The following is a 41,627-nucleotide window of genomic DNA, read 5'->3' on the forward strand; positions in this document are numbered from 1 at the left end:
GGTCCGCTACCAATAAGTATGATACCACCTTCAACTTTGAAGGATATCAGATTTATCAGGTTAAGAATGCGACGGTGACAGCTGCCGATATTTTCAACCCGGATCTGGCACGACTGGCTTTCCAGTGTGACGTGAAGAATGGTGTGAAACAGTTGGTCAATTATGAGTTTGATCAGGCCATCGGAGGGAACGTGCCAACAGAAATGGTAAATGGAAGTGATGAAGGTATTGTTCACTCTTTCGTTGTGACCAAAGACCTTTTTGCCAGTGGCGATGACCGCCTGGTAAACCATAAACCCTACTATTTCCTGGCTATTTCCTACGGATATAACATGTTTAAGAAGTATGACCAGCAGGATCCATATCAGTTGGACGGTCAAAAGAAACCTTATAAGGCCGGAAGAAGAAATATAAGGACTTATACGGGTATTCCGCACATCGCTTCGCCTGAAGCGGGAGGAACGTCTAATCCGGCGGACTACGGCGATGGCGTTCAGATCACACGGATGATCGGTCAGGGAAATGGTGGCCGCGTATTGGCAATTTCACAGGAAACAGAAGATTCTATCTTCGCCAGTCCTAAAAGCAGGGCTTATCGTGTCAAGTATCAGAACGGTGCCGGCCCGGTTGATATTAAGATCATAGATCCGCTAAATGTACCTGCAGGTGACTTCACCATGTACTTCACCGGAGGAAGCAATTCGGTAACCGGCATCATGGATAAAACCACCAAATGGTATATCATCAATGATGCCAGTCCTTCAGATACCGTATGGTCTGATAAGAACATTTCGATAGCCAACGAACAGATACTTTCCGGTAAGTTCGGAAAGAATAAAGACGGTGGTTCCTATAACTGGGGGATGTCTGTCAGCCTTAAACAGGTTGAAGACCCCGGAAAGAACAAGGATGCAGGTCTTCTGGAAAGTTCCATCCTTACCAGCGGTGAATCATGGTTGCGGTTTGTCGCCGATGCCGACGGAGGTAGCATTTACAACTGGATCAGGTCCGGTACCATCAACAATAGTGATACCCTTACCGACGATTTCCTCGGAGTGGATGACGGGGAAGATTTTGAGACTGTGCTGGAAGGTACATGGGCACCCTATCGTCTTGCATCCCATTTGTGGGAATACGGTCCGGCCTGGAAGAATTTCCATGCACAGGTGAAGATGAGCCAACTCGCCAGTGTGGATGTGGTGTTTACCAGCGATAAATCCAAATGGACCCGATGTCCGGTGATCGAACTCGGACCTAACTCATCCCTTAATGAAGGGGGCACAAGTAAATTCTCGCTCCGCTCAGGTGCGTCGGTTGATAAGAACGGAAATCCTGATGGTACCGGAACCGGAATGGGATGGTTTCCCGGATATGCGATCAACATTGAAACCGGAGAACGTCTGAATGTTATGTTCGGGGAGAACTCCTGGCTGTCCGGACACAATGGTCGGGATATGATATTCAATCCCACGAGCATTGCTAGTGTACCACCCTTGCAGACGCCTGTTCTTGGAGGAATGCATTACCTGTATATCTTCGGTCATAATGGCAATACAGCAACCGATATGCCCGCATACGATAATGGTGCCTTTGCTTATAACAAGCTGTCGACCAACAACAGCATCGACAGACGAAATGTATTTAAGGATTGCATGTGGACGGCTATTCCTATGATGGCTCCAGGCTCTGCTTGGTTGAATGGCGATATCAGAATTCAGCTCAGGATTCGGAAACCTTATGTGAGGGATTTTGCCATCGTCGGAGAAACTACGGACACTCTGTACAACACCATGAGTCCTCAGGCGCCGGTGTATAAATTCAGTACCTATGATGTACAAACGGTAACGGGTGACCTGGAAACAGCCAAGGATGCCATGGAATTGGTAAACGTGGTACCCAACCCATACTATGCGTATTCCGCCTACGAAGCCAATCAGATCGATACACGCATTAAGATCACAAACCTTCCTGAGAAATGCACCGTGTCGATCTACACGATCAGCGGTACGATGATCCGCAAGTTCAAAAAAGATGAACCTGCGACTTCTCTGGAATGGGATCTTAAGAACTCAGCTGGTATTCCTGTGGCAAGTGGTATTTATCTGATTCACGTGGATGCGGGAGATGCCGGTGAAAAAGTATTGAAATGGTTTGGTGTCATGAGACCTATCGACCTTGACACTTTTTAATGGATTGTGTTTGAAAACGATGAAACCCTATGCATCATTTCCGGTTTCTCGTGGCTGTTAGTTAGTTAAAATGAATTTCAAGTGAAAGCAAATAACATGAGAAAGAAGGTTCTAATCATCACTGCTGTTGCTCTGACAACAAGCCTGGTAAGCCAACAGGTACAGGCAGGTAATGAGGATCGCGCCGGCCAGGCCGGTGCCACAGAATTGCTGATCAACCCTTTTGCCAGAAGCTCTGGCTGGGCAGGGGCGAATTCGGCTTCCGTGCGTGGCCTTGAGGCTTCATTCCTTAACATAGCAGGATCTGCTTTTACCAAACGTACGGAGGTATTGTTTGCAAGGTCTGCGTGGTTTGCAGATGCGGACATTTACATCAATACATTTGGATTTACCCAGAAGGTAGGCGCTTCAGGTGTTCTCGGACTTACCATCATGTCCATGGACTTCGGTGACATCATGATCACCACCACAGACTTGCCTGAAGGTGGATTGGGAACTTTCTCTCCCCAATACCTCAATATCGGTTTGTCTTATGCCAGGGCGTTTTCAAATAGTATCTTCGGTGGCGTAAGTATCCGCACCGTTTCCGAGGCCATCTCCGATGTGAAAGCACAAGGTGTTGCCATTGATGCCGGAATCCAATACGTTACGGGAAATGCAGAACACCCGGAGCGTACCAAGTTCGGCATATCCATCCGCAACGTAGGCCCGCCTATGCAGTTCTCTGGTGATGGAATCTCTTTCCGTACGGATGCGCCTTCCGGAAGTGGTTATGATATGCGTGTTGAGCAGCGTACATCCACTTTTGAATTGCCATCACTGCTGAATATCGGTCTGTCATATGACATCGTAAGTACGGGCATCGACAGCACCAAGTCACATCGTTTGACATTCGCAGGTACCTATACTTCCAATTCCTTCTCGAAAGATGAAGTGAAAGGCGGATTGGAATATGGCTATAAAAAATACCTCATGCTACGCGCCGGTTATCATTATGAAAAAGGAATGTTGACTGAGGATGACAAAACAACCTGGTGGGCCGGTCCTACCGCTGGTGTTACCGTGGAAATACCTATGGGTTCCAAAGGCACCACCTTCGGCGTTGATTACTCTTACCGCGCCCGCGACCCGTTTGCCGGGGTACACACATTCGGTGCAAGAATAAACATGTGATTTTTTTTCGCCAGCCGAAAAAAATTCCCAACTTTACAGTTGAGAGAAGAGTCCCGCCCATGCGGGATTCTTCTTTTTTGTAACCACACCAAACAATTATGTCAAAGACCCAATATTTTACCCAGGAAGGCTTGAAAAAGCTCCGGGATGAACTGGAACACCTCATGACCCATGAAAGGGCTGAGATATCTAAACAAATTGCAGAAGCCCGTGACAAAGGAGATTTGTCAGAGAATGCAGAATACGATGCGGCAAAGGATGCACAGGGGCTACTTGAAATGAAGATAGCCAAGCTGGAAGAGATTGTAATGAATGCCCGGGTCATCGATGGTTCCAAGCTGGATCATTCCAAGGTGGTGATCTTATCTACCGTTACCATAAAAAACAATGGCAACGGTTCCACTATGAAATACACCCTGGTTTCAGAAGAAGAAGCAGATCTGAAACAAGGTAAGATATCCGTGGATTCTCCCATAGGTAAGGGACTCCTGGGAAAGAAGGTAGGGGAGAAAACATCCATCAAAGTACCTTCCGGTACCATGGAACTTGAAGTGGTGGATATATCCATGTAATCTTTATGCCAAGCATTTTTTCAAAGATCATCGCTAGGGAAATCCCCAGTTTCAGAGTCGCAGAGAACGAAGAATTCATTGCCTTTCTCGATATTCAGCCTTTGGCACCCGGACATACATTGGTGGTGCCAAAGATGGAGGTGGATTACATTTTCGACCTGCCTCATGAGGTCTATGAACGCTACTGGATATTTGCCCGGAAGGTGGCTTCAGCCATTGAATCGGTGGAAACATGCAAGCGCATCGGTATAGCCGTCATCGGCCTTGAGGTACCGCATGCGCATATCCACCTGGTACCCATCAACTACGTGGGAGATATCAACTTCTCCAAACCTAAAATGGAAATACCCTCTGAAGAGCAACAGCAGCGGGCGGAGCGGATCAGAGCTGTCTTTGAGAAGTTACCCGTTTCTTAGCCGATCCGGATTTTTTTTGAGAAAACCAGCCCATCCGGAACTGCTTTTGGCCGCGGCTCCCGAGGGGTTATCGCCCTGAAAGTGGTGACATAGCGCCGCCGCCAGACCATCCGTAGCATCCAGGTTATCTGGAAGGGACTTTAAGCTGAAGATAGACTTCAGCATGGCAGCAACCTGTTCCTTCGAGGCGTTGCCGTTACCTGTAATGGATTGCTTGATCTTCTTCGGACTGTATTCGAAAATCGGAACGGATTGATACAGGCATGCCGCCATGGCCACCCCCTGCGCACGTCCCAGCTTTAACATTGATTGCACGTTCTTCCCAAAGAACGGCGCTTCAATCGCCAGCTCATCGGGATGATGCGTGCGTATCAATTCAAGGGTGAATTCAAAGATGGTCTTTAGCCGGTCGGGATGACTTTTTTTTGGAGAAAGATGCAATGCATCCATGATCAGAAGGTGTGGCTGAACCCCCTTGATATGGATGATGCCATAGCCCATCACATTGGTTCCGGGGTCTATGCCCAGGATGATCCGGTCCTTAGCTGCCTTTTTTATCGCATGGTTTGACATCCCGTCGTCCTAATTTTCCTTAATTTCCAGCCATAAAACTTGCCCATGCGAAGAAAGCAACTTCGAAAGGCGGCTGCCTGGTTGATAAAGATAGCAATTGTTTGTCTGGCCTTCTATTACATTTACCGGCAGGTTTTCCTGAAACATGACCTGGATGAGCTTACCCAGGCTGCGGAACATTCCGTGGGCAAACATGAATGGCCTTATCTGATCACGGTACTGTTAATGATGTTACTGAACTGGGGTATTGAGGCTGTTAAGTGGAGGTATCTGGTAAAGAAGGTAGAGACGATCTCCTTCAAAAGGGCAGTGTCAGCAATCTTTTCGGGCGTGACGGTCAGTGTTTTTACACCCAACAAAATAGGTGAATATGGGGGAAGGGTGTTTCATCTGAAATCCGAACACCGCCTGGATGCCGTAGTCATCACCCTCATCGGGAGTATGATGCAACTGATGGTCACCCTCCTTGCAGGAGTGATCTCATCCGTGTTTTTTTACACCTGTTATTTTGATTCCGACGATTACCTCCAGGATTATTTTTTCTATGCGGCGTTGTTCGTGACGGTCGCCCTGATTGGCCTGATGGCGGTTGCATTTTTCAGACGAATGCTTCTAAAACGTGCAGCCCACCGTATTGGGCTGATGAACTGGGCCCGAAAGTATCTCCGAGCCTTAACGTACTATGAAGGCAGGGAGTTGCTCCGGGTACTGCTGTATTCGGTATCCCGGTACTTTGTGTTCTCGGGTCAGCTATACCTGCTCCTGATCACCTTTGATGTACATATTTCTGTGACACAGGCTTTGATCTTGTTGCCCATGATGTTTTTCATGATAACGGTCATTCCCAAGCCGATCGCTTTTGCGGAACTGGGCGTTCGTGCTTCCACGGCCATCTACTTTATATCCTATGTTTCCCCCAATCAATTGGGGGTACTGCTCGCCATGTTCTTTCTCTGGATCATCAACCTGGCCATACCCGCATTGCTGGGCAGCATTTTTATACTGCGCATGAAAATCATATCCAGATGACGGAATTTCTTCTATCGTGCGTTGTGTTGCTCGTTAATCTTTACGGAGTGTATTTAGCCTGGATATGGTTCGGATGGCGAAAAGTGAAGGAACCGGATGTACATCGCAATACCAAATTTGAAGTAATGGTCACGGTGGTGGTAGCCGCACGTAATGAAGCCGGAAATCTGCCCCGATGTATAAACTCCCTGCTGAAACAGGAGTATCCTTCCGCATTGTTGGAGTGTATTATTGTTGATGATCATTCCGATGATGAAACGTTACGGGTTGCAAATGAGAAGATCGCGGGACATGATGGTTTCAAAGTGATGATGCTGGACAATGATGGTCAGGGGAAGAAGGCAGCACTACAAATGGGCATATCACACGCTTCCGGTCAGCTCATCGTTACGACCGATGCAGATTGCACGCATCCGGCCAGATGGATTCAGATGATGGTGACTACCTATCTTTCTGAAAAGGCAAAGATGGTATTGGGGCCGGTGGCATTAACAGGCAAAGGTTTTTTCCGTCAGTGGCAGGCACTGGAGATGAGGGCGTTGATGGGTCTGACCGGCGGGGCCGTTGGTTGGGGAAAACCTACCATGGCAAACGGAGCGAACCTGGCTTTTGAAAAGGAAGCTTTTTTTGAAGTGGGAGGTTATGAAGGTAACACACAGAAAGCTTCCGGAGATGATGTTTTCCTGCTGCATAAAATGATGACGAACTATCCCGACAGCATTGCGTTTGCCAAGCATACGGAGGCCGTCGTGTCAACACCCGCCTTGGGTAATCCCGGCTTGTTTATGGATCAGCGGGTGCGATGGGCATCCAAAATGCTCGGAGGGTATAAAAGCCTTCACATCCAGTTCGCAGGTGCCCTGGTCTATTTTCTGCATCTTTTCATGCTCATTTGCGTAATACTCTCGATAACCGCTTCGGATTATATGTTCTGGTTCCGACGGGTTTTCGTATTGAAGTTTCTGATTGATATGATGTTTTTATATTTGGTAGACGTCCAGCAAAACCAGGCAATGGAGTTCAGAAGAGGATTTCCGTTAAAAGTATTATTGGGCGAACTGTTGAATCTGCTGTATATTCCTGTATCCGGGCTTCTGGTGTTGAAAGGAAGCTACCGGTGGAAAGGAAGGAAGGTCCGGTAATCAGGCTTACGCTTTGGCAAAGAATAAAAATAAATCAAAAGAATCCCTTACCCTTCAGGTTTGGCGCAGGATGCGGAAGAACCGGATCGGTATGTTCGGACTGGGTATCATATGTCTGGCTGTTTCTGTTGCCATCCTTGGTTATCTGATCATGCCTGACTCCACACCTATGGCGAATGATCAAAAGCCGGAGCTAACGATCAAGAAGCCTGGTTTTTCCGTGGAAATGCTGCTTGTTACCAAGAATGAACAGATCGAATATTCCAATTTTATCCTAAAACTCATGTTCGGTCAGAAAAGCCGGTATCGGGCCATTCCCATCAGTTCTTACCATTTTGAAGGTGCCAATATTTTTGTAAAAGAATATACAGGTATAGATGATGATGAGGACGTGCCTGAGAAGAAGTATAACCTTGCCGATGTTGTTTACCCGTTGTCTTACGAAAGACCGGATGTAGAGAAGCGGGGAGACCGGCTTTTCTTCATGGGGATAAACGGAAAGATTGAATCCGCTTCGATCGAAGAGCTTCAGGAAGAAGTGAAAGACAATCATCTGATCACGCGCACCTATTGGTTGGGTACGGACCGCTCCGGACGTGACCTTTTAAGTCGTTTGATGGCCGGAACGCGCATTTCTCTTTCCGTTGGATTTATTTCAGTGCTCATCTCCCTCGTCATCGGTCTGGCGATGGGTGCCATTGGTGGTTTCTTCCGTGGCCGGGTGGACAATGTGGTTCAATGGATCATCAATGTGGTGTGGTCGATCCCTACACTTTTGCTGGTGATCGCCATTACCCTTGCATTGGGAAAAGGATTCTGGCAGGTGTTTGTGGCCGTAGGACTTACTATGTGGGTGGAAGTAGCGCGGGTTGTGCGGGGGCAGGTACTCAGCATCCGCGAAAAAGAATTCATTGAGGCCGGAAGGGCGTTGGGTTTTAAAAATGCGCGGTTGATCGCACTACACGTGCTTCCCAATGTGATGGGCCCGGTGATTGTTATATCTGCGGCCAACTTTGCGGCAGCCATCCTCATTGAGGCCGGGCTGAGTTTTCTGGGGGTAGGTGCACCGCCACCGATGCCTTCCTGGGGTAGCATGATCCGTGACCACTATGGATACATTATCGTTGATGCCGCTTACCTTGCCATCCTTCCCGGATTAGCTATCATGACAATGGTCCTGGCCTTTAACCTGGTTGGCAATGCATTGAGGGATGCCCTGGATAGCAAGACCAGCCAGAGCAGTCACCCTATGTAGTCAAAACATCTGATCAGAAAGGAAGATCGTCGGTTTCCGGCGGTGGTGTTTCATCTGCAAAGAAAGTAGACTCTTGCGGTCCGTTCTGACCACCCGCATTTTCCTTTTCAATCTTCCATACATCAAGTGAGTTGAAGTATTTTTTCTCACCCTCCTTGCTGATCCATTCCCGGCCGCGGATATTAAATGACAGCGTGATCTCATCGCCCGGCTGGATAGAATCCAGTAACTCACATTTATCCTGGGTTAGCTGAAAGCTGATATGCTGCGGGTATTGTGTGGATTGTTCTGTAACAACGAAATCTCTTTTTCTGAATGAGTCGCTGATCTGTTTGGCTTCGCTTTTTACCCTGAGGGTTCCTTTGAGTGTATACATGATTTAGTTGTTTTGTGTGAGTAAAATGCACCAGGCCTCCGCTACCTGATTATGGGCCAGCTTGTGGGCGGCAAGGGTGTGCAGGGCTGTGGTAAGGGAAGCCTCATCGCCACCGTGTTGATCAAACAGGCTGGCGACCTCTTCTTGCTGACGACATTGTTGAATAAGTTCGGTAGCTGGCAACTGCTCTACATTACCAAGCTGGCCCAGGTGATTCCCTGTGAGAATGTGGCTGTGACGAATGGTTTCCGGGATGGCGTCAATACCTATGCCCAGTGTGGTAAGCGGTTTCTCCACCTCAAAAAGGGCGGATCCGGAAGCACGGCAATACCAATTACCACCAAGGCGCCCGACCAGATCTATCTTATGTTGATCGATTTTGCCGTTCTCATTCAGAATATCGTTGGCCACATGGATCAGCACCACCTCACAGATGACCAGGTTTCCGGCACCTCCTTCGCTGCCCAGTTCCACGACCTCTTTCACCTTGCATTCCAGCTGTACGGGTGATTCCTTCACGCGGAAAGGTTTCACCTTTTCCGATGGAATGGCCGTGAGTCCTGCTTTATCAAATTCGTTCACCCCTTCCGGATATTCTGTGCTGTACAGCGATGTTTGCTGTACCAGGGCATAATTTACCACGTTGATGACGGTTTCCGGCACCTGCTTTACATTCTCGTAGGTGTGCTTGGTGGTGTTATCACGCCCCCGTCGTGCCGGAGAGAATATGGCGATGGGTGGATTTGCACTGAATACATTAAAAAAACTGAACGGACTCAGGTTAGGTCTTCCGTCCGGGTCGATGGTAGAGGCCAGTGCGATGGGACGTGGACCGATGGCGCCGAGCAGGGTGCCGTGTAACTCCGGTACGGTCACCTGAGTGGGGTCTATGGTTGAAAAATGGGACACTTTTGCTAGTAGATAGTAGTTAGTACATAGTCGTAAGTTCCCGGATATTCGGATGGACTCCGATTCGGGAATCATCCAGCAAAATTAACATTCTTCATGGAAATAGTCGGGTGTAATTGGTTTAGGTTGGTATCGGTGCAATCTCCTTAATCCACCAATATACCAAGATGGTCTGGCGGTATGGAGGGACTTACCGCATTCACTTCGTTACGCGGGATCCCTTTCGATAAGGTATAAAAAGAAAACAGAGACTCTCTTACTAGAGAATCTCTGTTCCTTCAGTGCGCATGGAGGGACTCGAACCCCCACGTCTTTCGACACCAGATCCTAAGTCTGGCGCGGCTACCAATTACGCCACATGCGCAGTAGCACATTTACGTGATTGCAAAGATAGCGCTTTTAGGTGAACTGACATCGCAGAAACAGATGCAGTATGCTGTTCGTCGCTGAAAGATAAAATTGATCCGAAACTTGCCTGCGCAAGAACCTGCATTCCTTTATCCTAACCAACAACTTATTCTTGTCACATTCGCGTTGCTCATCGTTAGATGGCATTTTCAAATGTAAACGGTTTGATAAAAAGTAAATATTTATTTACTTTTAAGCGGGCCACTGATCTCGTTAGGTGACTCCATGAAATGTTCTGAACTGTACCGAATACTCATTCGAGATGGATGGGTTCCTTACGCACAAAAAGGCTCACATGTCAAGATGAAACATGATAAGAAAAACGGGATCATCGTTTTTCCCAATCACGGTAGTTCGGAATTGGGAAAAGGACTGGCCTTGAAAATACTGAAGGATGCAGGTTTAAGGAAAGATATATGATGACTAAGAGAGGTAAAATAACTTTGACCGTGGAAAAAACCGATACCGGGTTTTCTGCATATACAAATTCCTATCCGATCTTTACAACCGGCAAAACGGTGCAGGAGCTTATGCGCAATGCTGTGGAAGCCGTAGCACTCTATTTTGAGGATAAAGCGACTCCGGTAAGGCAAAGCGACCTGAAGTTCGAGATTGACATCCGCCAATTCTTCCAATACTACAAAGTGCTGAATGCAAAGTTCCTTGCCGAAAAAATAGGCATGAACGCTACTCTGCTCTCCCAATATGTACAAGGCCATAAAAAACCATCGGAAAGGCAAACAGAAAAGATACTGGCTGGAATCCATCAGATCGGACTGGAATTGTCACGGATCAATTTGTTTTACAAGGATTAGGAGTGGCGTTGTGTAATTCGTTTTCCGTAGCTTACCAAATTCCACGATATGTTGGGCGAAGGTTGCACCTTCGTCTTTCTATCCTGAGCATCAGCTAAGAATGTATAAGCAATGACGACTACAGGTTGCAAATCAGCACTAGTTGAATATACCTGAATTTTATATCAGTATGATGAGATATACAGCAGTATTATTGTTGTTCGTGCTAATGGGTTGTGGACTAAAAGACAGGTTTGCTCAAGCCGAGAGAGCTTGGCTGCTGAAGGCTTCCCCTGATTGATGGTAGTTAATAGGAGAACGTCAGTTTGTGAATGCTTCTCTTTATATTTACCCCGTTTATAGGCTAATACGGATCTTTCCCAATGAATCCTTTCTGGACCCGGCTGATTATACGTACTACACTTCGATCCAAAGACAAGAAGAAGGGAGTCAGAAAAAAGTATTCCGATTATAGACTTGCCAAAGGATACAGGGAGTTCACCATACTGTTCAGGCGTAATGTCAAGGATTTTCTGTTGGTTACTTCCGGAATCTTCCTGGCCGCATTCGGGTTTAAAGGGTTTCTTCTTACGAACAACTTTATCGATGGTGGCGCCACCGGTGTATCATTGTTGCTGGCTGCCCTCACAGACATACCTCTTCATTATCTTATTATAGGTGTTAATGCGCCATTTATCCTGCTTGGTGCAAAAGTGGTGAATAAAGCATTCGCCTTCAAAACAGCGCTTGCTATTTCGGGATTGGCCATTTGCCTTGCTCTTGTTGAATTTCCTAATGTAACCAATGATAACCTCCTGGTGGCTGTGTTTGGAGGCTTCTTCCTTGGCGCCGGTATCGGATTTGCCATACGAGGTGGTGCAGTGATTGATGGTACCGAGGTACTTGCCATCTTTCTGGGCAGAAAATTCGGGGTGACCATCGGCGATGTAATTATCGTCATCAATGCCCTGATCTTTGCCGCTGCAGCTTATCTCCTCGGCGTGGATATCGCCCTGTATTCCATGATCACATACCTGGCTGCATCTAAAACCCTGGATTTCATCGTCGAAGGAATTGAAGAATATATCGGAGTGACCATAGTTTCCTCACACAGCGAGGATATTCGTCAGATGATCATCCATAAGCTCGGTCGGGGTGTTACAATTTATAGCGGGAAAAGGGGATATGGCAAACGCGGCGATACTTCGGAAGTTGAGATTATTTATACGGTCATTACCCGACTGGAGGTGAACAAACTCAATACAGAGATCGAGAAGATCGAACCTTCTGCTTTTGTTGTGATGCACGGTGTGAAGGACACCAGGGGTGGGATGATCAAGAAGAGGCCGCTGAAACACTAAAGCACGTCCATTCTTTCCCCGGGTTCATCAAATCTCACTTAGCCATATTCACATCTGGCAACCTCGCTACATATTTATTATCTTTGCACCTCATTTTTCCCGTACAGACTAAGAAAACATGCAAATCACAAAAGAAGAAAAAGGGGACCTCGTAGCGATACTGAAGGTTAAAGTAGAGCCGAACGATTATAGCGAGAAGGTGAACAAAGCCATCAAGGATTACCGGAAAAAGGTATCCATGCCGGGCTTTCGTCCGGGGATGGTGCCTCCCGGCCTCATCCGTAAAATGTATGGCAAAAGCATTCTCGTTGAAGAAGTAAACCAGGTTGTTTCCCAATCCCTGAACGACTATATCACCACAGAAAAACTCCAGATACTTGGAAATCCCATGCTGGAGAATGAACAGGAAGACCTGGAATGGGTGGAAGGTAAAGAATATGAATTCTCCTTCGAACTCGGACTTTCTCCGGATGTGAAAGTGGAAATCGGGGCTGGCGATAAAATCAAACATTATAAAGTCACTGCCGACGACGATTTGGTGGGCAAAGAACTGGCAGAGCTCAGAAAACGCTACGGTCAGGTAAAGCCAGCCGATAACATCGCCGAAGAGGATTTTGTGTACGGTACGTTCACCCAACTTGATGATGCCGGTCAGCCGGTTGAAGGAGGTATATCCAATAGCGCCTCGGTGATGATTCACAAAATACCCGATGATGCCACTAAAAAAGCACTTCTTGGAAAATCCAAAGACGATGTGATCAAGGTAGATCCTAAGAAAATGGTTCCGCAGGAGTCAGAAGTGGCACATATGCTGGGAGTGGATGCACAGTATGTGGATGGGTTGCCAACCACATTCTCATTTACCGTTTCCGGCATCAGCCGTGTGGAAGAAGCTGCTATGGACCAGGCGTTTTTCGATAAGCTGTTCGGCGAAGGTGAAGTGAAAGATGAAGCCGGATGTAAACTGAAAATAAAGGAACACCTGGAACAGTCACTCGTTCACGACAGTGAAAACAAACTGCGCAATGACATCGTGGAACACCTGCTGTCCAAGGTGAAAGTTCCCCTGCCTGATGATTTCCTGAAACGCTGGATGATCCAGGCGAGTAAAGATGAGAATGCGGAAGAGGATATTGCTAAGAATTATGACAAGTATGCCAAAGGTCTGAAATGGCAGCTGATCGAAAATAAGATCATCCGCGATAACAGCCTGAAGGTGGAACATGACGAAGCACTGGCTTTCTCAAAGGCGTCCCTGCAACAACAGCTTGCGCAATACGGGCAGACGGGCATTTCGGATGAGGATCTGGAAAAATATGCCCACCAGCTTATGCATAAAGAGGAGGAAGGAAAGAAGATTTACGACCAACTCTATGAACAAAAAGTGTTTGCTACGTTAAGGGAAAAAGTAACGTTGGTGGAAAAGGAGGTTGACTTCACAGAATTTGTTAATTTGGTCCAAAACAAGAAGGAAGAGAAGAACAGCTTTTTTAACTTTGGATTCAAACGAAATAAAAAATAACCACATGAACGAAAGGGACGAGTTCCGGAAATTTGCCATCAAACATATGGGCATCAGCAGCATGACACTTGATAGTTATGCTTCACAACACAGGGCCAATTATATTTCCCCGACCATCATCGAAGAACGCCAGCTGAACATTGCCACCATGGACGTGTTCTCACGGTTGATGATGGATCGTATCATTTTCCTGGGTGTACCCATCAATGATTATGTGGCCAATATTATCCAGGCTCAGCTGCTTTTCCTGGAATCCGTAGACGCCAAAAGGGATATCCAGATCTACCTGAACTCTCCTGGCGGTTCTGTATATGCCGGACTGGGTATCTACGATACCATGCAATACATTGCACCTGATGTAGCTACCATCTGCACGGGTATGGCCGCTTCCATGGCTGCCGTACTGCTTTGTGCCGGTGTGAAAGGAAAACGTACCAGTCTCAGACATGCACGGGTGATGATCCACCAGCCCATGGGTGGCGCGGAAGGACAGGCCTCCGACATCGAGATCACTGCCAAGGAGATCGTCAAATTGAAGAAGGAGCTGTACGAGATCATCGCGGAACATTCCAACCAGGATTATAAGAAGGTTTATAAAGATGGTGATCGTGACTACTGGATGACGGCCGAAGAAGCCAAAGCATACGGCATGATCGATGAAGTGTTGGTGAAGAACCAGCCTAAGTAAAACTAAAACCAGAGAGATGGCGAAAGATCAGACGAAGTGTTCATTTTGTGGCAGAAGCCGTGAGGAAGTGCTCGTTCTGATCTCCGGCATTGAAGGGCACATCTGCGAGCATTGCGTTGAGCAGGCCCGTTCTATCGTCAGCGAGGAGATCCAGGTTCATGGCAGGGAAGATGTCAAAGGGCAATGGAAACTGCTGAAACCTGCGGAGATCAAGGCGCACCTCGATGAATATGTGATCGGTCAGGAAGCTGCCAAACGGGTGTTGTCCGTGGCAGTGTACAATCACTTCAAACGACTTGGCCAGGTGGCCTCGCAGGAGGATGTGGAGATTGAAAAATCAAACATCATCCTGGTGGGGGAGACCGGTACCGGAAAAACACTGCTTGCACGAACCATCGCCCGAATGCTGAAAGTGCCCTTCTGCATTGCTGATGCCACGGTTCTCACCGAGGCCGGTTATGTGGGTGAAGACGTGGAAAGCATCCTCTCAAGATTATTGCAGGCGGCAGACTTCAATGTGGGCGCAGCTGAGCATGGCATTGTGTTTATCGATGAGATCGATAAGATCGCACGCAAGGGAGACAATCCTTCCATTACCCGTGACGTATCCGGGGAAGGTGTGCAACAGGGTTTGCTGAAACTTCTTGAAGGTACCGTCGTGAACGTTCCACCCCAGGGTGGCCGTAAGCATCCCGAGCAAAAGCTGATCTCTGTCAATACCAAGGATATTCTGTTTATATGCGGCGGTGCCTTTGATGGTGTAGAACGCATCATTGCCAATCGCATCCAGACCCAGCGCATCGGTTACGGCAAGTCTGACCGGGGTGCCGAGCGGGATAAGGCCATGATCCAGTATGTGGCCCCGCAGGACCTGAAGTCTTTCGGACTCATCCCCGAACTCATCGGCAGGTTCCCGGTAACCACCCATCTGTTACCGTTGGATAAAGAATCGTTGCGTAAGATTCTCACGGAGCCTAAGAATGCATTGGTCCGTCAATACACCAAACTATTTGAGATGGATGGGGTGAAGCTGACGATCACGGATGAGGCCCTGGACTTTATCGTCGAGAAAGCGGTAGAGTTCAAACTGGGTGCCCGTGGCCTGCGTTCCATCTGCGAAGCCATCATGACGGACATCATGTATGAACTGCCTTCCATGACCGATGCAAAGGAATGGACCCTCACCAGGGAGTATGCCACCGAACGGCTGGATAAAACTCCGTTGAGTAAGCTGAAGGCAGCGTAATCAAGCTCATCTATTCGTAAATATCTTTCCGGTGCCCAAGGTCAATGACGTCGACAATAAGCGTTTTGTCAAAGATGTCATAAATGATCCGGTAGTCTGCCACCCTGATGCGGTAAGCACTTCTTCCTTTAAGTTTCTTGCAACCGCTTGGTCGGGGATTGTCCGCTAAATCGTAGATGGCCGTTTTAATATTCGAGTAATAAGGTTCCTGGATTTTCTCCAGAGATTTGATGGCCCTCTTTCTTAAAGTGACCTTGTAAGGCATTTACTTCTTTTTTGAGCGTTTGGCCTCAATGGCTTTGAATGCCTCGTCTATGGGAACAGATGGTTCACCGCTGGCTTTGGCATCGTCATACAAGCGGATATCTTCTAATTCTTCCAATTCCTGCATAATATGCTGAAACTCTTTCAATGGTAACACAACGGATATCTTCTTGCCGCTCTTGTCAGTAATGTATTGTGGATGTACGTTGCGCATAACTCTTGCTATAGATACAGTATGATTATAAAGATACGGATTCCGGTGAATAGTGTTAGGGTACTTGGGCAACTGAATAGGGTCTTTACGATATTGGAAGAGTTTAACCGAAGACCTGCGCCCACCGTATGTCAACGCCTTTTATACACCACAAAACTGTAATCATAAGGATTTTTCTCATCCGCGGAGCAATCCTCACGTTCGATTTCCTTCCACGTGTTCTTCGTAATCTCAGGAAAATAGCGATCGCCTTGTATGGTATGATGAATGTGGGTGATGTAAAGCTTATCAGCCCTGTCCATGGCATGACTATATAATTCCGCACCACCGATCAGGAAGACCTCCTGCTCATCCGAGCAAAGATCCAGGGCCTCGGCGATGGAAGCGACCACGGTGCATCCGGATGCCTCATAGCCCGTTTGTCTGGTCACAATCACAGAACGACGGTTGGGTAACGGCTTTCCGATAGACTCATAGGTCTTTCTGCCCATAATGATCGTATGGCCCGTGGTGATTTTCTTGAAGTATTTAAGGTCTGCCGGAAGGTGCCAGGGCAGTTGGTTGTCCTGACCGATCACGTTGTTTTCTGCGACGGCGACGATGAAGGATAATTCCATGATGAATGATTTTCTTAAACCGCTACAGGTGCTTTGATGTGCGGATCCGGTTCGTAGCCCTTGAGTTCGAAGTCTTCGAATTTGAAGTCCATCAGGTTCTTTACCTCCGGATTCAGGGTAAGTGTAGGAAGGGGCCTTGGTGTACGCGTGAGTTGCAATCTGGCCTGCTCAAGGTGGTTGCTGTAAAGATGAGCATCGCCGAAAGTATGGATGAATTCATGTGCTTCCAGGCCGGTCACATGGGCGATCATCATCGTGAGCAGGGCATACGATGCGATGTTGAAAGGTACACCCAGAAAAATATCGGCACTGCGTTGATAGAGTTGGCAGGACAACTTTCCGTCGTGCACATAGAATTGAAACAGCACGTGGCATGGCATGAGGGCCATACGTGGAAGGTCGGCGACATTCCATGCACTGATGATGAGGCGACGGGAATCGGGGTTGTTTCTGATCTGTTGAAGCAGGTCTTCCATCTGGTCGATCACCTGACCGTTGGAGCCTTCCCAGGCACGCCATTGCTTACCGTAAACAGGTCCCAGTTCCCCGTTTTCGTTTGCCCATTCGTCCCAGATGGTGACTTTGTTTTCGTGCAGGTAACGAACATTTGTTTCCCCTTTCAGGAACCAGATCAATTCATGGATAATGGAGCGGAGGTGAAGCTTTTTGGTGGTGAGGAGCGGAAACCCCTGGCGCAGGTCAAAGCGCATCTGGTGTCCGAAAATACTGAGCGTACCCGTCCCGGTCCGGTCGGATTTGGTGTTGCCTTCTTTCAGCACCAGTTCCATCAGGTCCAGGTACTGCTTCATCCGGAAGACTTTTTGCGTTCCTTGATCGCGTCGCGAATCAGGGTAGCTTTTTCATACGCTTCCTCCGAGATGGCATCATCCAGCAGTTTCTTCAGTTCCTCAAGGTTGTATTGATGATAGTTGCCATCTTCAGCCTCCAGTTTTCCCACAGCTTCTTCGTCATCGGCTTTTTCATCGGTGCCTTCTTCGAGGATGATGCCTGCGGTGGAGAGAATGAATTCGTATGTATAAATGGGACAGTTAAAGCGTACGGCAACGGCGATGGCATCTGAAGTCCGGGCATCGATCTCAAATTCTTCCTTTCCCTGGCTACAGATCAGTTTTGAGTAGAAAATGCCTTCCACGAGGTTGTAGATAATCACTTCCGTGACGTCCACATCAAAGGTTTCTGCAAAGCTTTTGAAGAGGTCATGGGTGAGTGGCCGGCTGGGCGTCATTTTTTCAAGCTCAATGGCGATGGCCTGGGCTTCGAAACCGCCTATGATGATAGGAAGCCGTCTTTTCCCTTTGTTTTCACCTAACACGAGGGCATAGGCCCCAGACTGCGTCTGACTGTATGACAGCCCGATAATATTAAGCTCTATTTTCTTCATCCCTTTTTTAGGCATCCCCGCTGGATTCAAGTACGCCGGTTAATTGGCGCTCAGTTTTTTTGCAGCATCAATCAGTTTGGGAATCACTTCAAAAGCGTCACCTACGATCCCATAGTCGGCCGCCTTAAAGAAGGGCGCTTCGGGATCCTTGTTGATCACTACGATGCATTTGCTGCCGTTGACACCTGCCAGGTGCTGGATAGCCCCTGAAATGCCAATGGCAATGTATAGGTTCGGGCGGATGGCGATACCGGTTTGTCCCACGTGTTCGTGGTGCGGGCGCCATCCCATGTCGGAGACGGGTCTTGAGCAGGCTGTGGCGGCACCGAGTGTGCCGGCCAGCTCTTCAACGATATTCCAGTTTTCGGGACCTTTGAGTCCGCGACCACCGGATACCACCAATTCAGCCTCGGGCAGATTGATGGTGCCTTCTGATTTTTTCACTTCCACGACCTTGATACGCGGATTGTCGGTAGGAAGTTCCTCAACGGTTGCCTGACCACCTTTTTCCGTTACCGGATAAGAGTTTGGCATCAGACTGATCACTTTCTTATCGCTTGAAATATTGTAGGAGGCGAAAGCTTTACCGGAGAATGCATTGCACTGAACAACAAATCCGGAGGCGGTATCGGGCAAGGATATGGCACCCGGGGCCAGACCGGCTTTAAGGCGTGCTGCGACCATGGGACCCACGGCTTTTCCGTTGGCATCGTGTGAAAATACAAGGATATTGACACCGTTGGCATTGGCCGCTCCCTCAATGGCTTTGGCCATTGAACCGGGGTCGGAAGGGTTTCCGTTCTTCGCCACCAATACCTTGGCAGCGCCGTACTTTCCGAGCCCGGACAACACATCATCGCCGACGGAACCATAGGTTACGGCGATGACATCTCCTGCACCGGGGATGGCAGCCGCATAAGAAAGGGCTTCAAGGGCGGATTTGGCAATTTTACCTTCAGAGGCATCACAAAAAACAAGTACGGCCATTGCTTAGATTACTTTAGCTTCGTTATGTAATAGGTTGATAAGTTCACCGGCATTTTCGGCATCGATCATTTTGCAGGCCGTTTTTTGCGGAGGGGTTGCATATGATTGAACTGTTGCCAGCGGACTGATATCTGCTACCGGAGGGACCACGTTCAGCGGTTTGCTTCTTGCGGCCATAATCCCTCTCATATTCGGAATGCGCGCTTCAGCCATACCTTTGGCGCAGCTGATGACCATAGGTGTTGCACACTCAAGCACCTCCACACCTCCTTTGACATCCCTGGAAATTGTCGCAGAAGTTCCGTTTACATCCAGCTTGGAAGCCAGCGAAACGAAAGGTAGGTCCAGCATAGCGGCGATCATTCCACCCACCATGGAGCCGTTAAAATCAATGGTTTCCTTTCCAAGAAGGATGAGATCAAAGTTTTTGTCTTTGGCATATGCGGCAATCTGTCCGGCCACATAATAACCGTCCTGGTCGTCACCATCTATCCGAACCGCTTCATGGGCACCGATAGCCAGTGCCTTCCTGATGACGGGATCATTTTCTGCCTTGCCTACGTTGATGATGGTTACCTGTCCGCCACCGGCTTCAGTAAGTTCAAGGGCACGTACCAGTGCAAACCACTCATCATACGGGTTAACAATATACTGCACATTATTTCCGTCGAGCCGGGTGTTGTTGTCCACGAACTGAATCTTCGTCGTGGTGTCCGGCGCTTTACTGATGCAAACGAGTATATTCATTGGATTGCTTTGCTAGTCATTTGAAGGAGCGCAAATTTAATGAAATGATCCTTAAAAAAAAAATGAAACAGAACGCATGCGAAAAGGGCATAAGTACCCTCTTTTTATTGGTAGGGAATTGACAGGGAATTTATATTTTTGCGCGGACAACATTTTAATTCCAGCAAAGAATGAGGGAAATTCAATTCAGAGAAGCACTTCGCGAAGCACTGACCGAAGAAATGAGAAGAGACGAGAGCATCTTCCTGATGGGCGAGGAAGTCGCCGAGTACAACGGAGCATATAAAGTGAGTCAGGGCATGCTGGATGAGTTCGGCGCCAAACGGGTGATCGATACCCCAATCTCCGAACTGGGTTTTGCCGGTATAGGAGTGGGTGCCGCGATGAACGGACTACGCCCGGTGATCGAGTTCATGACCTTCAACTTTTCGCTGGTGGCCATCGATCAGGTGATCAACTCGGCTGCGAAGATGATGTCCATGTCCGGTGGTCAGTATAATGTACCCATTGTCTTTCGTGGTCCTACTGCATCAGCCGGAATGTTGAGTTCACAGCATTCTCAGGCATTTGAGAGCTGGTATGCCAACTGTCCCGGACTGAAGGTGATCGTACCTTCCAATCCTGCGGATGCAAAAGGGTTGCTGAAATCCGCTATCCGTGATGATGATCCGGTGATCTTTATGGAATCCGAGCAGATGTATGGTGATAAAGGAGAGGTTCCCGAAGGGGAATACCTGATCCCCATTGGTGTTGCAGAGGTAAAGAAAGAAGGAAAGGATATCACCCTCGTTGGTTTCGGAAAAATCATGAAAGCCGTACATCAGGCAGCTGCTGAACTGGAAAAAATGAATATCAGCGCCGAGGTCATCGACCTGAGGAGTGTTCGCCCGGTAGATTATCCTACGATCATTGAATCGGTGAAGAAAACCAACCGACTGGTTGTTATTGAAGAATCCTGGCCATTGGGCAACATTGCTACAGAAGTGGCCTTTAAAGTGCAGAAAGATGCATTCGATTACCTGGATGCTCCGGTGCTTCGGGTTACGGGAAGGGATGTTCCGCTGCCGTATGCGCCAACCCTGATCGATGCATACCTGCCCAATGCAGAACGCATCATTGAAGCAGCAAAAAGTGTACTTTACGTTGCATAAGCATTAAGACTGAACGGCTTGCATGACCTGCAAGCCGTTTTCTGTTTTTTTAATCACACGAATGTGATATCTTTGCCCGCCTTAATGAGCCGGTTTTCATAACCGGGTAGTAGTCAGTAGTCGTAAAATCAGAAATTAAATTATGGACAAGTTGTCGCTCATTTTGCCCCTATTCGGTATAGTAGCACTCTTATTTGTTATTTGGAAAAGCGCCTGGGTATCCAAGCAGGAAGTCGGCGGAGAAAGAATGGCTCGAATAGCCGCCAACATTGCCAAAGGTGCAATGGCATTTTTGAAAGCGGAGTACAAGATACTCAGCATTTTTGTGATAGGTGTTGCCATATTGCTGGCCTTTAAAGGCATGAGCGAAGGTGAGTCTTCCAACCCTTTGGTGGCATTGTCGTTTGTGGTGGGTGCACTTTGTTCCGCCCTGGCAGGTTACCTGGGTATGCGTGTGGCAACCAAAGCCAATGTACGTACCACCAATGCAGCACGTACCTCCCTGGGTAAGGCCCTGGAAGTGGCTTTTGCAGGTGGTTCCGTTATGGGCATGGGCGTTGTTGGTCTGGGTGTGCTTGGTTTGAGCGGCCTCTTCTTATTGTATACAGAGCTTTGGGGTGTTTCTTTCGACTCGATTGGTAAAGTATTGAATGTATTGGCAGGATTTTCACTTGGGGCATCTTCCATTGCCCTGTTTGCACGTGTTGGCGGCGGTATTTATACCAAGGCTGCCGATGTTGGTGCGGACCTCGTCGGAAAGGTTGAAGCCGGTATCCCTGAGGACCATCCGTTGAACCCTGCTACCATTGCCGACAACGTTGGTGACAACGTAGGTGATGTGGCCGGTATGGGTGCTGATCTTTTTGAATCCTATGTCGGTTCCATTATCGGTACCATGGTATTGGGTGCCGCCTTTGTGGGTATTCCGGAGTTCGCCGGACAGTTTAATGGTCTCGGAGCTGTGTTGCTGCCAATGGCGCTCGCAGCTGTAGGTATCATCATGTCCATACTCGGAACTTTCTTTGTGAAGGTGAAGGAAGGTGGTAATCCGCATACCGCACTGAACATTGGTGAATTCGGATCTGCTATTGCGATGATCATCGCATCCTATTTTATTATCGACAAATTGTTGCCGGAAACCTGGACTACAGGCGGAACGGTATATACTTCCATGGGTGTGTTTCTGAGTACCATTGCAGGTCTGGTGGCCGGACTGGGTATCGGAAAGATCACTGAATATTATACAGGTACCGGTACACCACCCGTAAAATCCATCGTGCGTCAGTCGGTGACAGGTTCTGCCACCAACATCATCGCCGGATTAGGTGTGGGTATGATGTCTACCGCTATTCCTGTTATTCTTATTGCGGCAGCCATCCTGGTGTCATATCAGTTCGCCGGACTTTATGGTATTGCCATTGCTGCCGTGGGTATGTTGGCCAACACTGGTATTCAGCTTGCCGTTGATGCATACGGACCGATCTCCGATAATGCAGGTGGTATCGCTGAAATGAGTGAACTTCCCAAAGATGTTCGTAAGATCACGGATAAACTGGATGCTGTGGGTAATACCACCGCTGCCATCGGTAAAGGATTTGCCATCGGTTCGGCTGCGCTTACCGCACTGGCCCTGTTTGCTGCCTTCATGCAACAAGCGAACATCACTTCCATTGACATCTCACAACCTACCGTAATGGCAGGTCTTTTCCTCGGAGGAATGTTGCCATTCGTTTTCTCTGCCATGGCGATGAATGCTGTTGGTAGAGCTGCCATGGCCATGATCGAAGAGGTACGTCGCCAGTTCCGTGATATCCCTGCCCTGAAAGCTGCGCTTAATGTAATGAACAGTCCTGCAAATAAGGATAAGGAGGTTTCCGAATGGAGTGAAGTGGATCAAAAAACATTCCACGCAGCGGATGGTGTTGCGGAATATGACAAGTGTGTGGCGATCTCTACCAAAGCATCTATCAAAGAAATGGTGGTGCCCGGATTGCTGGCCATCGCCGCTCCTGTAGCGACCGGTTTCCTGGGTGGTGCTGAAATGCTTGGCGGTCTGTTGGCTGGTGTAACCGTTTCCGGCGTATTGATGGCCATCTTCCAGTCCAACGCAGGTGGTGCCTGGGACAATGCCAAGAAAATGTTTGAAGAAGGTGTGGACATCAATGGTGAGAAACACTACAAAGGTTCCGAAGCGCATAAAGCCGCTGTAGTTGGTGACACCGTTGGAGATCCTTTTAAAGACACTTCCGGCCCGTCATTGAATATCCTTCTGAAGCTGATGTCCGTGGTGGCCCTCGTTATCGCACCGAGTATCGCATTGGATTTGAAGTCTGTTGATACAAATGAGTCCGCAGCACCCATTGAGAATAATATGGAGCAAAGCAGCCAGATGCCGGTCCTTCCGGACGGAAGCTATATGTTCTCCACGGAGCAGGCGTCTGTTCAGTGGACGGGAAACAAACCCACCGGATCACACCACGGAAATGTACCGCTGGCAGAAGGGACACTTATAGTGAAGGACGGCCTGCCGCATGCAGGCACCTTCACACTGGACATGAAGTCCATTACCTGTGAAGACATCACAGACCCCGAAAAAAACAAAGACCTCGTCGATCATCTGAAAGGCGAGGATTTTTTTTATGTGGAAAATTACCCCACGGCAATACTTGAAGTCGTAAGCGCAGCCACCAATGATAATCTGAGATTCGGTGTTAATGCAGCTATGACCATCAAGGGCATTCAGCAAAGTGATGTTGAGCTTCCCATTACAATCCAGCAGAAAGAAGGTGGTACCATCATCGCAGAAACGGAATTCCAATTCGACCGCACCAAGTTCGACATCAAGTATAAGTCGAAATCTTTCTTTCCTGATCTTGCAGATAAATTTATCTATGACGGGGTGAAAGTGAGGATCAGGATGATTGGACAGAAGGTTTAGAGTTTCTGGTTTCTAGTTTGCATTGCCCGCTGAAGCTTTAGCGGAGGTGGGTGGTTTGAGGTTGTTCCGCTGCGTGGTTGGCTTCCGTTTTTCAGAATGACATTTATTGCCAACCGGAACTGGTTAAAGGTTTAAGGTTTAAAGTTGCCCACTATTAGCCTGATGTGAGCGATGTCTGATGTCCACTGTCTGTATTCTATTAGCTATACACCAAACACTTCCGGGGCATTTTCAGGGAGTAGCTGAAAGCTACAGAATAACCCGACGAAGGTTCAACCTTCGCCGAACGCGGGCGGAAAGTTTAAAGTTTCTGGTTTCTAGTTTGTGGTTGTTCCGTTGCGTGGTTGGCTTCCGTTTTTCAGAATGACATTTGTAGCCAACCGGAACTGGTTAAAGGTTTAAGATTTAAAGTTGCCCACCATTAGCCTGATGTGAGCGCTGTCTGATGTCCACTGTCCGTTTTCCATTAGCTATGCACCAAACGCTTCCGAGACATTTTCAGGGAGTAGCTGAAAGTTACAGGATAGCCCGACGAAGGTTCAACCTTCGCCGAACGCGGGCAGGGGATCTCTTGGAGCCTCTGGGGATGTGACTAACTACTATCTACCAGGTACTACCTACTATTTCTCAAACAACCCGTGTACTTCCCCATCGATACGCTGGATGATCTTACCCAGGTCTTCCTTTGATTCGGGGAACTTGTTGTCATCTACATCTACCGTGATCATTTTGCCACGGTCATAGGATGTGATCCAGGCTTCGTACCTTTCGTTGAGGCGTTTCAGGTAGTCCAGGCGGATGGTTTCTTCGTATGGCCGCCCACGCTTCTGGATCTGACTTACCAGGGTGGGTACGGACGCGCGAAGGTAAATCAGCAGGTCGGGTGGACTGATCAGTCCGTCGATGAGCTGGAAAAGTTGTCCGTATGTTTCAAAATCCCGCGTAGTCATCAGACCCATGGCGTGAAGGTTCGGTGCGAAGATGTGTGCATCTTCATAGATCGTGCGGTCCTGGATCACATTCTTCCCTGAGGTATGAATGTCGCGGATGTTACTGAACCTGTTGGTGAGGAAGTAAATCTGCAGATTGAATGACCAGCGCTGCATATCATCGTAGAAATTGTTCAGGTATGGATTTTCATCCGCATCCTCATAATGGGCTTCCCATTTATAGTGTTTGGAGAGGAGAGAGGTGAGTGTGGTTTTTCCGGAACCGATGTTTCCTGCTACGGCAATGTGCATAAGCGTCAATTAATGATGGTCTAAAATACAAATTATCCCTTAGGTCCGTACACCAAATCAGGCCTATTTCAAGGCATCCTGATTATTTTTTAGGTAGCTGAGCACGAAAGGAAAAAATTCCTTTCGGACCAAGTATGTACAACCTGTCACCCGCAATGGTGAAATCGGATATTTCTTCATGGGGAAGCGCATATTTCACTTCCGTGTTTCTGATCATGTCATGGATGTGCCACATGCCATTCACCACATAATGCAGTTCATCCCCTACCACTTTGAACCGATCGGGTGCCAGTATCGGAAGGGTGTGAAGCCACGTTCCATAAATATCAAAAACCAGGATACCGTTGTTGTGATCACCCAGATAAACCTTATTGTTGGCTTGTTGTATCCAATAAGGTTTCGGGGCTTTTTCCATGAGCTGCAGTAAACTTCCGCTTTGTCCCGTGGGTTTCCAATCGTTGTCCAGTCTGACGATGGCTTGTTTCTCCGGATCATAGATCCAATATCCGTTGTTGTGGGAGGTACAGATGAGTTGTGTAAGCGGGTAGCCTGCCTGATCCAGTGCAATGGGTGGTCCCATGGCCGCCAGTTGTCTGTCCAGCAATTGCACCTGCATAAAATCAGGATAGAAAAGCAAAGGTTTGAGTGGGTTGGTCACATCCAGGAATGACGGTGTGCCAGAGTTTTTTTGGCTGAATGTAGCGACCTGATCCGGTGCATTCATCCGAAAACGTTTTACTTCTTCACCGTGCACCACATAAACAGATCCCATGTGATCTGCGAAAATATGTTCGCCCCGGATTTGGGTGACTTGTTGCTCCGCGGTCAGGGAGAGTGTGTCCTGTGACAGGAGTGCCGACAAGGTGAAGACCAGGGTAGAAAAAGACATCATGTAGATCAGATCGCCGGTCGCTGTTGGCCGGGTTCATTTTTACTCAGTATGTCATCTATGAACCGGCGGTCGTTGGAAAGCCGGGGAACCTTGTTTTGACCGCCGAGTTTTCCGCGGCCTTTCATCCAGTTGTAGAATGAGCCGGCCGGCATCGTGTGGACCAATGGTTTTTGCAAGGCAAGATCACCAAACCGTTTGGCTTCGTAATCGGAATTAAGGCTTTTCAGGGCATTGTCCAATACCTCTGTAAAGTAGGCCAGGCTGTCCGGTGCCTGCTTGAATTCGATCAGCCATTCGTGTCCGCCTGCCTGGCCGTTCTCAAAATAAACCGGACCGGCTGTGTATTCCTGAATTTCTGCATTGGTTTTTTCGGATGCGATCGCCAATGCCTGTTCTGCATTGTCAATGATGAGTTCTTCTCCAAACGCGTTGATGAAACTTTTTGTTCTTCCGGTAATGCGGATGCGGTATGGATTGGTTGATGTAAACACCACCGTATCTCCGATCAGGTATCGCCACAGTCCGCCATTGGTGCTGATCACCAGGGCATAGTTTACACCCGTTTCCACTTCATCCAAGCCGATCACCGGAGCGGACGGATCGTTCACCCGGTTTGCGGGTAAAAACTCATAGTAGATGCCATAGTCCAACATGAGCAACAGGTCATCTGAGCCGGTGGTATCCTGAATGCCGAAGTAACCTTCGGAAGCGTTATAGGTTTCCATGTAACACAGCTTACCTGAGATCAGTTTTGAAAATTGATCACGATACGGGGTGAAACTCACACCTCCATGGAAGAAAACTTCCAGATTAGGCCATATGTCACGGATATCTTTTTTTCCGGTCTTCTCCAGGATGTGCTGGATCAGCACAAGTGTCCAGGAAGGCACGCCGGATATGCTTGTTACATTTTCGTGTATGGTGGCAGTGGCCATCTTCTCGATCTTTTGCTCCCATTGATCCATCAGGGCAATGGCCTTATGCGGGATGCGGGAGAACTCCGCCCAGAACGGCAAGTTCTGAATGATGATCGCGGAAAGGTCGCCGTAATATGATTCATTGCTGAACTGGTTGATCTGATGACTACCTCCCAGGGCCAGTGATTTTCCTGTGAACAAACGCGCATCCGGGTGGTTGTTGAAGTAAAGCGACAACATATCCTTGCCACCTTTGAAATGGCACTCTTCCAGCGACTCCGTGGTTACCGGAATAAACTTGGATTTGTCTTGTGTCGTTCCTGATGACTTGGCAAACCATTTGATTTCCGTAGGCCATAGAACTTGTTGCTCGCCATTCATCACTCGCTTGATGTATGGTTTCAGGCTTTCATAATCCTGGACAGGCACGCGCTGGCGGAATTCTTCGGGGGTCTCTATGCTTCGGTAGTTGTACTTTTTACCCCATTCGGTGAAGCTGGCGGTGTATATCAGTTTTTTGAAAAGTTCCTTCTGAACTTCGTTCGGATACTTCATGAAAAGTTCGATCTGGTGGATCCTCTTTTTCATGAGCCAGGATATGAAGGAATTGATCAGCGCCATGTTGTGCGGTGTGGTTCGCTAATATAGAAAAGAAAAAGGGGATAGTCCAGTCTGCCGGAATGAATGCCCTCAATGACGGCCTTTAAAAAAAGCACCTACCTCCTCTGCAGATTGTGTGTTGAAGGTCATGCTTCTGAGTAGTCCACCTTTGCGTCCGGCCAGGCAACCATATCGCACGTCGGTGAGGCCATCCATCTGGTGTGCATCCGGATTCACGGATATTTTAACCCCTGCTTCGATGCACCGTGGAATCCATCGCCAATCGATGTCCAGCCGGTATGGGTGTGCATTCAGTTCAATAACCACACCATGATCGCGGCATGCTTCTATGATCTGTTCGTGGTCCAGCGGGTATCCTTCGCGCGATAGCAACAAGCGACCGGTCATGTGTCCCAGTATGGTGGTGTGTGGATTGCATACGGCATTCAGTACTCGCCGTGTTGCTTTTTCCTTATCCATTTTCAGATTGGAATGCACGCTGGCCACGATAAAGTCAAAGCTTTCCAATACGGCATCTTCATAGTCCAGCGAACCATCGTTCAGGATGTCGGATTCTATGCCTTTGAAAATAACAAACGGTGAGAGTTTTTCATTCAACCGTTCGATCTCTTCGTGTTGCTTTTTAATGCGGTCGGCCTTGAGGCCATTGGCATAAAATGCAGACTGTGAATGGTCGCATATGCCCAGGTATTCATAGCCCAGTTCTTTGCACCTGGTGGCCATTTCCTCCAGGGTATGAAGACCGTCGCTGTAAGTGGAATGTACGTGCAGGATGCCCTTCAGGTCTTTAACTTTAAGCAGGTCATCCGGTGCTGGAGGGAACTGTGGATCCAGGTCTCTCAGTTCCGGCACCACGTATGGACTTCCGGCAATCGTATAAATGTCTTCCTCCGATGGAACGTTTTTGTCGGGGGTGAACTTAGCGGTGTGTTCATCCGGACCGGTGGAGATAAATAATTCATGCACCCAATCTTCGGATGAAGCAAGATGCAGTTGAACGGGAACACCACCCGGTCCGGTAAATGAAAACGGACTTTCCGTAGAAATGTCAGGAAATAATGTGAGAAGGCGACTGCGCAATGTACCTTCATCATCTGTTGAAACCAGAAGGTCAACTGCTGTGACCACTTCACACCTTCGTCTCAGCGGTCCGGTCATATCTATCTTCTGGGTGAGTCCGGTTTGCTCCAGCTGTTCTTTTACCAATTCAAATACGGCCTCGGCGGTGGCATAGTGGAACTTGTTCCTGTTCTGTTGCATGAACTCGATGGAGCGGATCACCTGGTCCTGTGTCTTTGCTCCGAAGCCCTTCAGGCTTGTAAGTCTGTTTTCATAACATGCATACAGTAATTCTCCAACACTTTCTATGTTGAGATCATGCCAGATTGTACGCACTTTTTTTGGTCCCAGACCCTTGATCTGCATGATATCCAGTATTCCTTCCGGAGTTTTTTCGAGCAACTTTGTCAGGGCGGGAATCTCTTCACCTTTCAGCACCACGGCGATCTTTTCCGCAATGGCCGGTCCGATACCATCAATGGATGAAATACGTTCCGGCGTCAGCGCATCGAGTGGTTGTTCCAATCGTTCGATGCGGAAGGCGGCGTTGGCGTATGATTTACCTTTGAATGGATTTTCTCCGTGCAGGTCCGACAGTTTACCCAGCAGGTGAAAATCCGCAGCGATCTCTTTGTTTGAAGGCATAGGTTTACTCGATGTCGATGTTGTAAGGGATCAATGCTTGCACACCTTTGGTGTTTTTCAGAAAATCAATGGTCTTTACATGTTTGCTGAGCGGGCCTAGCTGTTGTTCCAGGGAGTATTGGGTCATACTTCCCGACCAGTCTTCCATCAGTTTTTCCAAAAACTCTTTTTGTTCCGGAAGATCCACGATGCGATATGACTCCAGCTTGGCCATATCCGCAGCGACCTCGACGGCCATGTCCAGGTCTCCGAACATATCCACCAGGCCTATCTTCCTTGCGCTTGAACCACTCCAAACACGACCCTGTCCGATGCTGTCCACCAGTGCTTTTTTAATGCCTCTTCCGTCCGACACTTTTTCAAGGAAATCATCATAAATGAACTCAACCATATCCTGTATGGCTTGTCGTTCACGGTAGTACAACGGTCGGGAAATATTGCCGAAATCCGCATACGGATTGGTGTTCACCGTGTCAAAGTCGATACCGAGTTTCTCCTCCATCAACTGGCGAAGGTTGGGCAGGATGCCGAATACACCGATGGAACCTGTGATGGTAAACGGACTGGCAACGATCGTATCGGCGGCACATGCGATATAGTACCCTCCTGAAGCGGCCACGTCTCCCATGGAAACCACAAGGGGTTTCTCAATGCGTGCCAGCACGAGTTCACGCCATATGACATCTGATGCCAGGGCGCTTCCTCCTGGTGAGTTGATGCGCAGCACAATTGCTTTGACCGATGGGTCTTTGCGCGCGCTTCGAATGGTTGAAGCCATCTTGGCTGATCCCATGGTCTCAGCGTCGTAAGCCTTCCCTCCCTGAATGGTGCCCATGGCATAGATCACCGCGATCTTATCTTTCGGGCGTGGTGTTTGTATATGTCCCGGCGCTTTCAGGAAACGATCGAGGGAAACGAGATATAGTGTGCCGTCTTCATCCAGTCCGCAGTTTTCCTTGAGTACATCCATCACCTGATCTTCATACAGCAGATCATCCACAAGGTGGTGTTTGAGTGCATCGTCAGGGCGACGGATCAATATGGAGTCTGCAATATTATTAAGCGTACCGGCGGGGATGTCGCGGCTCATAGAAATATCACCGGTGAGCTGTTCCCAGATGGAGTGTACGAGCACATAATTCTGCTCCCGGTTGGCGGGGCTCATGCTGTCCAGCATGAACGGTTCAACAGCACTTTTGAACTGTCCATGGCGGATCACCTGAATATCCACGCCCAACTTTTCAAGCGCTCTTTTGTAGAATTGCACCTGCGCACTCAGCCCTTTGAACTCGATGACACCGGCGGGATTCAGAAACAGGTCATTGGCCACTGAAGCCAGGTAATAAGATTTCTGCGTATAGATCTCACTATAACCTACAATGAATTTGCCGGTGGCCTTGAAATTGATCAGGGCATTCCGGAGTTCTTCCACAGATGCCATCCCGGCTTGCAGCAATGAAACATCCAGGTAAATTCCTTTGATCTTCTCATCTTCTCCGGCATACTTGATAGCGCGAATGATATCATGTAAACCATATATCTCTCCCTGGGGAAGTCCGTTTATTCCGATCCTGTCGAAGGGATTATTTGAACCCCGGTCATGGATGGGATATGGAAGGGTGAGGTGCAGGACTGACGGATCTTCCAGGTGTACCGCTTCTTTCTGACCTAAGGTGGCAACAATGCCAATAAACACGAGGAACATCAAGCCTATGACAATAGAGATTCCCACTACGGACGCCAATGTGAATTTCAGAAATTGCTTCATCCTCTTTATTTGGTTTGACTGTTCATGGCACAATATTAGTGATTAAGCGTCGAAAACCCATTCCCTTATGGCTGTTCTGTTCTTCAGAATTGCATTGTAAATAAGGTCAGAAATGCTTGGTTATGAAGAAAGATTTCACGCCTCATCCACATTTGTATCTTTGATCCGTGAAGATCATTGACAGATATATTATCGGTAAGTTTCTGGGGACGTTCATTTTCTCGATCACCCTGATCATTCTTATTGCCGTTGTTTTTGATATCACTGAAAAGGTGGATGACTTTATTGAAAAGCAAGCCCCGATCGATGAGATCATACTGGATTACTACCTCAACTTCATCCCTTATTTTGCCAATCTGTTCAGTCCGCTTTTCACATTCATTGCCGTCATCTATTTCACATCACGCATGGCCAGTAACACGGAGATCGTGGCCATTTTGAGTAGCGGGGTAGGTTTTGGTCGCCTTCTTTATCCGTACATGCTGGCCAGTCTGGTCATCGCATCCACGTCTTTTGTATTGAATAACTGGGTGATCCCACCGTCCAATGCCAAGCGCCTGGCGTTTGAAGACCGGTACATCCTGAACCCTTACCGATTTAATTACCGCAACATTCACCGGCAGATTGAGCCAGGACATTTCGTGTTTTTTGAGAGTTACAATAACCAGGTAGATGTGGGCTATAAGTTCTCCCTGGAGGTGATTGAGGATGGTCGGCTGGAATATAAACTCCTGGCTGATTTTGCCCGGTGGGATTCGATCGGGAAATTCTGGAGCCTTGAGAATTACCGGTTACGGCAGTTCACTGAAAACGGGGAGGTGCTCTCACGTGGACACAAGATGGATACGGTATTGAATTTGTATCCGGTTGATTTCAAGAGGCGCGAGAACAACGTGGAGACCATGGACTATGAGGCGCTTGATCTCTATATCAAGGAAGAAAAGATGCGGGGTTCAACGCTCATAGAGTATTCCCTTGTGGAGAAATACAAGCGTGAGGTATTTCCCTTCGCCACCTTTATTCTCACGGTGATCGCCGTGGCCATTGCAAGCCGGAAAACCCGGGGAGGCCTGGGTCTGCATATCCTGCTCGGATTGGTGATCAGCTTCGCTTATATCTTATTCATGCAGGTCTTCACAACCTTTGCCATTCAGGGCGGTATGCCTCCCTTTATTGCTGTATGGATTCCTAACCTTCTTTTCGGGATTTTCGCCATGTTCCTGTTGAGGATAGCGCCGAAGTAGTTAGTAGTTAGTAGGCAGTAGGCAGTAGGCAGGACTGCTGGAGCCGCTGTTACTTTGGGGAGTGGGGATCGTTATGTTGACGGATGTTTAACCCAGATTATGCATTAGGAAGCGCTTTTCGCGCTGAACTATATGTATTAGCTGGGGTTATCCCGCACTAGAAAATCAAGAACCTATTCCAAAGCAAACAATCGGTATCTTATGATTTTCTTATGCGTCATGCAATAGTTTTTTTTATTGAATGATTTGGATTAAATCGGAATGTATGATGAAATGGATGATGGTGTGGATGCTGCTATGCTCTGTTGGTATGATGTTCGGCCAATCCCCAGATCTTACGCTATACTTTGAATCGGGAGATGCAAATCCTGGAGCGGAAGCCAGGCATCGTGTGGAGGTGGCATGGGGGAAGGCCGATCCAGCGGATATTGTTACTGTGAAGATCGTCGGATATTGTGATAGCATAGGCAGTATGAATTCAAACATGGAGTTGTCCATAAGAAGGGCAACATCTATTAGCCAGGTATTGAAGGACCTTGGTGTCACTGTTCCAATCATGACCGATGGAAAAGGGGAGCTTATGCCTGTTGCCGATAATGGAACGGATCAGGGGAAAGCGCAGAACCGAAGGGCAGAAGTCATCTTTATCCGGCGACCACCGGTTGTGGTGACAACGCCGCCTGATACGGTGAAAGAGGTTCTGGAAGAAGTGCCCGAGCCCGAAACGACCGGACCCCTGGTGTTTTCCGAAGATGCAGAGGTAAAGGCAGGCCAACGCCTGAAACTGAAGAATGTGAATTTTGTCGGTGGACAGGCCATTCCGCTGCCCGAGTCCGAACCTACCCTCAAAGAATTGGTGCGGTTCATGAAGAAACACCCCACCGTGAAGATACTTATCGAAGGACACGTATGCTGCGCCAACGATTATAACTTGTCTGTTGCGCGCGCAAAGATGGTCTTTAAATATCTTTCAAAACACGGTATAAATGAAGATCGGATGTACTGCAAGGGCTATGGGAATACACGGCCTTTGGTCAGGGGATTCACAGAAGCGGCCAACATCATGAACCGCCGTGTGGAAGTGGTGGTGATGGAAGAGTGACTAATTACCTGCAGCGCCTTTCAACAGGTTGCCCAGGGCATTGTCATACTTCTCACGAATGGCATCAACCGAACCGTATGATTCACCGTCGATCAACAGAGCTTTGCCTGTTACTACACCCAGTTTCCTGAAGTTTAGTCCGGCTTCTTTCCAGTGATCCGTTGCTTTTTGCTCCTGACCTGGGTCTATGCTAACCACTGCCCGGCTTTGTGCTTCACCGAAGAGGCAGGCATCCTTACGAATGGCGTCGTTGGTGCTGATCTCCGCTCCAAGGCCGTTTACCATGGCGCATTCTGCCAGCGTAACATACAGTCCACCATCCGAGCAATCGTGGGCAGACCTGATGTGCCCTTTCCGAATACTGCTGATCAGGGTTTGCTGAAGCAGGTATTCTTCATCCAGGTTGAAATAGGGGGTGGGAGATAGCTTTACTTTATGCCAGGAGTACAAATATTCCGATGAGTTGATGTCGTTCTTTTCATGACCAAGCAGGTAAATGACATCCCCCTCATTCTGGAATCCCATAGGGGTTTGATGTGCTTTGCTTTTCACAATGCCCAGCATGCCAATGGTGGGTGTGGGGAACACGGGCTCCACCTTTCCCTGGATGTTGGACTGATTATAGAAGCTGACATTCCCGCCGGTCACCGGTGTCTGGAATTTCAAACAGGCTTTGCCCATGCCCTTGATCGCATGGACAAATTGCCAGTATACTTCCGGAACATATGGATTGCCAAAGTTCAGGCAGTTGGTGATGGCACTGGGTTCTCCTCCGGAGCATACGATGTTTCTGGCGGCCTCTGCCACCGCAATGGCACATCCTTCTTCGGGATCGGCGTGTACATAACGACTGTTGCAGTCCACCGTCAGGGCCAGGGCTTTATCTTTTCCTTTGATGTTTACGATAGCCGCATCTGATGGATGGTTGGTGCTCATGTTCACGGTACCCACCATGCTGTCGTATTGCTTATACACCCACTTCCTGGAAGCGATATTCGGATGGGAGATGAGGGAATCCGCAACAGATTTAAGATCTGAAGGTGTTTCTATCTGTGAGATATTGAATTTCTTTGTTTCGCTGTAGTAAGCCGGCTCTTTGTATTCACGTTCATAGACGGGTGCGCCGCCGCCGAGTACCAGGTCATGAGCAGGCACGTCCGCCACCAGTTCGCCTTCCATATAATATTGCAGACGACCACCCTCGGTGACTTCTCCGATCTGTGTACAGTTCAGATCCCATTTATCGAACACAGCCTGTACATCAGCTTCACGGCCCTTCTTTACAACGATCAGCATACGTTCCTGGGATTCGGAAAGCAGAATCTCAAACGGCTTCATGTGGTCTTGTCGCGTAGGTACTTTGTCGAGATAGATGACCATGCCGTGCTCTCCTTTGGCAGACATTTCTGAAGTAGAGCATGTGATGCCGGCGGCACCCATGTCCTGCATACCTACAACAGCACCGGTTTGGATCACTTCCATACTGGCCTCCAGCAGTAACTTTTCCTGGAAGGGGTCACCTACCTGTACAGCGGGAATTTTCTCAGTGGATGCTTCGGTAATATCCTCGGAAGCGAATGTGGCACCATGGATACCATCCTTTCCTGTGGCGGAACCTACAATGAAAACCGGGTTGCCCACGCCCTCCGATGTTGCCGAAACCGTTTCATTGACATTGACGATTCCTGCAGACATGGCATTAACCAGCGGGTTGGTATTGTAACATTCATCAAAATAAACCTCTCCGCCAACGGTAGGGATACCGAAAGAGTTGCCGTAGTCACCGATGCCTTTCACCACACCTTTCACCAACCATTTTGTGCGGTCCAGTTCGGGGTTACCGAAGCGCAATGAGTTCAGTTGTGCAATGGGGCGTGCACCCATCGTAAAGATATCCCGGTTGATGCCACCCACGCCGGTTGCCGCTCCCTGGTATGGTTCGATGGCGGAAGGGTGGTTATGGGATTCGATCTTGAAGGCACATGCTTGTCCGTCTCCGATATCAACAAGTCCCGCATTTTCCTCACCGGCTTCCGCAAGCATATGCGGTCCTTTTTTCGGCAGGGTCTTCAACCAGGTGATGGAATTCTTATACGAACAGTGTTCTGACCACATCACGGAAAATATGCTCAATTCGGTAAAATTCGGACTGCGGCCCAGGATTTCACAGATGCGATCATATTCTTCGGGCAGGAGGCCAAGTTTTTTGGCAATCTCCAGGTTTGCTTCCGTCTGCTGTTCGGTGGTGTGTTCCATATCTGTTTGAATGAAGCGCAAAGATAGAGAAAGTTTGAGGTTTGGGGTTTAAAGTTTGAGGTTTAAAGTTTGAGGCTGTATGTCGTTAGCTTCGGGGCAACCGATGACTTATCCGGGAGTTGATTAATGTCTATTGTCTTCCGTCCAACATCTACCCTCTGCCTCCCGGTGTACGGACCAGCGTGTGAGCCATGCGAATCAACTTAATCTGTATTACAGGATATTTTCTAATTTGCAAAGACCGAAACGCGGAGACACTAATTCGAATGGACCACAAATGAACCGCATCTCTTGCTTCGCCTGCACCCATTGGCCCTTTGTCGTGGGTCTGTTGGCCGGTTTTTATTTTTTGGGACTTCCGGTTACAGGGAGGGACTTTGCCTATTTTCCGGGAGACTTTGGCGATGCACGTTTCAACATGTACCTGGTTGAACATGCGACACTTTTTTTTCGCGGCTGGGTCAAAGATTATTGGGATGCGCCATTTATGTATCCTGAGCCGCACGTTATCGCCTATGCCGACAATCTTTTGGGTGCCTCTCCTTTTTATGGTCTCTTCAGAATGTTGGGGCTGGATCGGCATACATCTTTTCAGTGTTGGTTTCATTTATTATCGGCACTGAATTTTACCGCATGTTACCTCTTCCTGTTCTATTGGACCCGTAATGCAAAGGCAGCGGTGTTGGGTGCATTGGTGTTTGCCTACTCCATTGCGCTACAATCTCAAATGAGCCACATCCAGACTTTCTCCCGGTTCCCCATTCCATTAGCCTTTTGGATGTCTATGCTCTTTATGAGAAGATATCAGCCCGTCTATTTTGCATTGGCACTTGGGTTTGTAGTTTATGAGTTTTATTGTGGCATGTATCTGGGCTTGCTATTGATCATTCCCATGACGATTTTATACCTGTGGATGATTATCAAATACCGACGTGTTCTGCTGGAAAAAGCGCACAGTAAAAATTGGATGAAGCAGATGGTATTGGCTTTGCTCATCAATGTGTTGATGCTGTATCCGCTTCTAAATATTTATGCCAGACAGATGGATTTAGCCAGTTTGCCTTCACATGAAACAATCCTTAGCACGGTTCCAACGATCACATCGCATTTCTTTGCCCATTCAGGCAGTATATGGAAAGTGCTTACCGAATTCGGTGTTGATCGGGAAGAAGCATGGTGGCACCATCAGATATTTGCCGGCGGTATTGCCACTATGTGCATTTTGGTAATGATAATAGTGGTCCTTGTAAGAAAATGGCGCTGCACCTGGCTAACTGACGATGCCAATGATCCGCTATTGCTAATGGTGTTCGGGTCAGGAATTCTGATGATGGTGTTATTTGTTAAAATAAGGTCGGCTTCCCTTTACATGTACCTGTCACGTCTGGATGGATTTGCCTCTATAAGACAGGTGGCAAGGATCATCAATGTTGAGCTTTTGTTTTTTGCCATCGCAACCTCCTTTGTACTGCGGCCTTTGTTTCGCAGATATTCAAAATGGTCCGGGCTGATTTTTATCGGATGCTTGGGACTGCTGGTCTTAGACAACAGTTACCGGTCTGAACAGTCGTACCGCCAATCCAAGATAAAATCTCAGGAAGCCATAGCTTATGTAGAACAAAAACTAAAAGATTTACCGCCCGGAGCGCTGTTCTCATATGAGCCGACTGATACAGGTACAGTTAAGGTTTTTTACCATATTGATGCCATGCTGGCTGCCCAAACATATGGTTTGAAAACAGTTAACGGCTACTCCGGTTATTTCCCATACGGTTATGGCGATTATTGGAAAAATATGAATGAGGAATCCCGCAAATATTGGTTTTACGTTAAGGAATTCGCACCAAATAAGATCTACATTCTGAAGTAGAACCCGCCTTCCTCGTCATCTATTCTTTCTATACCTTTAGCACATGGGCATTGTCCTCACCATAACATGGCTTTTTGCACTGACATGGCTGTTACCACGAATACCATTGTTTCGCGACAGCGGCTTGACACCGCGCATATGGCAGGGGTTGTTTTTGCTGAAGGTATGTGCCGGTATAGCGTTGTGGGCCCTATACACCTGGTACTACACCGACCGATGTACCAGTGACATATTTCGGTATTTCGATGATGCCCTGGTGGTCTTTCAAGCCATACCCGATCATCCCCTTCATTATTTGAAGATCATCACGGGAATCGGAAATGACGGGCCGGTGTTTGACATCTACTACAACACCATGAATAACTGGTACAAGGATTTCAACCACAATTTATATAACGACAACCGCACCATGATCCGGTTGAATGCCCTGATGATGCTGGTGTCACAAGGACATTATCACGTGCACAATGTGCTGATGAATTTTATGACCCTTTCCGGGCTTGCCGCCTTGTTCGCTTCATTTAAATCCTTTTTTGCGGGGAGGGAGAAACTTCTCGCAGGTGTGCTGGTATTGATACCTTCCGTGCTGTTCTGGTCGTCGGGTGTGTTAAAGGAAGGCCTGGTCATGTTTGCCATGGGCTTTCTTTTTTATGGTCTGCATTCTTATCGCGCAGGTAAGCGTCCTGTAGCAAGTGTTCTCACCATACTGGTCATGTTGGGCTTGATGGTGATCACCAAGGTCTATGTGTTGATCGCATTGTTGCCAGGTTTGATTTCTTATGCCATTTGCCTGTGGTTGCCGCGTGTCCGGACCGGATGGGTTTACCTGATGGTGCATGTGGTCATGATCAGTGTGATGGCCAACATGGGGAGATGGTCTGACAACTATAATCTTATTGCCACCATCCATGGCAAGCAAAAGGATTTTATTCAGATGCTGGAATACTGGGATGCGGGAAGTGCCATCTCTGCAGAAGAATTGGAGCCCTCATTTACCGGCCTCCTGAAGGCGGCTCCCGCTGCTTTGTTCACGACCCTTTTTCGTCCTTTTCCATGGAGTGCGGATGGGGCATTGACCCTCCTGGCTGCAATGGAAAATATTCTGTTGTTACTGATCATCCTATATGCCTGCCGGTATGCCACATGGCCTGGTCGCGAGGGTTGGAATATGCTGTTGCTATGCTTGTCTTTCTCTCTGATATTCTTCACGGTTATAGGTTTGACCACGCCGGTGATCGGGGCGTTGGTGCGATATAAAATTCCTGCCCTCCCCTTTTGGGTGATGATATTTTTACTTATCATTGATCAGCGGAAAATAGTGGCAAAGTTCCGCAAATCTGTTTCTTAAATCGATTTTAATTATGACCAGGATCGCTCTGATAACCGGTGCGACGTCAGGCATCGGTATGGGTGCTGCGCATTGCTTTGCAAAAAACGGATACAACCTCATCATCACCGGGCGCAGGGAGGATCGGCTGCGCACGCTCTGCGATGACCTTGAGAAGGCATATGATTTGAAAGTACTCCCCCTCACTTTTGATGTTCGCGATCAAAAGGAGGTGGAAAACGCCATCAGCAGTTTACCGGATATATGGCGCAACATAGATGTGCTTGTGAACAACGCCGGACTTGCAGTAGGACTGAATACCATTCAGGAAGGGGTGGTGGATGACTGGGAGCGGATGATTGATACCAACATCAAAGGATTGCTTTACGTTTCCCGGAACGTACTGCCATTGATGATAGAAAATGGCAAAGGACACGTGATCAATATTGGTTCCATCGCTGGCAAGGAAGTCTACCCCAATGGCAACGTATACTGCGGCACAAAACATGCCGTCGATGCTATCAGTCAGGGCATGCGCATCGATACGGTGAAGCATGGCATTCGCGTGACTGCCATTCATCCCGGAGCTGTGGAGACGGAGTTCTCCGTGGTCCGGTTCAAAGGGGATCAGGCCAAAGCAGATCAGGTTTATAATGGTTTCAAGCCCTTGACAGCAGAAGATGTTGCCGAAAGCATTTATTACGTAACCACGCTGCCTCCGCACGCAAATATCAACGACCTGATCCTCATGCCTACCGCTCAGGCCAACGCTGTAACCATCCATCGTACATAGATCGCCTGTGAACATTCATCCTCATAAAACCCGCGCCGACCCGCTGGTATACCATGCCGTAATCTATACGGTGGATCAGCGCTTTTCTAAGGCCGGGGCCATGGTTGTGAAGGATGGACATGTGGTGTTTACTGGAGTTGAAGACGAGGCACGCCGATTGTTCGAATGCCAGGATGAACTGGATGTCGGAGGCCGGCCGGTCTATCCGGGCTTTATAGATCCACATTGTCATTTTCTTCCCTATGGACTTCAACTTGATCAGGTAGACCTCACCGGCGCCGATGCGATGGAGACCTGTGTTCAACGGTTGCGGGAACAAGCCAATGGCCAGCCGTGGATATTAGGCCACGGCTGGGATCACCAGAAGTGGAGCCATCCGGTGTTGCCGCATAAGCGCATGCTTGATGCGCATTTTCCTAATCGTCCCGTACTGATGATGCGCATCGACAGGCATTGTGCTGTGGTGAATTCCGCCGCACTTCAGCTTGCCGGAATTTCCAGAGACACCGTTATTGAAGGCGGTGTGGTGGATGTTGCCGATGGTGATACCACCGGAATTTTATTGGATGCGGCAATAGACAGGGTGCTGGATGCCAAGCCGGAAAATACACCAGGTGATCATGCAAGTGCGTTGCTGCGGGCACAAGCACAAACCCATGCGGTGGGACTGACCTCCGTGGGTGATGCACTCACCCACCTGGACGAGTTGTTGCTGGTGGATGAGCTTCAACGGGAAGGTAAACTGAAAACGAACTTTTATGCCATGGTCGTACCTGACCGTGAAAGCCGGGAGTATTTCAAAAGAAAAGGACCCTGGACGACAGACCTGCTGACCGCCACATCCTTTAAATATTTTACAGACGGTGCGCTCGGTTCCGGTGGTGCCGCCATGCTGGAAGACTACTGCGATGCCCCCGGACAGCGTGGCCAGCTTATTCATACGACCGATGCACTCCTCAAAGAAGCGCAACTGAACCTTGAAGGTGGCTTTCAAATGAACACCCATGCCATCGGTGATGCGGCCAATCGTCAGGTGTTGGACGTGTACCAACAGATCCTGAAATCAACCAACAAAAGGCGGTGGCGCATCGAACATGCACAAGTATTACATCCGGATGATTTGCCCCGGTTCGCTGCATTGTCGGTGATCCCGTCCGTGCAAACCACCCATGCCACTTCGGATATGGGATGGGTAGAAAATAAACTTGGCACCGGGCGACTGGAATGCGCCTACGCCTACAAACGACTGTTGGATACCTGCGGCCTGATCGCCAATGGAAGCGATTTTCCTGTGGAAGACATCAATCCATTGCTGGGTTTTTATGCCGGTGTTTCAAGAAAAGATGTGAACGGATGGCCGGCGGATGGATTTCTGGCTCACGATGCCATTTCCCGCGAAGAGGCACTGCGGGCCATGACCTGCTGGGCTGCCTACGCCAATTTTAATGATGACCGCCTCGGAAGTCTGGAGGCCGGAAAGTGTGCAGACTTTGTGATTCTGGAAGAGGATATCATGACCGTACCTGAACTCCGGATACCATCGGTAAAGGTTCACACCACCTATGTGCGCGGAGAAAAGGTGTACGGAAAGTAGCCGTATTTGATGTCATATTTAATTTAATCCTGATCAGATAATGAAAAAACTAATGTCGTTTTCTTTGATGCTGCTCGTTCTGGCAGGGTGTAACAATCATTCAGATGCACCGGGTGAGAGAACGATGGCGGATATGGTCATGTTCAATGGGAACATCTATACGGTAGACAAAGAACAACCCGTTGCATCTGCCGTAGCCATATATCAAGGGAAAATACTTTATGTTGGAGCGAATGACACCGCAAAGGCGTTCATAGGAGATAGTACCCGTGTGATCGATCTTCAGGGAAAAACCATGACACCGGGTTTTATCGAAGGTCACGGT

The 41,627-nt window shown here is 48.3% G+C and carries 38 protein-coding genes and 1 tRNA gene; 22 read left to right on the plus strand and 17 right to left on the minus strand.

Annotated elements, in window-relative coordinates; translation table 11 throughout:
* From KDD36_05170 to KDD36_05185, 4 genes are all read left to right on the plus strand, one after another.
* Positions 1-2,189, plus strand: a 2,189-nt coding sequence (locus tag KDD36_05170; GenBank protein ID MCB0396019.1) for a T9SS C-terminal target domain-containing protein, incomplete at its 5' end; no start/stop codon positions are given.
* Positions 2,190-2,285: 96 nt separating this feature from the next.
* Positions 2,286-3,362: a PorV/PorQ family protein gene (locus KDD36_05175; GenBank protein ID MCB0396020.1), complete on the plus strand. Its 1,077-nt coding sequence runs from the start codon at positions 2,286-2,288 to the stop codon at positions 3,360-3,362.
* Positions 3,363-3,460: 98 nt separating this feature from the next.
* The gene (greA, locus tag KDD36_05180; protein MCB0396021.1) at positions 3,461-3,934 is read left to right on the plus strand and encodes a transcription elongation factor GreA; all 474 of its coding nucleotides are present in this window, start codon (positions 3,461-3,463) and stop codon (positions 3,932-3,934) included.
* A 5-nt stretch (positions 3,935-3,939) separates the two neighbouring features.
* Positions 3,940-4,350 (plus strand): HIT family protein, encoded by a 411-nt coding sequence (locus KDD36_05185; GenBank protein ID MCB0396022.1) that lies wholly within the window; start codon positions 3,940-3,942, stop codon positions 4,348-4,350.
* On the opposite strand, the gene ruvC is transcribed toward KDD36_05185, so the two are convergent.
* A complete protein-coding gene (gene ruvC / locus KDD36_05190; protein ID MCB0396023.1) occupies positions 4,336-4,923 on the minus strand; it encodes a crossover junction endodeoxyribonuclease RuvC in 588 nt (195 codons plus the stop codon). The two genes, KDD36_05185 and ruvC, sit on opposite strands and share 15 nt — an antisense overlap.
* Positions 4,924-4,968: 45 nt before the next feature.
* On the opposite strand from ruvC, the gene KDD36_05195 reads away from it, so the two are divergent.
* From KDD36_05195 to KDD36_05205, 3 genes are all read left to right on the plus strand, one after another.
* Positions 4,969-5,952 (plus strand): flippase-like domain-containing protein, encoded by a 984-nt coding sequence (locus KDD36_05195; GenBank protein ID MCB0396024.1) that lies wholly within the window; start codon positions 4,969-4,971, stop codon positions 5,950-5,952.
* Positions 5,949-7,094, plus strand: a complete 1,146-nt coding sequence (locus KDD36_05200; protein MCB0396025.1) for a glycosyltransferase — start codon at positions 5,949-5,951, stop codon at positions 7,092-7,094. Before KDD36_05195 ends, KDD36_05200 begins: the two co-directional genes overlap by 4 nt.
* 70 nt (positions 7,095-7,164) lie before the next feature.
* The gene (locus KDD36_05205; protein ID MCB0396026.1) at positions 7,165-8,349 is read left to right on the plus strand and encodes an ABC transporter permease; all 1,185 of its coding nucleotides are present in this window, start codon (positions 7,165-7,167) and stop codon (positions 8,347-8,349) included.
* 13 nt (positions 8,350-8,362) lie between these two features.
* On the opposite strand, the gene KDD36_05210 is transcribed toward KDD36_05205, so the two are convergent.
* The 3 genes from KDD36_05210 to KDD36_05220 form a co-directional block, all read right to left on the minus strand.
* Positions 8,363-8,725: a DUF3127 domain-containing protein gene (locus KDD36_05210; protein MCB0396027.1), complete on the minus strand. Its 363-nt coding sequence runs from the start codon at positions 8,723-8,725 to the stop codon at positions 8,363-8,365.
* A 3-nt stretch (positions 8,726-8,728) separates the two neighbouring features.
* A complete protein-coding gene (locus tag KDD36_05215; protein ID MCB0396028.1) occupies positions 8,729-9,709 on the minus strand; it encodes a flavin reductase family protein in 981 nt (326 codons plus the stop codon).
* A 207-nt stretch (positions 9,710-9,916) separates the two neighbouring features.
* Positions 9,917-9,998 (minus strand) — tRNA-Leu (locus KDD36_05220).
* 269 nt (positions 9,999-10,267) lie between these two features.
* Here KDD36_05220 and KDD36_05225 point away from each other — a divergent pair.
* From KDD36_05225 to clpX, 6 genes are all read left to right on the plus strand, one after another.
* Positions 10,268-10,462, plus strand: a complete 195-nt coding sequence (locus KDD36_05225; GenBank protein MCB0396029.1) for a type II toxin-antitoxin system HicA family toxin — start codon at positions 10,268-10,270, stop codon at positions 10,460-10,462.
* A complete protein-coding gene (locus KDD36_05230) occupies positions 10,462-10,857 on the plus strand; it encodes an XRE family transcriptional regulator (GenBank protein ID MCB0396030.1) in 396 nt (131 codons plus the stop codon). Before KDD36_05225 ends, KDD36_05230 begins: the two co-directional genes overlap by 1 nt.
* 362 nt (positions 10,858-11,219) lie before the next feature.
* Positions 11,220-12,197 carry a YitT family protein gene (locus tag KDD36_05235; protein ID MCB0396031.1) on the plus strand — a complete coding sequence of 326 codons (978 nt, stop codon included), beginning with the start codon at positions 11,220-11,222 and terminating at the stop codon, positions 12,195-12,197.
* Between the two features lie 118 nt (positions 12,198-12,315).
* Positions 12,316-13,719 (plus strand): trigger factor, encoded by a 1,404-nt coding sequence (gene tig, locus KDD36_05240; GenBank protein ID MCB0396032.1) that lies wholly within the window; start codon positions 12,316-12,318, stop codon positions 13,717-13,719.
* A gap of 4 nt (positions 13,720-13,723) precedes the next feature.
* Positions 13,724-14,407, plus strand: coding sequence for an ATP-dependent Clp endopeptidase proteolytic subunit ClpP (gene clpP, locus KDD36_05245; GenBank protein ID MCB0396033.1), 684 nt, complete (start codon positions 13,724-13,726; stop codon positions 14,405-14,407).
* 16 nt (positions 14,408-14,423) lie between these two features.
* Entirely contained in the window at positions 14,424-15,653 is a 1,230-nt protein-coding gene (gene clpX / locus KDD36_05250; GenBank protein MCB0396034.1) for an ATP-dependent Clp protease ATP-binding subunit ClpX, read from the plus strand.
* Between the two features lie 10 nt (positions 15,654-15,663).
* Here clpX and KDD36_05255 read toward each other — a convergent pair whose 3' ends face one another.
* The 7 genes from KDD36_05255 to KDD36_05285 all read right to left on the minus strand — a co-directional run bounded on the left by KDD36_05255 (position 15,664) and on the right by KDD36_05285 (position 19,884).
* Positions 15,664-15,918, minus strand: coding sequence for a type II toxin-antitoxin system RelE/ParE family toxin (locus KDD36_05255; GenBank protein ID MCB0396035.1), 255 nt, complete (start codon positions 15,916-15,918; stop codon positions 15,664-15,666).
* Positions 15,919-16,131, minus strand: a complete 213-nt coding sequence (locus KDD36_05260) for a hypothetical protein (protein ID MCB0396036.1) — start codon at positions 16,129-16,131, stop codon at positions 15,919-15,921.
* A gap of 131 nt (positions 16,132-16,262) precedes the next feature.
* Positions 16,263-16,748 carry a dihydrofolate reductase gene (locus tag KDD36_05265; protein ID MCB0396037.1) on the minus strand — a complete coding sequence of 162 codons (486 nt, stop codon included), beginning with the start codon at positions 16,746-16,748 and terminating at the stop codon, positions 16,263-16,265.
* A 14-nt stretch (positions 16,749-16,762) separates the two neighbouring features.
* The gene (locus KDD36_05270; GenBank protein MCB0396038.1) at positions 16,763-17,557 is read right to left on the minus strand and encodes a thymidylate synthase; all 795 of its coding nucleotides are present in this window, start codon (positions 17,555-17,557) and stop codon (positions 16,763-16,765) included.
* Complete coding sequence (locus tag KDD36_05275) at positions 17,554-18,150, minus strand: bifunctional nuclease family protein (GenBank protein MCB0396039.1); 597 nt, start codon at positions 18,148-18,150, stop codon at positions 17,554-17,556. Before KDD36_05275 ends, KDD36_05270 begins: the two co-directional genes overlap by 4 nt.
* Before the next feature lie 39 nt (positions 18,151-18,189).
* Positions 18,190-19,137: an electron transfer flavoprotein subunit alpha/FixB family protein gene (locus tag KDD36_05280; protein MCB0396040.1), complete on the minus strand. Its 948-nt coding sequence runs from the start codon at positions 19,135-19,137 to the stop codon at positions 18,190-18,192.
* 3 nt (positions 19,138-19,140) lie between these two features.
* Positions 19,141-19,884: an electron transfer flavoprotein subunit beta/FixA family protein gene (locus tag KDD36_05285; GenBank protein MCB0396041.1), complete on the minus strand. Its 744-nt coding sequence runs from the start codon at positions 19,882-19,884 to the stop codon at positions 19,141-19,143.
* A gap of 170 nt (positions 19,885-20,054) precedes the next feature.
* Here KDD36_05285 and KDD36_05290 point away from each other — a divergent pair, with 170 nt between their 5' ends.
* Entirely contained in the window at positions 20,055-21,035 is a 981-nt protein-coding gene (locus tag KDD36_05290) for a pyruvate dehydrogenase complex E1 component subunit beta (protein MCB0396042.1), read from the plus strand.
* Between the two features lie 142 nt (positions 21,036-21,177).
* Positions 21,178-23,973 (plus strand): sodium-translocating pyrophosphatase, encoded by a 2,796-nt coding sequence (locus tag KDD36_05295; protein MCB0396043.1) that lies wholly within the window; start codon positions 21,178-21,180, stop codon positions 23,971-23,973.
* Positions 23,974-24,593: 620 nt separating this feature from the next.
* On the opposite strand, the gene KDD36_05300 is transcribed toward KDD36_05295, so the two are convergent.
* The 5 genes from KDD36_05300 to sppA all read right to left on the minus strand — a co-directional run bounded on the left by KDD36_05300 (position 24,594) and on the right by sppA (position 31,116).
* Positions 24,594-25,214, minus strand: coding sequence for a deoxynucleoside kinase (locus tag KDD36_05300; protein ID MCB0396044.1), 621 nt, complete (start codon positions 25,212-25,214; stop codon positions 24,594-24,596).
* Between the two features lie 82 nt (positions 25,215-25,296).
* Positions 25,297-26,106 carry a hypothetical protein gene (locus tag KDD36_05305; protein MCB0396045.1) on the minus strand — a complete coding sequence of 270 codons (810 nt, stop codon included), beginning with the start codon at positions 26,104-26,106 and terminating at the stop codon, positions 25,297-25,299.
* A gap of 5 nt (positions 26,107-26,111) precedes the next feature.
* On the minus strand, positions 26,112-27,644 hold the full coding sequence (locus KDD36_05310) for a GH3 auxin-responsive promoter family protein (GenBank protein MCB0396046.1): 1,533 nt from the start codon (positions 27,642-27,644) through the stop codon (positions 26,112-26,114).
* A gap of 69 nt (positions 27,645-27,713) precedes the next feature.
* Positions 27,714-29,348: a hypothetical protein gene (locus KDD36_05315; protein ID MCB0396047.1), complete on the minus strand. Its 1,635-nt coding sequence runs from the start codon at positions 29,346-29,348 to the stop codon at positions 27,714-27,716.
* A 4-nt stretch (positions 29,349-29,352) separates the two neighbouring features.
* Positions 29,353-31,116, minus strand: a complete 1,764-nt coding sequence (sppA, locus tag KDD36_05320; GenBank protein ID MCB0396048.1) for a signal peptide peptidase SppA — start codon at positions 31,114-31,116, stop codon at positions 29,353-29,355.
* 167 nt (positions 31,117-31,283) lie between these two features.
* Between sppA and KDD36_05325 the strand changes: the two genes are divergently transcribed.
* Positions 31,284-32,360, plus strand: coding sequence for an LptF/LptG family permease (locus KDD36_05325; GenBank protein MCB0396049.1), 1,077 nt, complete (start codon positions 31,284-31,286; stop codon positions 32,358-32,360).
* 265 nt (positions 32,361-32,625) lie between these two features.
* A complete protein-coding gene (locus tag KDD36_05330) occupies positions 32,626-33,462 on the plus strand; it encodes an OmpA family protein (GenBank protein ID MCB0396050.1) in 837 nt (278 codons plus the stop codon).
* On the opposite strand, the gene purL is transcribed toward KDD36_05330, so the two are convergent.
* Positions 33,463-35,718: a phosphoribosylformylglycinamidine synthase subunit PurL gene (gene purL, locus KDD36_05335; GenBank protein MCB0396051.1), complete on the minus strand. Its 2,256-nt coding sequence runs from the start codon at positions 35,716-35,718 to the stop codon at positions 33,463-33,465.
* Between the two features lie 277 nt (positions 35,719-35,995).
* Between purL and KDD36_05340 the strand changes: the two genes are divergently transcribed.
* From KDD36_05340 to KDD36_05360, 5 genes are all read left to right on the plus strand, one after another.
* Positions 35,996-37,588 carry a hypothetical protein gene (locus tag KDD36_05340; GenBank protein MCB0396052.1) on the plus strand — a complete coding sequence of 531 codons (1,593 nt, stop codon included), beginning with the start codon at positions 35,996-35,998 and terminating at the stop codon, positions 37,586-37,588.
* A gap of 43 nt (positions 37,589-37,631) precedes the next feature.
* Entirely contained in the window at positions 37,632-38,936 is a 1,305-nt protein-coding gene (locus KDD36_05345) for a hypothetical protein (GenBank protein MCB0396053.1), read from the plus strand.
* Between the two features lie 13 nt (positions 38,937-38,949).
* Positions 38,950-39,708 carry an SDR family NAD(P)-dependent oxidoreductase gene (locus KDD36_05350; protein ID MCB0396054.1) on the plus strand — a complete coding sequence of 253 codons (759 nt, stop codon included), beginning with the start codon at positions 38,950-38,952 and terminating at the stop codon, positions 39,706-39,708.
* A 7-nt stretch (positions 39,709-39,715) separates the two neighbouring features.
* On the plus strand, positions 39,716-41,302 hold the full coding sequence (locus tag KDD36_05355) for an amidohydrolase (GenBank protein MCB0396055.1): 1,587 nt from the start codon (positions 39,716-39,718) through the stop codon (positions 41,300-41,302).
* 40 nt (positions 41,303-41,342) lie between these two features.
* A partial coding sequence (locus tag KDD36_05360; protein ID MCB0396056.1) for an amidohydrolase occupies positions 41,343-41,627 on the plus strand: 285 nt, incomplete at its 3' end.

The organism is Flavobacteriales bacterium (assembly GCA_020435415.1).
Lineage (GTDB): Bacteria > Bacteroidota > Bacteroidia > JACJYZ01 > JACJYZ01 > JACJYZ01.

Bases quoted from the DNA above. Each gene is read 5' to 3' on its own strand.
- KDD36_05175 (MCB0396020.1), top strand. From the start codon at position 2,286: ATGAGAAAGAAGGTTCTAATCATCACTGCTGTTGCTCTGACAACAAGC.
- greA (MCB0396021.1), top strand. From the start codon at position 3,461: ATGTCAAAGACCCAATATTTTACCCAGGAAGGCTTGAAAAAGCTCCGG.
- KDD36_05185 (MCB0396022.1), top strand. From the start codon at position 3,940: ATGCCAAGCATTTTTTCAAAGATCATCGCTAGGGAAATCCCCAGTTTC.
- ruvC (MCB0396023.1), bottom strand. From the start codon at position 4,923: ATGTCAAACCATGCGATAAAAAAGGCAGCTAAGGACCGGATCATCCTG.
- KDD36_05195 (MCB0396024.1), top strand. From the start codon at position 4,969: ATGCGAAGAAAGCAACTTCGAAAGGCGGCTGCCTGGTTGATAAAGATA.
- KDD36_05200 (MCB0396025.1), top strand. From the start codon at position 5,949: ATGACGGAATTTCTTCTATCGTGCGTTGTGTTGCTCGTTAATCTTTAC.
- KDD36_05205 (MCB0396026.1), top strand. From the start codon at position 7,165: ATGCGGAAGAACCGGATCGGTATGTTCGGACTGGGTATCATATGTCTG.
- KDD36_05210 (MCB0396027.1), bottom strand. From the start codon at position 8,725: ATGTATACACTCAAAGGAACCCTCAGGGTAAAAAGCGAAGCCAAACAG.
- KDD36_05215 (MCB0396028.1), bottom strand. From the start codon at position 9,709: ATGATTCCCGAATCGGAGTCCATCCGAATATCCGGGAACTTACGACTA.
- KDD36_05225 (MCB0396029.1), top strand. From the start codon at position 10,268: ATGAAATGTTCTGAACTGTACCGAATACTCATTCGAGATGGATGGGTT.
- KDD36_05230 (MCB0396030.1), top strand. From the start codon at position 10,462: ATGACTAAGAGAGGTAAAATAACTTTGACCGTGGAAAAAACCGATACC.
- KDD36_05235 (MCB0396031.1), top strand. From the start codon at position 11,220: ATGAATCCTTTCTGGACCCGGCTGATTATACGTACTACACTTCGATCC.
- tig (MCB0396032.1), top strand. From the start codon at position 12,316: ATGCAAATCACAAAAGAAGAAAAAGGGGACCTCGTAGCGATACTGAAG.
- clpP (MCB0396033.1), top strand. From the start codon at position 13,724: ATGAACGAAAGGGACGAGTTCCGGAAATTTGCCATCAAACATATGGGC.
- clpX (MCB0396034.1), top strand. From the start codon at position 14,424: ATGGCGAAAGATCAGACGAAGTGTTCATTTTGTGGCAGAAGCCGTGAG.
- KDD36_05255 (MCB0396035.1), bottom strand. From the start codon at position 15,918: ATGCCTTACAAGGTCACTTTAAGAAAGAGGGCCATCAAATCTCTGGAG.
- KDD36_05260 (MCB0396036.1), bottom strand. From the start codon at position 16,131: ATGCGCAACGTACATCCACAATACATTACTGACAAGAGCGGCAAGAAG.
- KDD36_05265 (MCB0396037.1), bottom strand. From the start codon at position 16,748: ATGGAATTATCCTTCATCGTCGCCGTCGCAGAAAACAACGTGATCGGT.
- KDD36_05270 (MCB0396038.1), bottom strand. From the start codon at position 17,557: ATGAAGCAGTACCTGGACCTGATGGAACTGGTGCTGAAAGAAGGCAAC.
- KDD36_05275 (MCB0396039.1), bottom strand. From the start codon at position 18,150: ATGAAGAAAATAGAGCTTAATATTATCGGGCTGTCATACAGTCAGACG.
- KDD36_05280 (MCB0396040.1), bottom strand. From the start codon at position 19,137: ATGGCCGTACTTGTTTTTTGTGATGCCTCTGAAGGTAAAATTGCCAAA.
- KDD36_05285 (MCB0396041.1), bottom strand. From the start codon at position 19,884: ATGAATATACTCGTTTGCATCAGTAAAGCGCCGGACACCACGACGAAG.
- KDD36_05290 (MCB0396042.1), top strand. From the start codon at position 20,055: ATGAGGGAAATTCAATTCAGAGAAGCACTTCGCGAAGCACTGACCGAA.
- KDD36_05295 (MCB0396043.1), top strand. From the start codon at position 21,178: ATGGACAAGTTGTCGCTCATTTTGCCCCTATTCGGTATAGTAGCACTC.
- KDD36_05300 (MCB0396044.1), bottom strand. From the start codon at position 25,214: ATGCACATTGCCGTAGCAGGAAACATCGGTTCCGGAAAAACCACACTC.
- KDD36_05305 (MCB0396045.1), bottom strand. From the start codon at position 26,106: ATGATGTCTTTTTCTACCCTGGTCTTCACCTTGTCGGCACTCCTGTCA.
- KDD36_05310 (MCB0396046.1), bottom strand. From the start codon at position 27,644: ATGGCGCTGATCAATTCCTTCATATCCTGGCTCATGAAAAAGAGGATC.
- KDD36_05315 (MCB0396047.1), bottom strand. From the start codon at position 29,348: ATGCCTTCAAACAAAGAGATCGCTGCGGATTTTCACCTGCTGGGTAAA.
- sppA (MCB0396048.1), bottom strand. From the start codon at position 31,116: ATGAAGCAATTTCTGAAATTCACATTGGCGTCCGTAGTGGGAATCTCT.
- KDD36_05330 (MCB0396050.1), top strand. From the start codon at position 32,626: ATGATGAAATGGATGATGGTGTGGATGCTGCTATGCTCTGTTGGTATG.
- purL (MCB0396051.1), bottom strand. From the start codon at position 35,718: ATGGAACACACCACCGAACAGCAGACGGAAGCAAACCTGGAGATTGCC.
- KDD36_05340 (MCB0396052.1), top strand. From the start codon at position 35,996: ATGAACCGCATCTCTTGCTTCGCCTGCACCCATTGGCCCTTTGTCGTG.
- KDD36_05345 (MCB0396053.1), top strand. From the start codon at position 37,632: ATGGGCATTGTCCTCACCATAACATGGCTTTTTGCACTGACATGGCTG.
- KDD36_05350 (MCB0396054.1), top strand. From the start codon at position 38,950: ATGACCAGGATCGCTCTGATAACCGGTGCGACGTCAGGCATCGGTATG.